A 57,671-nucleotide genomic window follows, 5' to 3' on the forward strand; every position below is an offset into this window, starting at 1 on the left:
ACTACAGAAGACGAGAAAGTATCAGTAGATACAGATAATTTAGATTTACCAGAAGATTTAGATACTACAGAAGACGAGAAAGTATCAGTGGATACAGATGATCTAGATTTACCAGAAGATTTAGATACTACAGAAGACGAAAAAGTATCAGTGGATACAGATGATCTAGATTTACCAGAAGATTTAGATACTACAGAAGACGAGAAAGTATCAGTAGATACAGATGATCTAGATTTACCAGAAGATTTAGATAATATAGAAGATGAGAAAGTATCAGTAGATACTGATGATCTAGATTTACCAGAAGATTTAGATAATACAGAAGACGAGAAAGTATCAGTAGATACAGATGATCTAGATTTACCAGAAGATTTAGATAATATAGAAGATGAAAAAGTATCAGTAGATACAGATGATCTAGATTTACCAGAAGATTTAGATAATATAGAAGATGAAAAAGTATCAGTAGATACTGATGATCTAGATTTACCAGAAGATTTAGATATAGATGATGATTTGGGATTACCTGAAGATTTAGATATAGATGATGATAAAATTTCAGGTGATTTGGATTCATTGGATTTGCCTGAAGATCAAGAATTAGAAGATAAAATTGCTATGGATATCAATGATTCAGATTCAAAATCTAAAAATTCTGATATCAAAAGTGATAAACTTCCTGTTTTAGATGATCTGCCTTTGCTTGATACTTTACCTAATATAGATGATGATTATGTTGCTGATAGTATAGATAGTGATTCTGATGAGATGCCTGAAATTAAGGATATTGAAGATGTTTCTGATGATAATGATGTGGATGATATTTTAAATAGTTTAGATATGGATGATATATCTGATAGTTTGGATGATATTTTAGATGAAGAGGAAAAAGGTGAAAAAGCACCAGAAGAAGAGCCAATACCAGAAAGTAAATCAGAAGAGCCAGAATCTAAAGCAGATGACAAGGAAGAAGAAGATGATGATTTAAGTTTAGATAATTTGATTCCAGAAGAAGATGAAGAAAAAGAAGAAGAGGCAATATCAGAAAGTAAATCAGAAGAGCCAGAATCTAAAGCAGATGACAAAGAAGAAGATGATGATGATTTAAGTTTAGATAATTTGATTCCAGAAGAAGATGAAGAAAAAGAAGAAGAGGCAATATCAGAAAGTAAATCAGAAGAGCCAGCATCTAAGTCAGATGACAAGGAAGAAGATGATGATTTAAGTTTAGATAATTTGATTCCAGAAGAAGAAGAAAAAGAAGAAGCAGAAAGTAAATCAGAAGAGCCAGAATCTAAGTCAGATGACAAGGAAGAAGAAGGTGATGATTTAAGTTTGGATAATTTGATTCCAGAAGAAGATGAAGAAAAAGAAGAAGAATCAGAAAGTAAAGAAGAAGAAACAGAGTCAAAAGAAAAAGAAACTTCTGGAGGTGATGTAGATTTAGATAATTTAACATTAGATGATATTGATGATACTGACAATAAATCTAATGAAGAAGAAACTCATGATGAAGATAATCATCATGATGATTTAGATTTGCCTGATGAAATAGAAGATACTTTGAGCGATGTTCCTTCTACAAATATAATAGAAGGAGGCACCACTCTTCCAGCACCTGAAACATCTAATAGTTTAGTTCCTTCTAAATATGATGATGTTGATAAGGATGTGGATCATGATAAGGTTATAAATGCTATTAAATATCTTCCTCCAATAACACAGTACCATGTTTTGGATGCTATACTTAATGAGAAAATCAGCAGAAATTCTATGGAAGATTTGCTTAATGCTTTGGAACGCGGAGAATCCAGCGAAAATATAGCAAATATCTTGAATAAAGAATTAGGCTTAAGCATAAGAGAAGATGATAGAAAGAATGTATTAGACCTTATACCTATACCTAACTCATTAAAAGATTATGCCAGAATTATAAGAGTAGCTGCTGTATTCTTGATATTATTCCTTGCTATAGTGGTATTCTCTTTCCAATTTATTTATAAACCTATAATGGCTAATAAATATTATAAACAAGGTTTGGTTAGTATATCAAATGGAGCTTATGATGAGGCAGAACGTAATTTTGCACAGGGTGAAAGATTAAAACCTAAACAAACAAAATGGTATAATAGATATGCAAGAGCTTATATAGCTAGAGAAACATTCCCTAATGCTTTGAATAAAATACAGGGTGCTTTAAATATTAAACCTAGAGATTTTGAAACTAGAATAACTTATGGTTTTTATTATAGAAAGAAAGGTGAAAAAGAATTATCAGAAGAGGACTATATAGCAGGCGAAGAATTATATAATGATATGTTGGTTTATACTAAAAAGAAAAAAGAACAAAAAGTTATATACGATGAACGCGGTGTTCTTATGATAAGCAGAGCTAAAAATTTGCTTCATCCTGAGTATTATGATTTAGCTTATAATAATTACAGCGATATGATTAATTTCTTCGGAGATGATGTTATACCTAGAAAAAGAACAATGCTTATAAGAATATATCAGGATAATTATCAGCATGTTAAAGCTCTTCAAAATCATATAGAGAATTTGAAAAAAGGCTATATAGATGATGATGTTTATCCTAAATTGGCTAAATATCTTCTTGATAAAGATGATTTTTATGGTTCAAGAACATTGTTTGAGAAATTATTAGCAGCTTATCCTTCTAATTTAGAGTCTATAGTAGGATATGCCGACTATGAAACTAGATTAAAACATTATGACAGAGCTATGGAAATACTTACTACAGCTGCATTGCCTTTGTATAGTAAAGATCCTTTCTATAGAGGCAAAGAGTATGTATATAATATGTTAGGTCAGATATATTATAATTTAGGAGAATATGGAAATGCTGTTAAAAACTTCAATGAAGCATTGTCTATAAATAGTGTGTATCCTGATGCCAATTATAATTTGGGTAATGTTTATTTCTATCAGGATAAAGATTATGTAAAAGCAAAAGAATATTATCAAATGGCTTATGATAATCTTGCTCCGAATCTTAGAAGTGATCAGCTGCTTTATAATTTATCTTGGATATATTATTTAGACAGCGAATTTGACAGAGCTTTTGAAGGATTTAATGCTTTATTTCAAAAAAATCCTAGCAATAGTGTAGTTTCCTATGCTTTAGGGAATTCGCTTTTACATTTGGATAAGGCTAATTTAGCTAATGGTTTCTATAGAAATGCTTTGAGTCAGGTTTTATCTAAACGTGATAAATTGGGAAGATTAGAAATGCGTACAGAAAGCGATTTTATATTGATTAGTTATTTAGCTAGCCTTTATAATAATATAGGTGTTTCTTATGCTTATAATTCTACAGTAACAAATACTATTCAAAATGAGCAGGAAGCATTTAAGCATTTTGTTTTGGCAAGCGAATACTTTGATCAAGTGAGAACTTCTAATATAGATTTGGAAAGAATGGAAAAGAGAACTGTAATGGTTGATAATCAAAATGTTGGAGCAGCAGCTTATAATATAATGGCTGTACAGGGAAAGAGAAACTTGAAAGCCGCTACGATTATAGATGATTATATACCTAAAGACATGTATTATTTAAGATAAATTAGTAAATATAAGGCAGAGTTTTTTTAATTAAACTTTGCCTTTTTTATATATTTCTCAAATGAAGTTTTCCATTATTATCAATGGTTTTATTTCCCTTTTTGTACATTATAAATAGATAGTTAAACCCTCTTAAATAAAAATTATTTTCTATGGCAGCAATATGATAATTACCTTTATTTAAATTTTTATTATGACGTACAACAGATACTATATCTATAGGCATGAAATATTTATTCATAATTTCAAACAGCTTAAATCCTATAGGCATAAATGGAAATCCTTTTTCATACGAATCAGAAACATATAAAGCCATATATCTGTCTTTTTTCATGATTCTAAATATTTCATTTATAACTTTTTCCATAGCATTATAATATTCATCTTCTTTAGCTGTTAATTTACCAATACAATTTTTTTCATCAGAATAATTTATATGCGTACTATAAGGAGGATCTATAAATACGAAATCGACCTTTTCATCTTCTATTGGTATTTTTCTAGCATCTGCTTTAAAAATATCTTTTCTTTGCAATGCTTTTGGGTTTATATCATACCCTAAAGCACGCCTTTTTAATTCACGTGCTACATCAATAGTTGTACCGCTTCCAGCCATAGGGTCTACTACTAAATCTTTTTCTTTTGTGTATCTGTTTAACAAATTCCATATAATATATGACGGCGTAGCTCCTATGTAGTTTTTATGTTTTTCTTCTTCGCTTTTTAAATATTGCTGAGAAGGATAATCCCATAATGTTGTTGTTTGCAATTCTAGTTTCTTTTTCATATATATCGCTTTTTATTATTAAATTTTATTTATAATATATATTATAAATATATATTGGCAAGTATATAAATAAATTTAATTCTTATAAGATTATATATTATGTATTTTTGAAATCTTTTTTATATTATTTATAAAAAATGAATTATTATTTATTGATTTAAAAAATTATTTTTATTATACTCTAATTATACAACATTTTTTTTTGGGGAAATTATTTTGTTGGATAGAGATATTTTATTAATCGTTACAAATAACGATAAAGTTATAAAGAAATATCAAGAATTTTATGATATTGATTATATAGATACTGAAAGCATGTATGATGTTCTCATCAAGGTTAGAGATTTTATACATAAAGGATATAATCTATTAACCCATCCTATGAGCGGAAGTCTAAAATCAAATCAAACTCCATATAAATCTATTTTAATAAAAAAAAATAATTCTACTAAATTTGAGGATTTGGAACTAATAGAAAGTGCTATAGATAATTACAATAAGTTTATTAAAAATAGAAAACTTACCAGTTGGCCTAAAAATATTAAGGAAGATTTTAAAACAGTAGACTTATCTCTGATAGAATCGTGTTTTGATAAAAATCTGCCATTAAATTAAATAATTTTTGATTATTTAATTTGAAAATAATAATTTTAAGGAGTTTGTATGGATAATCACAAGGTTAATATAAGTAATGTGATAATGTTTGCAGGTACGTATATCGCATTCCTTATTGGTTCTGGCTTTGCTACGGGTCAGGAGGTACTTCAGTATTTTACAGCTTATGGTTTTTGGGGTGTTGCTGGGGCATTATTAATGTTTGCTGTATTTTTGTATGTTTGTTTAAGTTTCATATTTGTAGGATATGATAACACATTTGCAAAACCTAATGACGTTTATAAGTATTATTGCGGAAAATATGTAGGTACTTTTTTTGACTATTTTTCAACATTATTTATTTATATGTCATATTTTGTAATGATCGCAGGCTCTGGTGCTACAATGAAACAGCAGTATGGTATTTCAGAAGTTATCGGTGCCATTATAATGGCTGTTTTATCAGGTATTACAGTTGCTTTTGGATTAAAAAATATAGTTAAAGTATTGGGCAAAATAGGTCCTGTAGTTGTTATTATATCTATATTTTTGGGTCTTTATGCTATTTTTACAAATTTTGAAGGTCTTTCTGAAGGAAATAAAATAGTTGGAGAATTGCAGAAAACTAAGGCATCTACTAATTGGTTTTTCTCTTCTCTTTCTTATATTGGCTTCTGTATGCTTTGGCTTACAGCTTTTGTAGCTGCTTTAGGTAAACAGGCTAATAGTAAAAGGGAAGGAGGATTAGGAATATTTTTTGGAGTATTAGGTTTTACTTTAGCAGTTATAATAGTTTCTTTGGGATTATTGGCAAATATAAAAGAATTAGCAAATAGCCAAATTCCTTCACTAATATTAGCAGCTAAAATTAATCCTATATTTGCTACAATATTTTCGATAATAGTTATAGCTGGTATATACACTACTGCTGTTCCTTTGTTATGGACTGCATCATCTAGAGTTATTAGCGATGATACAAGCAGTAAATTTAAAATTGCTACAGCTGTATTAGCGGCAGTAGGATGTTTTATAGGATTAAAAGTTCCTTTTGATAAACTAGTTAATATTGTTTATGTATTGAATGGGTATGTTGGATTTTTATTGTTCTTTATAATGATTATAAAAAGCATTATTAGAATTAAAAATAAAAATAATAATTAAAGGAGGATAGTTCATGAAGTTAGAACTAGGTAAAATTTTTATTAAAGACGTTCAATTTGCTGACAAAATGAAAGTCGAGAACGGAGTTCTATATGTTTGTGCTAAAGATATAGAAGAGCTTGTACTTCAAGATGACAGACTAATATCAGCTAAAGTTGAACTTGCAAGACCTGGCGAATCTGTAAGAATAGCTCCTGTAAAGGATGTTATTGAACCTCGAGTAAAAGTAAGCGGCGGCGGCGGAATATTTCCAGGTGTTATTAACAAAGTTAAAGAGGTTGGAAGCGGAAGGACACACGCTTTAGTAGGAGCATGTGTTGTAACATGCGGACGTATAGTAGGTTTCCAAGAAGGTATTATTGATATGTCTGGAGAGGCTGCTAAATATACTCCATTCTCTCAAACAAATAATGTATGTGTAGTTATAGAACCTAAAGAGGGATTAGAAACTCATAGTTATGAGGAGGCTGGAAGATTGGCGGGTTTGAAAGTTGCTGCTTTCATTGGGGAAATTGCTAAAGATTTAACTCCTGATGAAATTGTTACTTATGAAACTAAACCTTTAGCTCAGCAAATAGCTCAATACCCTGATTTGCCTAAAGTTGGATATGTACACATGCTTCAGTCCCAAGGTTTATTGCATGATACATATTATTATGGTGTTGATGCTAAACAGATAGTTCCTACTTTTATGTATCCTACAGAAATTCTTGACGGTGCTATTGTAAGCGGAAACTGTGTTGCTCCTTGTGATAAAGTTACAACTTATCACCATTTCCATAACCCTGTAATTGAGGATTTATACAAAAGACATGGTAAAGATTTAAACTTTATTGGTGTTATATTAACTAATGAAAATGTATTTTTAGCAGATAAAGAAAGATCATCTGATATGGTTGCAAAATTAGCAGAATTTTTATGTTTAGACGGATTAATTATTACAGAGGAAGGTTATGGTAATCCAGATACTGACTTAATGATGAATTGTAAAAAAGTTGCTCAGAAAGGTATTAAAGTTGTACTTATTACAGATGAATTCCCTGGCAGAGATGGTAAATCTCAGTCTTTGGCTGATACTACACCAGAAGCTGATACATTAGTTTCTTGCGGTAATGGTAATGTTATTATTAATTTCCCTAAAATGGATAAAGTTATAGGTACTTTAGATTTCGTTGAAACTATGATAGGCGGATATGAAGGAAGTTTGAAACCAGACGGAACTATAGAAGCTGAATTGCAAATTATTATAGCTTCTACTATTGCTAACGGATTTAATAAACTTTCTGCTAAAGGTTATTAATTTTTATTAAAACTTTAAGGAGAGAATTATATATGAGTAAAAAAATAGTTATACATTATATGAACCAATTCTTTGCTGGAATTGGCGGTGAAGAGAAAGCAGGTATTCCTCCAGAAGTGAGGGATGGGGTTATAGGACCTGGAGCTGCTTTAGCTAAAGAACTTGGAGATAATTATGATGTGGTTGCTACTGTTATTTGTGGGGACAACTATTTCGGAGAGCATCTTGAAGAGGCTAAAGAAACAATTATAAAAATGATAGAAAAATATAAACCAGACTTATTTATAGCTGGTCCTGCATTCAATGCTGGTCGTTACGGAGTAGCTTGCGGAGGTATATGTCTTGCTGTTGAAGAGCACTTCAAAATTCCTGTTGTTACTGCTATGTATAAAGAGAACCCTGGTGTTGATATGTACCGTAAGGATTTATACATTATAGAAACTAAAGATTCTGCAGCTGATATGAGAAATGCAATACCTAAAGTTGCCGCATTAGCTAAAAAATTAGTTTCAGGAGAGGAAGTTCAAGGTCCTGATGCAGAAGGTTATTTTGAAAGAGGAATAAGAGTAAATTACTTTAATGAAGTAAGAGGTTCTACTCGTGCTGTTGATTTATTAGTTAAAAAAATTAAAGGCGAGAAAGTAGGAACAGAATATCCTATGCCTTTCTTTGATAAAGTTCCTCCTGCTAAAGCTATTAAAGATATAACTAAAGCTAAAATTGCTTTTGTTACTTCTGGAGGTATAGTTCCTGTTGGTAATCCTGATAGAATTGAAAGCTCTAGTGCTACTAAATACGGTATTTACAGCATCAAAGGTAAAAATTCTATGGATAAAAAAGACTTTATGACTATTCATGGAGGATATGACAGACAATTTGTTTTGGAAAATCCTAACTTAGTTATACCTTTGGATGTTATGAGAGAGATAGAGGCTGAAGGCGGTATAGGAGAATTAGCTGATTACTTTATTACTACTACTGGTACTGGTACTTCTACAGGAAATGCTAAACGTTTTGGTGAAAGTTTTGTGCCTAAATTGTTGGAAGATGGCGTACAAGCTGTAATATTAACTTCAACCTGAGGAACTTGTACTCGTTGCGGAGCAACGATGGTAAAAGAAATAGAACGTGCTGGTATTCCAGTAGTTCACATGGCTACAGTAGTACCTATATCTTTAACTATAGGAGCTAATAGAATTATTCCTGGTGTTGGTATTCCATATCCATTGGGTAATCCTCCTTTGGGTGAAGAAGCTAGTAAAAAAATAAGACGTAAAATGGTTGAAAGAGCTTTGAAAGCTTTACAAACAGAAGTTACTGAACAGACTGTATTTGAAGATTAATTTTATTTGGTTTACTAGATGTTGTTATTTGCCGCTTTTTATATAGTAAATATATAAAAAGCGGTTTTATAATATTATTGATATTTTTTATATTTGTAGTATTATTAAATTAAGTCCATTTAATAATTTTAATGGTGAGAATGTTTATGAAAAAATGTAAAGAATTGTTAATTAATAATTTTAATTTATCCCTTTCAATTTCTCTTTTATCTGTTTCGGCAATTATATTCTTTTTTTCTTCATTGCAGTTGGTTTCATTTATAATACTGATATTTTTATTATTGATCATTTTTTATTTTGTAAAAAAGTCTTATTCAAAAAAAGATGGTATTAATAATGATAAAGTTAATAGTACAAATGATAATATCATTAATGATTTTTTTTATGATGATATAATTAAGAAATCTTTATATAATATAAAAGATTATGATTTTGTATTAATAATTCAGGATACAGCCAGCAATATAAATGAAGTTTTGAATTCTATAAAAGAAAATAAAAGTTATAAAAAAATGCATGATTCTATTACAGATTATTATATACCTACAATTAATAAATTCATATCTACATATATAGATTTGGATAATTGTTCTATGGAAGAAAGAAATAAGGAGAAGGTTAGATTAGAGATAAAAAAATCTATAGGTGCTATTAATTATGGTTTTGACAGGATGAGAAGAAATATTGATACTAATATTTTGATTGATATACGAAGTGATATAAGTGTATTAAAGGCTATGCTTTTAAAAGATGGTCTTGTAAAAGAAAAAGATTTTAAAAATTAGGATTTATATAATATGAAAAAAAGAATTTATGCTATACTGCTTTCTGCTTTATCTCTTTTATTTGCTGGGGTAGGGATACAGAAATTTTATTTGGGACAGGTAAAAAGAGGGGTATTATATGTATTGTTTTTTTGGACATTTATTCCTTATTTATTATGTGTTATAGATTTATTAAGATTTGTATTTATGAGTGATGAAGAGTTTAATTTGAAGTATAATAAAGATTATTATGCTAAAGAAAATTATTATGATAATATAGAAGTTGTGGATGCTGAATATAGTTATGTTGATGATACAAATATTAAAGAAAAAAAAGAAGAGGATATTATTATTTCAAATGCTTTAGAATATTATAATTCTATTGATAATGTTATAAAAAATATAAAAGATTATGAGTTTGCTTCTTATGTAAGGCAGTTAAATGCTTTGTTTAAAGATATTATAGATAAAGCAAGAGAATATGACTTAGATAAGAATGATAATGTCAAAAAAGATTTAGCAAAAATGCTTGATTATAATATACCCACCACTTTAAAACTTATTAATTCATATATAGATTTGGAAGATTCTAATATGGATAATGTTAATAATGTTAGAAAAGGAATAAAAGAATCAATTATAGCCGTTGTAGAGTTTTTGAAAAATGTTTTGAATAAGATATATGAAAATGATATTATGGATATAAACAGCGATATAGATGTACTAAAGGCTACTTTAAAGAATAATATATAGGAGAAAATAGAAGTGGACAGCGACGGAGTTTACAAGAGAGTTAATATAAATAAAGTTATAAAGAATATTCAGAAAAATAATTCAGATTTAACGGAAAGCAAGGCACAGGAAATAGCTTATGCCATGATAAAGGAGCTTAATAAAAAAGTTTCTTCTATGGTAATTGATTTTGAAAACGGAGAGGGTGATTTCATGGCTTGTTATTTTGATGCTATAGATAAAATTTAATTTATTTTTGTGAAATTAACTTTATAATCAAAACTATATAGGTCTGTTTTACATTTTAATTGTTTTATTGATAGTTTTATATTATTATCTATATTTCTTCCAACAATAATAGTGCGTACATCTTTATTTCCTTCGCTTTCTAAAAATGATACATACCTGCTGACTTGTCCTATAAATTTATTTGGAACTCTATTTTTCTTTAATTCTATAACCACAAGTTTACCTGATTTATCTTTAGCGAGTAAATCTATAGGCCCTGATATTGTAGGGTATTGTCTTCCTATCAATTTTAATCCTTTTTCTAATTCTTCTATATGCCTTTCTAAAAAATCCTCTAATATTTTTTCATCAACAAGTACAGATTTAAAATCCTCTTCAGATATATTTTTCATATTATCTGACAGTTCTATTTTTTTATTTTTATAATCACTAAATATATTTACAGCTTTATCTATATCTGATATATCAGTGTAATAATCTAAAGCAAATTCAGCCGATGATTTATCAGAATCATAATTACCATAATAATAAAACCAATCTTTTTTTTCTTTGAAATCTATCCATATACTTATTTTTTCATTTTCTTTAATGAAAGATTTTAATTCTTTTTCATTTGAAATTAATATTTTAGAGTCCTCAAAATTAAATAAATTAGATGAGCAAAAAAAATTTATGGCATAGCTGCTTTCTAATTCTATAGTATTAAGTATAGATTTTCTTCTGTTATTTTTACTGTTTTTTATTTTTTCATTTTTTAAATATTTTTTTATCTTATTTTTATCTTCATCTTTTAATAGTCTGTATTTTTCTATTTCTTCTGCTGATTTATCAATATCTGAAATATTTAATTTTTTGGATATAAATAAACAATATTCATCTTTAGTTATATATTTATCTTTTAATTTTAGTAAAACTTTACCCAAATATAGCACAGGTATTATTTTTATATCATTCTTTGCGGTATATTTATTAAATTGAAATCTTTTTATTTGTTTTTCTATTATACTGTTATAATTTTTATATTTTAATAATTTTTCACCTGCTTCTGTTATATATAAATTTTCATTATCTTTAACCCATGCTAAACCTAATACAGAGGCTAACTCTTACTATTGCATTTTTATCATCTTCATTTTGACCTTCAGCTTTTGGTAAAAATAAATTCTTGTTTTCTAAATCTTTTCTAATAGAAGTTTGTAATTCTTTATTCCATTTTCTATTTTTGTATTTATACAATATGGATAGTCTGTCTTTTATGGATTTAAAATTTTATTTTTTTATAGTATGTACCAATATGCATTATTATTTAAATAATTTTTTAAAAAATCTTTCCAATATAAATCTTTTATAATATTACTCATAATTCAAATAATATTTTTTCTTTAATATTATCTTGTATATTTTCTTTATTATTTTTTACAGGCATTTTTATTTTATCTATTATCAAATTTCTTGCCATATTCTTATCTATATTAGCTATTCTTTCCCTTGCAATATTACAATAATCTATATTTAGTTCTATACCGATAAATCTTCTTTTACTTATGAAAGCAGATAACGTTGTAGAACCAGAACCATTAAACATATCCAAAACTATGTCGCCTTTAAATCCGAATTCTTCAGCTTTAGCAAAACTATACATAGCTATTAATCTATTTGGTATTTCTAAAGGAAAAGGTGCAGGATGTCCTCCTTTATTTTTTCTATTTATATTTGTAGGCATTATAGGCCAAACCTGCATAGATACATTTAGCCATTCTTCCTGACTTAATCGGCTATATTCTTTTACTTCTTGCGGTAATTTTTTTGGAGTTCCTTCTTTTACTAAGACATTTATAAATTCTATAGTATTATCTTCATATATATTAGGCGGATAAGGATAGCTTCCAAACATTTTTTTTGAAGTTTGCTTTTGCCATATATATAAGCTAAATCTATTTAATCCTATATTGGCATCTAATACCCTTCTTTCTATATCTGATGAAATATTTAAAAGCTTTCTTGTATGATTAGAAGAATCCGCAGTTTTTGATAAAGGAACTATAGGAGTAATATATGCTATTTTTCCATTAGGTTCTAGTATTCTAACAGACTCTTTAAAAACTAATAACATTTGTTCTAAATAATCATCATAAGAACATTGACCATACTGACCATCAACTCCATAATCTATTAAATTCCAATATGGAGGACTTGTTACAATTAATGAGATGCTGTTATCATGTATTTGCCTCATTGTTTTTAAAGCATCGTCGCATGTTATTTTATTTATTAATTCTTCCATAGTTTTTAAATTATACAATAATCTTTGTTAAAATCAACTATTGTCATTTATATGTTGTAGTAATTTATTTTTATTGTATACTAAAAATGGTTGACTTTTTTATTATAAAGATAAATAATATATACATCAAATTTAAAAAATAAAGGAGATAATTATGGGAATATCAGATGATATCAAATCAGGTTTTTATGCTGGAATAGGCATGATGCTTAAAGGAAAAGAAAAGTTGGAAGATGCAGCACGTGAGTTTATTAAAGATAAAAATGTTAGTGCTGAAGAGGGAGAGAAATTTGTAAAAGATATGGTAAATAAAGCATCAGAAACAAAGGAAGAGGTTACTCAATTTATTGATGATAGAGTAAAACAAGTTATAGATAAAATGGGTTATGTAAAAAAAGAAGAATATGAAAGCATGAGAAAAGAATTAGATGAATTAAAAGCATCTATAAATAAAGATCAGCAGTAAATCATAAATATTAAAAAATGAAAATGCATTATTAAAGTATATTAATATATATATTTTATTAATGCATTTTTTTCAGGGAATGAAAATGAATAATATGAAATCTATAAAGAGGGCTAGAGAAATCATTTCTATAATAGTGGCTTACGGATTTAGAGATATTATAGATATGACCCCAATATTAACAATAATAAAGAATCCTATAAAAAAGCTTAATATAAAATATAAAGGTGTTGATTTAAGCAAATACACAAGAGGCGAAAGAATAAGAATGGCTTGTGAGGATTTGGGAACAACATTTATAAAATTGGGTCAAATATTATCTAATAGAAATGATATACTTCCTAAAGATATTACAGATGAGTTAAGCAAACTTCAAAATCATGTAAAACCTTTCGATGAGCAAGAAGCCATTAAAATCATAGAAACAGAATTAGGCAAAACTATAGATGAAGTATTTGAAACATTTGATACTAAGCCCAAAGCTAGTGCATCAATATCTCAGGTACATATTGGTGTTTTAAAAAATGGAGAAAAAGTAGCTATAAAGGTAAAAAGACCTAATATAGAGGATAATATACTTACAGATGTTGAGATTATAGTTTGGCTTTCTAATATCATTGAAAAGCATAATGAGGAGTTTGCTCTTATGAAGCCCCAGAAACTTATTAATGCTTTTAAAAGTCAGCTTTTGCAGGAGTTAGATTTTAACTTTGAAAAAAATAATACAATGAAATTTGCTAAATACTTTGAGAATAACAAGAATATAAAGATAGCAAAAATATATGAAGAATACAGTACAAAAAATATATTAACTATGGAGTATATAGATGGTATAAAGATATCAGATATATCTCCTGATGATACCAAATATGATAGAAAGAAATTAGTATCTATAGGTATTGATGCTGTACTTGAACAGATATTCATGCTTGGCTTTTTTCATGCTGATCCTCATCCAGGTAATTTAATGGCATTGGAAAATAATGTTTTATGTTTTTTGGATTTTGGTATGGTAGGTTTTATTCCTCCTAATTCAAAGGATGCTTTTTCATCTCTTATTATAAGTATCAATAATGCTGATTATTTAGCTTTATCTAAGGCTATACTTGACTTATGTAATAAAAGCGATATGAGAAATATGGAAGATTTTAATATGGCTATATTTGTTTTAGTTAATAAATATATCGATATGTCATTGGATAATATCAATATAGAGGATGTATTTAATGAGCTTATAACTATAATAAGAGAGTTTAGATTGAGTTTGCCTAGCAATATTATGCTTTTAATAAAATCTTTAATCGTTCTTGAGGGTGTTGGAAGAAATTTAGATAAAGATGTAAAATTGATAGAACATATAAAACCGTTTGCATTTAAATATATAAAAGAACAAATAAAACCAAATAATCTATTAAAACAGGCCAAGAGTTTAATAATTGATTATTCAAACATATTAAAGAATCTGCCTTCAAATTTAGGTGATTTAGCATCTGTAATAAAGAAAGGAAGCATGAAAATTCAGCTTGAACACAAGAAGCTGGAATCATTATCAAATACTCTTGATAATTTAGCGGACAGATTAAGTTATTCTATAGTATTAGCTTCTCTCATTATGGCTAGTGCTTTGATTATTACAAGCAAAACACCTCCATTATTTCATGATACATCAGTTATAGGGATGATTGGTTTTGCTGTTTCTGGTATAATGGGATTTATAATGATAATAAGCAGAGTAATAAATAAGTATTTTAAGAAGAAAAAGTAGAATACATAAAAATTAAAGCCTCCTTAAAACAGGAGGCTTTTTTAATTAAAGCTCCGAGAACAGGGCTCGAACCTGCGACCCGGTGATTAACAGTCACCTGCTCTACCGACTGAGCTATCTCGGATTGTTTTTAATGTTTGAGTATTATAGCATAATAAAAATAAATGTCAATACCTATTATGACTTTTTTATTTATAAGCACTAAAATATTCAAGTATTTCTGTGTATTTTGAAGATTTATTTCCAGATAATATTATGTATTGATTTAGATATTCATAAACTTTTTTTCCGTACTCTTTTTCTTTATCTAGATCATTCTTTTTAACAGCATCATCATATTTTACTTTATACCTAGTAGCTAGTGCATAATTGGAATTAGGTTCAGCTCTTAGTTCTAATGCTTTTTTGTATAATTCTATTATTTTTTCAGCTTTATATTCTTTTTCAAGGTATATAGCACCATACATGTAAATATCACCCAATCTAGGATATGACGGATGCGATTTTAATGCTTTCATACCCTTAGAGTCCAATAGGCTTATATAAGATTTTAATTTTGAATAAGCATTTAAACTGCTGTCAAAATTTGCCAATGTTCTTGAATATCCCACAGCTCTGTCTAATTCCTGATCATTACTTGGTGTTACAGGAATATTTAAATCATCCTGTGCAAATAATACAATTGTGCTGAATAATATCACTAAAATTATTTTTGCTTTCACTTTCACTCCAAATATTTTATATTTTTATTATCGTAAAATATAAAATCTGCTAAAATTAAAAAAGTAAAAAATTTTATTTAGTTGTTGACAATAAAAGTATTTATTCTATAATATTTTTGTGAAAAATATAAACTTATGGAGATATTCATGGCTACAAAAAAAACAGAAAAAAAATCTGAAGATACCCCTAAAAAGAAAACAGCTGCTACAAAAAAAACATCATCTACTGTGAAAAAAGCTGCAGTTAAATCTGCTGCTTCTAAAAATACTACATCAGCCAAAAAGACTGTTTCAAAGAAAAAGTTAGATAATGAAAAAAAATTAGAGGCTGAAGTAAAAAAAGAAGAATATATTCCAGATGAGGTTGATGTAGTTAGAGAATTACCTGACAGATATAATGAAACTAAATTAGTACTAATGATGCGTGATCCCGAGTGGTGCTTTTTTTATTGGGATATTTCAGATGATGATATAGCTTACCATTCTTTAAAAAATAAAAGAATATCTGTAAGAATATTTCATGTGTTTGGATATGATGTAACCAATGGAGAAATTCATAAAGAAGTAGAAGTTAATTATATTTACGGTGATAGATATGTTAATCTAGCAATGCCTCATGCTTATTTTATTGGTGAATTAGGGTATTATGATGAAAATAATAGATTTATAGTACTAGCTAGAAGCAATATGATATATGCACCTAGAGATTCTATAAGCAATGTTTATGATGAGGAGTGGATGGTTAATGATGAAATTATTAAACTTTTAAAATCTCCTAAGGCTTTAAGAGAAAGTTTATCTTCTGCTACTATATTTGAACTTATAGACTTAAGAAGAAATCATCTTGCTGCCTCTTCATCTTCTTCATTATTTTTGAAAAAGAATTGATTTTTATTTTAAGCGGTATTAATTAATTAAAATAAGGTAATTTAATTTTTCTGTTTTTTACTCATTTGGTTTCTAAAATTAAGCATTGATTAATGCCGCTAAAAATAGTATATATAGTGGAGAATCTATAAGTATTGAAAATAAATGTCTGCTTGTTATAATCTTTTTTTTCATTACAACAAAAGAAATTATACTGCTGTATATAACTGGGATAAAATATTTTAATTTATTTATTTCCAATGGAAATTTATTAATCACAATACCAATAATCATAAATAATATTAATACAAGTGGTATTATACGTGTTATTATTGCTAATTTACTAGAATCTATATATGTTGTTAAAGTTACAGCACCTGCTATTTTATCGCTTTGAGAGAATTTGATTTCTATTAATGCCTGTCTTATGAACATAAATAAAAATACTATAGCGGTTGAAAATAAGTATAAAAATAATTTTTCTTTTATTATATTTCTATGCATTATAAATATAGAGCCGTTGAGAAGAACTGTAACTGCTGCTGATGTAACTACTGCTTTAAATGGTATAAGCTTTTTGAATAATTTAAAAAATATAGAAGTTTCAAATCTTGACTTATTCTCAAAACTGATATTATATCCAATTCCAAGCAGACTAGATAGTATTGACAGCATTAATATACCAACACTCATTTTATATGAAAAATAAAACATTAATAAAGCACTTATTGCTATAATCGACATGAAGAATACTTTATTTTTCTGATAAAATAAATATCTTCTTTTATCGCTTATTTTTATAGTGTAGTTGCTGTATCCATTGCCTAAACTCATATAAAGGTAGTATAAAGCTGTTATTATACCTATTTGGAATTGAAACGGCTGAGATAATATATCATATATAGCATAAGACATTAAGAAAGCACCTGCAGAAAAGAATATATATCCGTAATTTAGAAAATCAAATATTTTAGATAAAGATTTTGTTATAGGGCTTGCATATTTATCTTTTATAGTCTGAGCTACATCTTCTATAAGCCAATCTGGAGTTGAAGCCCCAGCCATAATTCCTATATTTTTATATTTAGACAGATCTATCTTTTCTAAATCTTCTTTGAATTCAACATAAAATGAAGGTTTTATTGCCGATGCTATTTTGTATAGATTTCTAGTATTACTGCTTTCAGAACCTCCAATTACAAGCACAGCATCATTTCTTTTTGCTATTTCTAAAATTTCTGTTTGTCTTTGTTCTGTAGCTTCACAAATAGTATTTTTTATTATTATTTCTTCAGCATTTTTATATCTATCTTGGATTTTTGATACGAATTTATCAAATATATTTTTTTGTAAAGTAGTCTGAGCTACTATTAGAGTCTTTTTAGGTTCCTTTGGTAATTTATCAATATCTTCATCTTGATATACAACATAAACATCATTTGCATATCCGCAAACGCCGATAATTTCAGGATGATTAGGATTTCCTATTACTATAACTCTATAACCAAGCGAACTATGTTTTTTTACAAGACCTTGAATTTTAGCTACATATTTGCATGTAAGATTAACTATTTTTTTAGCATGACTAGAAAGTGCTTCTCTTCTATTTGGAGAAATGCCATGAGCTCTTACGATAACAGTTTTACCATCTAAAACAGACATATCCTCATCATCTTCATAAGTTTTTACACCAATATTTTCCAACATATCAAGAGTTTGAGGATTATGTATTAAATGTCCGTCTATATATATATCGCCGTTATTTTTAGCTGCCTGAGAAAATGTATTTTCGACAGCGTATTTAACGCCATCACAAAAACCTGCAAATTTACCTATATCTACGTTCATTATTTTAGAATTTTATTTTGCTTTTACTATTTTATTGCCCTTTATACACTTAGTGCAAACTAATGCTTTTCTTACAGAACCATTTAATTCTATTTTAATATTTTGTAAATTAGCATTAAAAGAACGTTTAGTTTTTATATTAGAATGGCTTACACTATGACCATTTTGCTTACCTTTTCCACAAATTTCACATACTCTTGCCATAATTTCCTCCAAAAAATGAATGATAATTTATAGTTCAAAACATTATATTATAAAAGTCTATTCTAGTCAATAGATTTAATAAAATTATTTACAGCTGCATAATATTTTTGTCTATATAATGAATAAAAAATAATATTACCATTGATTATATTTAGATATATAGTATAATACTCTCAATTAATTAAATGATTTTAATACCTAAATAGGAGAGATATATGCCCCCAAGATCAAAATTAGGTGAAATACCTAGACAAGAAATGCCTACAAGGAGTCCCGAGGAACGCAGGAAAGATTTTAAAGAGGTTCCTTTAGGATATACAGAAGAACAAGCATATCAAGAATCTTTAAGATGTTTAGATTGTAAGGTTCCTCATTGTATGGAAGGATGTCCTGCAAAAGTTAAAATTCCTGAATTTATAGGACTTATTGCAGAAAAAAAATTTTTAGAAGCTGCAAAAAAAATAAAAGAAACTAATGCATTACCTGCAGCTTGCGGAAGAGTATGTCCTCAGGAAGAACAATGTGAAGAAAGATGCGTTGTAGGTAAAAAATTTGAACCAGTTGCTATTGGTAAATTAGAAATGTTTGTTGCTGATTATGAGAGAAAACATTCACAGCATGAAGATTTAAAAGTAGAAAAAAATGGAAAAAAAGTATGTATTATAGGAGCTGGTCCTGCTGGTTTAGCATGTGCAGGAGATTTAATAAAATTGGGTTATGATGTAACAGTATTAGAGGCTTTGCATACTATAGGCGGAGTTTTAATGTACGGTATTCCTGAATTCCGTCTGCCTAAAGAATTAGTAGCCCATGAGGTGGAAAACCTTAAAAAAGACGGTGTTAAATTTAAAATAAATGAAGTTGCTGGTATATCTTTAGATTTCCAAGAATTAAGAAATGAATATGATGCTGTATTTTTAGGAACTGGTGCGGGTCTTCCTGCTTTCTTAAATATACCTGGCGAACATTTCTGCGGAGTTTATTCTGCTAATGAATATTTAACACGTGTTAATTTAATGGGTGCTTATAAATTCCCTGAAGTTGATACACCTATTATAAGACATAAAACTGTTGCTGTATTAGGCGGCGGAAACGTAGCTATGGATGCTTGCAGAACCGCTGTTAGATTGGGTGCTGAAAAAGTATACATAATTTATAGAAGAACTGAGAAAGAACTTCCAGCAAGACTAGAAGAAATTCACCATGCTATGGAAGAAGGTGTTGATTTTAGATTCTTAAGAGCTCCTTTAGAAATTATAGGTGATGAAAATGATAATGTAACAGCTATAAGAACTCAAGTTATGGAGCTTGGAGAACCTGATGCAGACGGAAGAAGAAAACCAGTTGCTGTTGAAGGAAAAACTGAAGATATAGCAGTTGATGCTATAATTGTTGCTATAGGTACTACACCAAACCCATTAATATCAAGAAAAGTGCCTGAATTGAAAACTACTAAAAAAGGTACTTATGTTATAGATGAAGAAACAGGTGCCACTTCTATGGAAGGAGTATTTGCAGGAGGAGATGCTGCTAGAGGAGCTGCTACAGTTATTCTTGCTATTGGAGATGGAAAAAGAGCTGCTGCTGGAATACATAAATATTTGTCTAATAAATAATTTAAATTATTAATTTTTTAAGAGTCTAATGCTTAAACAGTATTAGGCTCTTTTTTATTTTATGTTTTTTTAATAAAATACCATTTATTGTATAATATTATTGAAAAATTAATAAACTACACTTGACTTTTATCCCATTAATACTATTATGTTAATTATGTGCCAGCTTTTTATTATAAAAAATTGATAATAGTTTTATCTTTTTTAATAATTACGGTTTTATATTTTAAAGCCGTAAAATATATTTTATAAAGATTAGGAGGATTAGTCCAATTATGAATTTGAAAATTCAAATAGCTTTTATAACCCTACTAGCTTTTATTATCATGTCCTGCGGAGGTTTACCAGTAAAAGATTATGAGAGAGTAACTGCTCTTAGAGATACTGTTGTAAACAAATATGTTGAAATAAAAACTTTTGCTCCAGAGGATTTTGAAATAGCTGAAAAAGGTTATGCAGAGGCTGATATTATAATGAAAGAAGAGAATAAGGATGAGGCAGAAAAGGCTAAACAATTATTGTTAGAAGCGGAAACTAATTATAATTTGGTATTAGATAAAGGATTGCCTCCATATTCTGAAATTCTTAAGAAGCAGACAGATGAAAGTGCTACAAATGCCACAGAAATAAAAGCTGGTGTAATGTACGCTGATGAATTTAACAATGCTGAAACTATATATCAGGAAGCTAATGCTTTGTATACTGCTGAAACAAAAGATTATAAAGTTTTAGTAGATAAACTCTATCAGGCTAAAGTTGCTTATACAGATTTATATAATAAAACTAAAGAACAATATGATAGAAGTGATGAGGCTTTACAAAAAGTTAAACAGCGTTTGGCTGAATTAGAAAAGATGATGAAAGAAATAGAAGCCTACGAACAAGAACAGAATTAATTTAAGGAGTAAATAATGAAAATAAAAAAAATAATAGCTACTATAGCTTTATTATCATTTACATGGTCTGTTCTTCCTGCACAAACTTATGAAGATGCTGCTAGAATAACTGAAGAGGCAGATAATCTTCAGAATGAAGGACAGTATCAGCAGTCTTATGATAAATCACAGGAGGCATCAGATACTATAGATAAGGCTACTATAGCTTTATTTTATAGATTAATGAATGCTAGAATTAATAAAACTAAAAATGATGCAAATGCTGCTATAACTGAGATAAATCAAATGGGAGCTTCTTCTGATAATCAGTTTAAAGCTAAGTATGAAGAAGCAGTTAAATATTTTGATGAAGGTAATGCTAATATAGGAAGTGTTCCTGACCCAAATACTGTGCCTCAATCAGAAGAAGAATTTACAGCAGCTTCTAATACATTTAACACAGTTTTAGAATCTTTTAATAATGCTTTATCATCAGCTAACAGTGTTAAAGAAGGATATTTAGGAAGAGAAAGAGATACAGCTTCTAAAGCTATAGCTGATGCTAAAACTAAATATAATGCAGCTTTAGGTAAAAGTATAAAAGCTGGTGATAATAATGATAAGTCAGTTTCAGGTGCTTTGGCTAAAGCAGATGAAGCTTTGAAATCTGATAATTTTGCAAGCGTTCAGCAAAATGTTGCTGCTGCTCTTGCAGGCATAACTAAAGCAGAGGCAGATGCAAAAGCTGCAGCTGAGGCTGCTGCCGCTAAAGCAGCTGCAGAAGCAGAAGCTAAAAGAAAAGCTGAAGAAGCAGCCAGACAAAAAGCTGCAGAAGAAGCTAGATTAAAAGCAGAACAAGAAGCTAAGGCTAAGGCAGAAGCAGAGGCAAAAGCTAAAGCGGAAGCAGAAGCTAAGGCTAAGGCAGAACAGGAAGCTAAATTAAAAGCAGAACAAGAAGCAAAAGCTAAGGCAGAAGCAGAGGCAAAAGCTAAGGCTGAACAAGAAGCTAAATTAAAAGCAGAACAAGAAGCAAAAGCTAAGGCAGAAGCAGAGGCAAAAGCTAAGGCTGCAGAAGAAGCTAAATTAAAAGCAGAACAAGAAGCAAAAGCTAAGGCAGAAGCAGAGGCAAAAGCTAAGGCAGAACAGGAAGCTAAATTAAAAGCAGAGCAAGAAGCAAAAGCTAAGGCTGAACAAGAAGCTAAATTAAAAGCAGAGCAAGAAGCAAAAGCCAAAGCGGAAGCAGAGGCTGCTGCTAAAGCAGCTGCAGAAGCAGAAGCTAAAAGAAAAGCTGAAGAAGCAGCTAGACAAAAAGCTGCTGAAGAAGCTAGATTAAAAGCAGAACAGGAAGCAAAAGCTAAAGCAGAAGCAGAGGCTAAAAGAAAAGCTGAAGAAGCAGCTAGAGCAAAACAGCAGGCTATAGATAAAGCTAGACAGGATATAAATAATGCTCAGCAAAAATATAATGCTCTTATAAGTGATAATACTATCACTAGAGGAGATAATAATGATCAGAATATTTCTACACTTTTAGCTGATGCTAATAGAGTACTTGAAAATGATCCTGCTGGTGCAAGTCAGAAAGCTTTAGAGGCTTCTAAGAATATGGATGATTTGATTCAGGCTCGTAATGAGGCTATAGCTAGAGAAGAAAATCAAAAGAATTTAGAAGAAGTTAAAAATAGATATCAGCAACTTATTGATGACGGATATATAATTCCAGAAACTGATGAAGATGTTAATTTATCTCAAGTTATAAGAGAAGCTGAAGATGCTATTAACAATAATAATAATACTTTAGCTGAGGAAAGAATAAGTCAGGCTACTCAGACAATGAATGCTATATTTGAAGCTGGTCCTAAAAGACCTATAGATGGTGATTTAATGGATGCAGATTTAAATGCTGATAATGGTTATATAATAGATGCTAACAGCGGAAGAAATGTAAATGCTGATGGTAAAGTTACTGTACTTCCTATGTATTATGTAGTTGTACAAAGAACTCCTTTAACAGATGCTTTATGGAGAATTGCTGGGTATTCTTATATATATAATGATCCTATACAATGGTACAGATTATATCAGGCTAATAGAAATGTATTGAGAGATCCTAATAACCCAGACTTGATATTACCAGGTCAGATATTGACTATACCTAGTATGAATGGTGAAGAAAGAGCTGGAACTTATGATCCTACTTTAGAGTATCTTACTTATGATGAGGCTATTATTTTAAGAGAACAGCAAAATGCTCAAACTGTAGAAGCTGAACCTGCTGAATAAAATAATATAGTTAAAAAAATACAGAGCCATGTAATTAATTTTTACATGGCTCTTTTTTTATTTTTTATAATTATTAAATTGTTTTACTATTTTTTAATTTTTTAGCAGCTGATATAAATCCTACAAATAAAGGATGAGGATTCGTTATTCTTGATTTTAATTCTGGATGGAATTGAACCCCTATCATGTGAGGATGATCTTTTACTTCCGCTATTTCTACCAAATTGCCGTCTTTTAATTTACCTGTTATGATGAAGCCTGCTTTTTCCATTTCATTTATATAATCATTATTAAATTCATATCTATGCCTGTGTCTTTCACTTATAGATGTTTTTCCATATAATTTATGTGCTAAACTTCCTTCTTTAATTTCACAGTTAAAAGCACCAAGCCTCATAGTTCCGCCTTTAAGTATGCTTTTTTTCTGCTCTTCCATAAGTGTTATAATAGGATATTTTGTATTTTCGTTAACTTCTATAGTATTGGCATCTTCAAATCCTAGAACATTTCTTGCAAACTCTACACTCATAAGCTGCATTCCAAGACATATTCCAAAATAAGGTATTTTATTTTCTCTAGCATATTGTATAGCTTTTATCTTTCCTTCTATTCCTCTCTCTCCAAATCCACCCGGTATTATTAATCCTTGTACATTTTCAAAATGTTTAGATACATTATCATCTTTTTCTAAATCTTCAGCACTTATCCATTCAATATCAACATTTATATCATTATATATTCCTCCATGATTTAATGCCTCTGTTAAAGAAATATAAGCATCTTTCATGGATATATATTTACCTACTATAGCTATTTTTACCCTTTCATTTTGTATAGCTATATTTTTTTGTCTGCATACTAAATCAGTCCAATTTCTCAAATCTATTTTAGCCGTTTCAAGTTTGAAATGTCTGCATACAACATTAGAAAGTCCCTGTGCCTCAAGCATTAATGGTACCCCATATATATTAGGTTCATCAAAGTTTTCAAATACATTATCTTTAGGAACATTACAGAATAATGCTATCTTTTTTTTATGCGATTCCTGCAAATGCTGACTGGTTCTGCAAACTATAATATCTGGTATAATACCGCTTTGCATAAGTTCTTTTACGCTATGCTGTGTAGGTTTAGTTTTAATTTCTTCTGAAGATTTTATAAATGGTATTAAAGTTACATGTATATAAAGTACATTATCTTGACCTAATTGTGTTTTTACTTGTCTTATAGCTTCTATATAAGGCAAAGATTCTATATCTCCTATAGTTCCTCCAATTTCAGTTATAACTATATCTGTTTTTTTTGTATCATTTTCTCTGTATATTCTTCTTTTTATCTCATTAGTGATATGAGGTATAACCTGTACTGTTTCGCCTAGATATTTTCCTTCTCTTTCCATATTTATAACATGCTGATATATTTTTCCAGTTGTAACATTGCTGTATTTATTCAAATTTTCATCTATGAATCTTTCATAATGTCCTATATCCAAATCTGTTTCCGCTCCATCATCAGTAACAAAAACTTCACCATGCTGAAAAGGACTCATAGTACCTGGATCTACATTTATATACGGGTCAAATTTTTGTATAGTTACACTCAATCCTCTAGCCTTAAGGAGTCTTCCCAAAGAAGCAGCTGTTATTCCCTTACCAAGTCCAGATACAACTCCTCCAGTTACAAATATGTATTTAGTATTCATATAATCCTCTATTTATTTTTATAATATTATTAATCTATTAAACTTATCATAAATTAGTATTAAATCAAGTAAATTTATTATTAAGTTTTTATAAATTTATTGTTATTGTAAATTATTAATATGCCCATTTTTTATATTGTTTTATTAAATACATTTTTAATTTTGTTTTTTACTATATCAAAATTAATATTATTATTAACTGCTTCCTCATTTTCTATTGTAAGCATTGACATTATTGCAGCAAATTTCACTTTTTTATCTAATTCATAATTATGAAATATAGAATAAATAATACCAGACATGAAAGCATATCCTGCACCAGATGTATTAACTATACTTGTTTTTGGTACTTCTAAATGAAAGGTTTTATTTTCACTATAAGTACCATAACATACACCATATTCAGCAAATGTTATGTAAACTTCTTTGATACCATTGTTTAAGAATATTTTTACAGCCTCTTTTCCTTCTTCTATTGTATTAATATCTTTATCTAATAAGAATGAGGCTTCATTTGAATTTGTTTTTAAAGCATATATATATTTTTCTAATCCTTTTATATTTGAAGCCTTTTTTATAGAAACTGCATCAGTTATAATTTTTTTATCAGGGAATTCTTTTATTAAATATTTAAATATATCTCTATTCATCACAGCAGACATGCTTATAAATTTTGATTTTTCTATAACATCTTTAATGCCTTCCAAATAATATATATTTATATTTTTGTCGAGAGAATCCATATCGGATATTCCAATTTCCATATCTTTTTCATTATTCATAACGGCAATATATGATGTTGAAGTTCCTTTTTTCACTATATATGAAGTATCTATTCCTAATGATTTTATATTATCAAAAAGTATATCTCCGAATATATCTTCTCCTATAGAAGTTATAAATTTTATATTTTTAAGTCCTAGATTAGATAGATTATTAACAATATTTCTTTCTACTCCTCCTGCACATACATTTATTTTTCCTGGATTTGATTCTTTTAAAATAATATTATTTTTAGAGAAGCCTTGTATATCTATATTTGCACCGCCAATAGAGAGTATATAATCTTTCATTTAATACCTTTTATTATAATTAATATATTATAACAAATAGATGATTTTTTGACAAATCATATTTATTTACTATACTTTAAAATATAATTTAATTTAGGGGTAAAAAATGTCTTATGCTCAAGAGTATATAAATTCTAATAAAGTTATTAAAGATGTATCTGAAAAAAAAGAAACTTTATGGATAAATGATAGGATTTTAAAATTTGATATTATAGATGCTTTATGTCAATTGGTTGTATCTGATGATGATATACTTGATGCTGAAAACAGATTAAAAAAATTTGCTCCTTTTATAGAAAAATGTTTTGAAGAAACTAAAAAGAATAACGGCATAATAGAATCTCCAATAGTTGAAATTGATTCGATGAAAAGAAAGCTTGAGGATACTTATAAATGCAGTATAAATGGAAAACTGTTTTTAAAAATGGATAGTCATCTTGATATAGCAGGTTCTATAAAGGCTAGGGGAGGAATATATGAGGTTCTTAAGCATGCTGAAGATTTGGCTTTAAAAAATTCTATGATAAAAAAAGATGATGATTATTCTAAATTTGCTGATATGAAAGATTTTTTTAATAATTATACAGTTCAAGTAGGTTCTACTGGTAATTTGGGTATGTCTATTGGAATAATGAGTGCTGCAATAGGATTTAAAGTTAAAGTACACATGTCAGCAGATGCTAAAGAGTGGAAGAAAGAACTTTTAAGAAGCAGGGGGGTTGAAGTTTTAGAGTATAAAGATGATTATTCTAAGGCTGTTGCTGAGGGAAGAAGATTATCAGATTTGGATACTAATAGTTATTTTGTTGATGATGAGAAATCTGTTGATTTATTTTTAGGATATGCAGTAGCTGCTGGCAGATTAAAAAGGCAGCTGGATGACATGAATATTACTGTAGATGAAAAACATCAGATGATAGTATATATACCTGCTGGTGTAGGGGGGCGCCTGGAGGAGTAAGCTATGGTCTTAAGAGAGTTTTTAAGGATAATGTTCATTGTTTTTTTACTGAACCAGTAAATTGTCCTTCTGTTTTGCTTGGGATAGCTACTCAGAAATTTGAGAATGCCAATGTGCATGATTTTGGAATATCTGGCATTACCGAGGCTGATGGTCTTGCATGTGCCAGTCCTTCTGGTTTCGTTACAAGGATAATGACAAATATTATATCAGGCGATTTTACAGTTTATGATTATAGACTTTATGATTATTTAAGACTGCTTAATGAATCTGAAAATATACAAATAGAGCCTTCAAGCTGTGCTGCGTTCGCAGGTCCTGTTGGGTTTGATAAATTTGCAGCTGCTCAGGATTACAGAAAAAAATATAATCTAACAGAAAATACTTTGCATATATGCTGGGCTACAGGAGGAAGATTAATACCAGATGATATAAAAAAGAAATATTTAGAAACGTATTTAAATTAATTCTCTTATTATATCAGGGTATTTTATTGATTCTATTTTTTTATTTTTTGGATCATTCTCAAATTCTGTAACATGAACCTTGATAGGGTTAATCTGCCTTCTAATATATTCTATAACACTATTTGAAACGAATACATCTTTTTTTATATTGATTATGATAAATGGTATTTTAAACCCTCTTGTATGCAGTAATTCTACCTGTTCCAATGATGAGTGTATAACATTAGAATCATACTCTATTACTGGGATTATATGCATTTGATTTTCTTTTTCTATATCAAATATTAAGTCCATAAAATTATAATTTTCTTTTATAGGATCATATAAACATAAAGATTCAAATATCATATATTCATAATCATTTTTATTTTCATCTATCAAATCTGTAATATCTCTTTCATCTATTTTGGTATTAATGCTGTGAAGCGGAGATATATTACCGTTTGTAGCATAAGAAACAAATATATCTGAAGCCTTTAAATTAGTTGTATTTTTTATGTATTCAGCATCAAATAATTTATTGTCATGTACTTCCATAACAAACGGTTTATAATAGCATACTTTTTTATCAAACATTTTTAACGATGCTGCTATATGAGAAGATACATAGGTTTTTCCTGTGTGTTTTTTATTTGATATAATGCAAAATACTTTCATTAAAATTACCTTCAAAATTAAATATCTTTAGCCGTTACTTTTAATTTATATTTAATTTTTTCATTAGGCTTCAAATGCATGTTTTTACAGCAAACTATAGTGGAGTTTTGATAATTCATTTCAAGTTTGTCAACAGCATCTGATATAGTATAATTAGGCATATATAAGAATGTTGTTTCATCACTTGCTTCCATTGATACATCAATCTTTATATATCCATTATCAACCATGCCAAAAACAGTTCCCTGATATTCCCCGCTGCTTGAAAGATTAACAGATATCTTATTATTTCCGCCTGTGTAGTATCTGTCAGGTTCATTTCCAGCGAGCAATGTTATATTGTTTTCCAAAGCATATACAAATTCTATATCTTCATCGGATTTATTTTCTATAATTGATTCTATAGAAAAACCTCCTTCATTTTGAACCAAATATCTTTTTATCAAATGAATATCTTTTCCATTAACTTTTGAAGTTTTTTCAAATGATACTGTAGCATAATCTTTATTTATAAGATTTTCTAAAATATTATAATATGATTCATAAAATGAAGCATTTTCTTCGTATTTTAATAGCTGGAATTCTTCAGCAGTAGGTATTTTATTTAAGAAGTGATCTACTGCGAATACTTTTTCATTTTTATCAAAAACTAAATATTTTGCTATATTTTCATCTACCTTTTTTGCTATTTCATGTATAGATACATGTTCGCTATTTTTATTATTATTATCAGCATTTCTCATAGCTGCTATATGATAGGCTTCTTCTCTTCTTTTTAGGCAGTCTATCAAATTTATAGGATTTTCTGTTTTTAAATCCCATTCTATTATAGAACCGCTTAAAGTATGGAATAGGAATGCTTCTCTTTTTGATGATATTATAATCTCTTCTCTTCCGTCCATATCAAAATCTAAATTATGATTTAGAAAATATTTTTTTCCATATACTTTTTCCAATGAAATTTCTGTAGCCCTTATTAAATTGGCATAAGTTTCATGTCTTAAATTATTTAAATAAAGCCCTCCGAAAGTTCCATGCCAATAAGGACAATTGCATTGCCCTTTTAATAAATATTCTAAAGCTGCTTCTTTTTCTTTATAATTAGATTCTGTAATTTCTCCTATCATGTTTGAAGTAAATATCATTCTCTTATTCATTCTATTGCTTTCAGAATATTTGGCAAAATAATTTCTCCAAAATCCTCCTCTCATAAATCTTGTAATAATATCATTTTCTTTTGATTTTTTTAATTCTTCCTGTTTGGAGTGGAATTCATCCTGTATTTTTGCAGGAAGCACCCAAGTAAGCATTTCTTCATAAGAACCAGTAGGTATATATACTTTTGATATAGGAGGGTGTTTCTGCATATATTCGCTGTATGTTGTTGTTATAATTGTATCTTTTTCTCTGGTAAGTGCATCAAAGAACTTTTCAAGCCATTTATCTTCATAAACCCATTTCTGAGTACCAGGCCAATCTCCATATTTTTCTCCGTCATCATGTAAAACTACAACTCTATCTCCATCTTCTGTTGCTATAGATTTTAAGTACTCTATAGATTTTTCTGCATCTCTAAATGGTATTAAATAACGAAGCTCCTGAGATATTGGAAATATATTTAATTTATAATTTTCATCATCTGTAATAAAGTATCCGAACATATTTTTTGTATCTATTCCAGAAGTTAAAAACTGAGAATCATCAAGCATTATATATTTGATTCCGTTTTTAGCTAAACTTTTAACTAATGTAGGCTCCCAAACTCTTTCTGCTATCCAAGCACCTTGAGGAGTTGTATCAAATTTATTTTCTATATATTTATTTAATTTATTTATTTGTATATCTTTATCTTTATTTGGTATAGAAGGCATAATAGGTTCATAGAAACCGCCGCTTTGTATTTCTATTCTTTTTTCAGAGGCTAATCTTTTTAATGCATATATATGTTCTGGGTGTTTCTTTTCTATCCATTCTAAAAGACATCCTGTATAGTGAAAATTGAATTTTATGTCTTTGTATTTTTCTAAAATATCTAAAAACGGCTTGTATGCATTTTTATATGTATTTTCAAATACAAAATCAAAATTTCCTACAGGCTGATGATTATGATTGCCTAATATTAGATTTATAGTTTTCATTATGATACCCTATATTTATTATTTAAAATTTCGTAATAATATTAATTTTAATTAACATAATTCTATATTAAATATATGTTTTTGTAAAGTTCTTTAATTTGAATTTTATCTACAGTATTACTTAAAACAGTATTGACTTTTTTTATTTTTATTTTAGAATTTTCGATTATCAAAAAAGTGCAATTTTTAAAAAAACTAATTTTTGATGAAATAATTATTTAAGGAAATTTTTTATGTGCGGTATAGTTGGATATGTAGGCAGTAATAATGCTGTTGATATTTTAATGGAAGGATTATCTTCTTTGGAGTATAGAGGATATGATTCGGCTGGCATATCTGTAGTTAATTCAAATAATAATATTATTACTCTAAAATCTGAAGGCAAACTTGAGAATTTAAAGAGTATTATAAAAGCAAGAGATAGCATAAATTCAAATATTGGAATAGGTCATACCAGATGGGCTACACATGGAGCTCCTTCAGATATAAATGCTCATCCTCATTTTACAGAAAGACTTTCTCTTGTTCATAATGGTATTATAGAAAATTATAAAGATATAAAAAATGATTTAATTTCTAAAGGATACAAATTCCTTTCTGAAACCGATACTGAAGCTGCGGCTAATTTGATAGACTCCTTATATGACGGAGATACTTTAACTGCTATAAGAAAGGCTATTGATATAATAGAAGGTTCTTATGCTTTTGCTATAATATTTAAAGATGATATTAATAAGGTATATGCTGTAAGGAAGTCAGCTCCTTTAATAGCGGCTTTGGGAGATAATGAAAACTTTTTGGCATCTGACATACCAGCCATATTAAAGTATACTAATAAATATATTCTAATAGAAGAAGGTAATATTGCTGTATTAGAAAAAAATAATATAACTATTTATGATAAGGATTTGAAAAAAACTAATTATGAAGTATTGGAGGCTAATTGGACAGTGGAGCAGGCTGAGAAATGCGGATATGATCATTTTATGCTTAAAGAAATTAATGAACAGCCTAAGGCATTGCTTGATACAATAGAGCCTAGAATAGTGCATGGACTTCCAAATTTTGAAAGGGATGGAATTGGGGATGAAAACTTTTGGAGATTTTTTGACAGAGTTTATATAGTGGGATGCGGTACTGCCATGCATGCTGCTATGATAGGTAAAAGGCTTATAGAGGATAATTGCAGAATACCTGTGGAATGCGAAATAGCTTCTGAGTTTAGATATAAAAATCCTATACTTACAGAAAAAACTTTATCAATATTCATATCTCAGTCTGGAGAAACGGCTGATACTTTGGCGGCTTTAAATTTAGTTAAAGAAAAAGGATGTAAAAGTTTAGCTATAGTTAATGTTAATGGCTCTTCTATAGCTAGGAGTGCTGATTATGTTATATATACTTATGCAGGACCTGAGATATCTGTTGCTTCTACTAAGGCTTACTCTGTGCAGATGGCAATGATGTATTTGATAACTTTTAAGATTATGATGTCAAGATCAATAAAGGATGATAATTATATAAGAAGTCTTATTAAATATCTGCTTCAAACTATAGATTCTGTTAATGATGTTCTTTTAATGAGCGATAAAATAAAAGAGTTATGCATTGATTATAAAGAAGCTTCAAGCATATTTTTTATAGGCAGGGATTTGGATTATTATCAGGTTATGGAAGGAGCTTTAAAAATGAAGGAGATTAGTTATATTCATTGTGAGGCTTATGCGGGAGGAGAACTCAAGCATGGTGCAATATCGCTTATAACTGATAATACGCCTGTAGTAGCTTTAGCCGTGCAGGAGAAAATATTATCCAAAATGATAAGCAATACAAAAGAGGTAATATCTAGGGGGGCTAATGTTCTTTTATTTGCTAAAGAGGGTATTGATATAGATAAGGATGCCTACAGAAAAATAGTATATCTTCCTAAAGTAGAGGATATGTTTATGCCTATAGTGTCTATAGCTGCATTACAATTATTAGCCTATCATACTGCTGTTATAAGGGGATGTGATGTAGATAAGCCTAGAAATTTGGCTAAAAGTGTAACCGTTGAATAGTGTTTTTGTTTTTTAATTTAGTAAATACCTAAACAACTATAATTTGTCAAAAATTAATTTTTTAAATTTAAAATATTTGTGCTACGCAACACCCCACTTCTTTTGCTGACGCTCTGCGTGCCGTAGGCAAGGCACCTACTCAGTGGTACCCCAAAGAAGCAGGCACAGCCCACAGTTGCGAAGGGCTATATTTTTGCTTAAATTAATAATCTATTTTACATGTAAAACAATTTTAGTATGATTTAGTATTAATTTTATACTTGCACTTTCGCGAAGCGTATCCGAGCTTGTTGAGGATATAAGGTTCTTTGACGCTGTCCGCCTCACTCTGTGTGCCGTAGGCAGGCGTGCGGCGGGAAAAAGAACAATAAACTTGTTTCAAAACTAATTTTATTTATTAATTGTGGGGACTAGCCCCCACACCCCCACTTCTTTTGTTGGCACAAAGAAGCAAAAAGACTGCATATTTATATATTAAAATAATAAATTATACAACATATAAAATATATAAATTATATAATAATTAATATTATATAATTTAGCATAAAATAACAAACTCGTAAAATTGTTTGTCAAGTACTTTTGAAAATAGAATTATGTATTTTGTTTGAATAAGGCTTTTTATTATTTAAACAAAATATATTTTAATTGATATATAGATATTTATAATATATAATGATTTTACAATTTTAGAAAAATATTTATGAGGTTTATGAAAAATATGAAAAAAAATATTTGCAGAATAATTATCTCTTTTATCTTATTAATAATATCATCTTTCTTTTTATACTCAGAGGAATATGATACCAATTTCTATAAAAAACTTTTTGATGCAATGTTTACAAATAAAGATGAATTAAAAGAAATGGCAAAAGACCCTAAAGAATATATGGAAAACTTGCTAAAAGAGGCAGAAGAAAAAGAATTAAAAGAGAAAATGGAACTTTATAAAAAATATAATGTTATAGAAATAGATAGTTTGGAATATGAATATCAAAGTACTGCAGAAGGTTATGGGGATTTAGAAGATGTTAAGAAGTTTATACAAAAATATGATATAAACGGAGTATATGACGGCTATACTTTGCTTTATACTTATTCAGGATATAGGGGCGAAACTAATATAATAGATTTCTTAATTGAAAATAATGCTGATATTTATAAAAAATCTATTAATGGTAAAACGCCTCTTTACAGTGCTGTAGATGATTATTTTTATGATGCTGCTGAAGTTATTTTGAAACATTATAAAGACAATGATGATATAAATGATGAGTTTTTGCTGGCAGTTAATCAAGAAAATGAGCCTATGTTAAGAATTTTATTAAAAAAGAAATTTTTATTCTTTGGAAATAAATTCAAAATGAATTTAGACAAAGGGCTTGAAATAGCACTTGATAAAGGCAATAAAGATATAGCAGCTGAATTAGTTTTAAGCGGGGCTAAAACTGATAATTTTTTATATTATTTTAAATTGGTATTTGGTAAATATTTAATTTTTATAGCTATGATGATTGCTTTATTTGCTTCTTTTATTTATGCATATAAAAGAAGATATATTCCTAATATTTATGAAGAGAGTACAATGTTTATAACTTTTAAAGATAAAGTAAACAATATGTATATTTACTGTTATACTTATTATTCTTTCGGACTATTATCTACAATGCTGGGTTTTTTTGGAAATATATTTATAAATAATAATAAGCTAAAAGGATATTATAATATAAACAGTAATTTTTCGGGGAATGATATTGCTATTTATGATTTGTATGATAATAAAAAAAATGATAAGGAATATTTTAGCTGGTATGATGTTGACATGGAAGCAAATGAAAAAGCTATAATAAAATTCGATTGTTCTCTTTATGATTTTATAAAGAGTGATAAAAATGAAATTGACTATATTGCGGAAATAGCTGACTCTAAAATTATTAATGGAGTTTTTGAAGTAAATAGAAATACTAATATTAATGTAGAATATTCTAGATTAAGATTTAAAAAGGTTTCAAAAGGTAATCGTTTTATAGGGATGCTTTCCTATTTCTTTAATCTCTATCATTTCAATATAAAGAATAAAGATAAAATTAATGCATATATAAACGGAGATAATAAATCGTATTCTGATAAAAAAAATGAATTGGAGATAAATGTTGAACAGATTTTAAAGAAACATGAGAGTATGTCATTTAACGATATTAAAACTAAATATTATGACAAACTTAAAGATTTTTATAATGTTAATAATATAGTGTATTTAGATGATAAAACAATATGCGTATATAAAAGATTTGCTAAAATAGAAGCTAATAATAATCTTACAGTAAATAATATATCGCTTATAATTGATTTAAATAATGAAAAATTAATAAGTCCTTATTTTAAAGATTTTGTTAATAATGCTGATGAGATATTAAAAAAATATAATTCTAACTTTTATAAGAATATAGATAATTTAATTTTTCTTATAACAGAAGCTGGCATTATATTGATGAAAGATAAGGGGCATAAAAAAATATTTATTTCTTTAGACGATATAAAAGAACATGTCAATAAAGCTCATTATTTATCTTATTTATTTGATTAAATTTTTACAAATAAAATTTTAATGATTTACTGCTTATATTTTTTACTATTAGAAAACTAATAATAAGGAGTTATGAGTTATATGATGGAATTAATAATTATAGCAGGAGTGATATTGGCAGCTCTTGTCTTTATTGGTATACTGACAAATGATGCTAAAAATAATCCTGTTAAATTTTATAAAAATGATTTTTTTATGCTTAAAGATAAAATAAACAATATATATATATTTATGTTTATGAATACAGAAATGCAGGAATAATATATATAAATAATGATAATGGATTTATTATAAATAACATTATTGTAGGATCTGAAGGAATAACAGTTCGTAATTATTATGATATATCTATATCTACAAATTTTGCAACTACTTTTGCTTATATAAAATTCAAAACAAAATTATATGATATATCAGAATCAAAAATAGAATATATTATTGAGTTTGATCCTTATACAAATGTTATAGATTCTACTGCAGATAAACTTAAAAACACTTTTAGAGAGACTGTAAAAATAGAAGGCATTTTTGAAATCATAAGAAAGCCTGAAGCAGAAGTAATAAGTTTGCGTAATTCAGAAATATCACCATTAAAGAAAGCTGAGGAAAGATTTGTTTATAATGTATTTAATTTTAATTATTTTTTTATAAATGGAAAAGAAAAAATCAATTCATTTATTAATGGAGCTGAAGAGTTTTCAGATGAGTTTGTTAAAGAAAAAATAGAAGAAAATAGAGATATAATTGGATTGTATGTAAAAGAATATTATAAAAAAGATTGGCAGTCATTATTTGATGATAGCATCTTATCTTATATAGGCAATTATAATGATATTTATGATGAACTTAAAGAGTTTAAAAGTTTTAATATATTATACTATGATGATAAAATAATATGTATATATAAAAGATTTTCAAAATTAGAGGGTATTAATCTTGCCGAAATAAATAATCTCTTTGCTATATTTGAGTTAGACAGTCAAATATTAATAAGCTCTTACCTTAAAGACTTAGTAAAAGATCCTGAAGAATTATTGAAAAAACATAATATCAACAGTGATTTTTATTCTAATATAGATAATTTAGTTTTCGGTATAACTGATTCATTTATTATAATAATGAAAGAAAAAGGCTACGGAAAAATATTTATTGATAATAAGAATATAAAAGAGTATATAAATAGAGAACATTATTTATCTTATTTGTTTAATTAATTTATATGGTGTAAATTAGAATTAAAAATTTGATTTTGTTTTAATTATTATTTATACTATTAGTAAGTAATTGTTAAGGAATAATTATGACAGTTAAAGAAGAATTAATAAATATTATAGACAGTATGCCTGAAGAAAGTTTAACAAAAATCATTGATATAATAAAAGAACAGCAGTATCTTGATGAAGCTATAGATATGGAAACTAATGGAAAAGTTATAGTTAAGACTTTAGAAGAACTTGAAGAGCTTGAAAAATGAAAATAGTTTTTAATGAAAGAGCTTGGCAGGAATATATCTTCTGGGTATCTAATGATAAAACAATTGTAAAGAAAATTAATGAACTTATTAAGGATATTATTAGAGAGCCATATTCTGGTATAGGTAAGCCTGAAAAATTAAAATATGATAAAAAAGATTTATATTCAAGAAGAATTAATTTAGAGCATAGATTAGTTTATCATATAGAAAATAATAACTTAATAATAACATCTTGCAAATATCATTATAGTAAAGAATAATTATTATTTAGTATGATTTAATACTATATTTTATAAAATAAATATATTTTCTAATGAAGCCTAGTAAAGAATATCGAATATTTTTATGCATGAACAAATTTTTTATTGACATAATTAAAAAATGTATTTATAATTCCACATAAGAGGAGGTTATATGATATGAAAGATAGAATTTTAAAATTTTCATTCTTTTTATTAATTTCAACTTTTTTATTTGTTAATATTGCATGTTCTAAAAAAACAGAAAAAAACACAAATATCCCTGAAGACCTATACGGTCAATATTTTATGTCACCTGATGAAACATATATGAAATCGCTTCTTATAATTGTAGATTATGATGGTATAGAAATTAACTATCCTAATGATGAATCTACAATAGAAGTTGTGAAAAAGTGCGTGGATATTGTAATGGAAAGCGACAGAGCTATAAAAGGCGATATAGGAAATAGTAAATTATCACAAGTAGCAGATAATCATTATAAAACTATATCTAAAAATGATGCTCACTTAGAATTTAAATTTACTAATGAAGCACTTGAACTATCTGTTTATAATGGAACGCAGCAAGTTAACTCAATTAGTCTTCGTAAATTAGGAAAATAATATTTTAAGTGAATAAAATTATAATTAGATACGATAAATATGACGTATAAAAAACCGTATTTTAAAATTTTATTCACTTTATTATTTTTTTCATAATGGATTTATATTTAATCCTAAAAAGCTAGTATAACAAAAATAAGTGAGCCAAAGCAACCAAGTAGGTTATTATATGGCTAACCAAAAGTAAGCACACTTCGTGTGGGCTAACATAACAATAATAGGAGTTTATTATGATAGATAATATATTTGATTTTCTCTTGAATCAAAATGAAAATACGAAGTTTATTATAGGTTTAGTTTTTATTGTTATTTTTTATATTATTTTTATGTATATAAAGAAGCGTTCCAAGAAATGGTATTCTCAAAATAAAATAATAGTAGATGGAAAAGATTTCTTTATGCTTAAAGATAAAGTAAATAATATATATATTAATTGCTACAGATATAAAGATAATGCTTATGCCAAATGGTTTAACGATCACCATTCTAAAATGGAGGATATACTATCATTAAACAACAATTGGGCAGAAGATGAAAGTAGAATAAAAAGACAATTTGACGGTTTTGCAAATGAATATTTTGACCGTTTCCCAAGTCAAATATTTATAAATAACGGCGATGAATTAATTATTCGTGAAACTAGTAAACTATACATAGATGAAATGGTGGTTTACCATGATTATGACAAAAAATATTTTAAGGATTTATATTACAGACAATACAAAATAGAAACCCCTTTTCAATATTATGAATTTAATCCAAATGATAAACCTAAATTTGAGGGTTGGTATTCAAAAGAAGATGTAAGAGATAAACTTACAACTATAACATTCAGAAAAGAATTAGATTATGAAAGAACATCTAAGATTGAATATACAATGGATATTGAAAATAAAAGAATAGAAGGAGTTTTTGAAGTTATTAGAAAGCCTGAAATAGAAGTAAAACAATTTTATATTCCAATTGAACAGATGAGTTTTCCTGATAAACTGTCTTACAAATATGATGGTTTGGGAGTTGATGAAACAAAAAAAATGCTTACTAATTATTTATTTAATTTCAATTATCCTTTTATTAAAGGAAAAGAAAAAATAAATATGGCTATCAGCGGAGCTTATAATTTTGATGAAAGATTCAAACAAGAAAAAGTATAAGTTCTTATTTAAGAGATTTAGTTGTTGATAGTAAAGAATTATTATCTAATTATGAACTTACTGATAATTTTTATAATAATATGAATAAATTAATATTTCTTTTAACAGATACAGGAATTATAGTAATGCCTGAATACCCAAATATGGAGCTTAATGATAGAGATATGAATTTAGAAAATACTGCAGAAAGAATATTTATCCCTACATATCATTTAAAAAATTATCTGAATAAAAGTCATTATTTATTTAAATTTTTTAATAGGAGATAATTAATTTTTATATTTTTTATTAGTATGATTTAATACTAATTTTATACTTGCACTTTCGCCGTAGGCGTACTTCGTATTGTTCTTTGACGCTGTCCGCCGTAGGCAGGCATGCGGCGGGAAAAAGAACAATAAAAAAATGACAAACTTAAAAATTGTCAGTATATATTAAGTAAGTTTATCGCTAGCAACAATAAAATGCAAACATAATAAAATATTAGAAAGCTAAATATAAAAATTATTGGCAGAGCCTATAAGCCAATAATTTTTATTAGCAATAATAAAAGGAGAGCATAATAATTAACAAGCGAGCCAAAGCCAGCTAGTGAGTTTACTCGCTAGCTTATATACGGCGGCGGCGAGCATAACAATAATAGGAGTATTTATGATATCATTTGGAATATTGGAACCATTAAGACTTTTTCTTATTAGTGATTATTTCTGGCCTGTTTTGCTTGGATCAATTATCATTTTTCTATCCGTATTTTTTCTAATTGAGAAGAAAGCAAAAAAATGGTATGCTAAAAATAAAATATTGGTATATGAAAAAAGTTTTTTCATGCTGAAAGATAGAGTAAATAATATATATATTAATTGCTATAAATATAAAGATAATAATTATGATGAATGGTACAGAAAATACCGCGGTAAAATTAAGTATGTACTTAAAGTAAAATTTGATAATTTTGCACGTGAATATTTTGCTTCTTTTACAGGTCAAATGTTTATAAATATCGAAAATAAATTAATGATTCGTGAAACTAATGAATTAAATAATAATCAAATTAATGTTTACCGTGATTATGATATGGCTTATTTTGAAAGACTGGAGGAAAAGCAATTTAAATACGATGATCCTTATAAAAAGTCATGGAAAGAAGCACGTAAATTTGGCGGTTGGAGTTCAAAAGAAAACAATAGAGAAATTTTGTTAAAGATAAAATTCAAAAGAGAATTCGATTATGAAAGAACATCAGAAATTGAATATACTATGGATATTGAAGGCAAAAAAGTAGAAGGAGTTTTTGAAGTTATTAGAAAGCCTGAAATAGAAATAAGGGAGTTTTATATTCCAGTAGAACAGACTACTTTTACTAATGATAAATATTCAGCTTATCTTGGTATGGACGAAGTAAGAAAGATGCTTACTAATTATTTATTTAATTTCAATTACCCTTTTATTAAAGGAAAAGAAAGAATAAATTCATTCATCAGCGGAACTTACTATTTTGATGAAAATTTTAAAGAAGAAAAAGGAAGAGAGCTTGAAGAAGAATTAAAAAATAAAGAGATTATTATAGAAAAATTCCATCATTATGATCAAAACAAAGCCTATTATGCGGATAAAATTGGTATTATATATTATAAGAAACTTAAAGACTTTAGATGCTTTGATATATTATACTATGATGATGAATTAATATGCATATATAAAAGAACTGTAAAAGCAGATGAAAGAAGCGATGAAGCTGTAGTAAAAAATCATTCTTTTATATTTGAATTGAACGGAGAAAAAAGTATAGGTTCATATTTAAAAGATTTAGTTACTGATATTAAAGCATTATTATCTAATTATGCAGTTGCCGACTATTTTTATGATAATATAGATAATTTAATATTTCTTTTAACAGATACAGGAATTATAGTAATGCCTGAATATACAAATTTAATTCTTAGCGATGAAGATTATGATTTGGAAAATACAAATAAAAAAATCGCAGATAGAATATTTATTTCATCAAATGATTTAAAAAATTATTTAAATAGAAGTAATTATTTATTTAGTTTTTTTGATAGGCAATAATTGTTTTTATGATTTATTTTTATTTATGTATATAATAATCAACAAAAAATAATTTTGGAGTTAAATAAATATTATGGCAAAGTTATTATACAGTATTTTACATAACGAATATTTTATTTTGATTATTTCTATTATTGTTTTAGTGATTATTTTTAAAATCTTAATGAAAAATAAATACCGTCCTTATTTTTATATAAAAGATATAACTTTTTTTATACTTAAAGACAATATTAATAATATGTATATCTACTGCAATAGATTTGAAAATATTGATGAGGGTATTCATTATTTGTATATGGGTAAAATATTTATAAATAATGCAGATTTATTCGGAATTTATGAGATTGCAGGAAACAGTAAAAAAATTGAAGTTTTTGACTATGATACTGAAGAATTTATAACTTTAAACAGAAAAAATATTGCAGAAATAAATTTAAAAAACACTAATCTTTCAAAAATTGAATATGTTATGGAGATTAATGGTAAAAGAATAGAAGGTATTTTTGAAATAATTAATGAACCCAAAATAAATATAAAAAATTTCCATGTATGCGGATTTAAATATTTAAAAACTTATAGCAGAGGAATAATTGTAACAATTCTTAATCATTTATTTAATTTTTATTATGTCTTTATAGATAATAAAGAAAAAATAAATTTTGATATTAACGGAGAATATATTTTTTCAGAAGATTTTAAATGTAAAAAAGAAAAAGAGCTTTCAGATGAAGTTAGTTCAATTCTCAAACAATTTTCCACTTATGAACTAAAACAATATTTTGCAAAAATTAAAGATTTATATGCCTTTAATATATTATATTTTGATGAAAAAACTATATGTATATATAAAAGAGTTACTAAAATAGAAGAAAATAAAAAACTCTCAATTAATAATGTTTCTCTTATTTATGATTTGAATAATCAAAAATTGATAAGTTCTTATTTTAAAGATTTGGTAAATAATTCTGATGATTTACTAAAAAAGTATAATGCACCTAATAATTTTTATAATGATGATTTAGTATTTATTATAACAGATATTGGTGTTATTGTAATGTCTGACAGTGGGTATGAAAGAATATTTATTGCTTTAGATGATATGAAATACTATATAAATAAAGATCATTATTTAGTTTATTTGTTTAATTGATTTTTATATTATTGTGTTTTTTCATTAATTGATTTATTATTAACATAATTATTGCAATATAGTTTTAAGGAAAATATTTTGAGAACAATAAGACTTGATATAGAAACTAGAGAAAAAGCTTTTTTATCTCCAGCCGCAGCATTTTCATCTGAAAGCAAAGGGACAGTATACCCAAGAGAAAAGGATGATATAAGAACAATTTATATGCAAGACAGAGATAGAATAGTACACAGCGAATATTTTAGGCGTCTTAAAGATAAAGCACAGGTTATAATGCTTTCTGTAGGAGATTTCAGAACTAGACTAACACATACGCTTGAAGTTATGCAGATAGCTAGAAGCATAGCAAGGGCATTAAGACTTAATGAAGATTTAACAGAAGCTATTGCATTCGGACATGATCTAGGACATTCCCCATTCGGACATGCAGGAGAAAAAGCTATAGCTAAATATTTTAAAGGCTTTCACCATTCTTCGCATTCTTTAAGGGTAGTAGAACATTTAGAAAAAGGGAAAGGTCTTAATTTAAGTTTTGAAGTAAGAGATGGTATTATAAAACATACAAAGGGAAAAAGCGGAAAATTGATAGCTGATTCTTCAGGTCCTTCTACAAATGAGGGTATGATTGTGAGATTATCAGATACAATAGCTTATGCCAATCATGATGTTGATGATGCTATAAGATACGGTCTTCTTAAGTATGAGGATTTGCCTAAGGATATTGTTAATGTTTTAGGAAGCACTTACGGAGAGAGAGCTGATACTATGATTATGGCTGTTATTGAGGCTAGTATTGAAAAAATGGAAATAGATATAGATGCAAAGGTGTTAAAGGCTATCAATGATTTAAGAGCTTTTATGTTTAAAAAGGTTTATGAAAGCAAGGCTATACTTGAGGATGCAGAACGTGTTAATAGAATAGTATCTTCGATATTTGAATATTTAATGAAGCATAAAGAAATAATAGAAGAAGATAAATTATTTAAAAAAGCGAATATTCCATACAGCAGTGATGAGGAATTTGTTAAAGATTATGTAGCACATCTTACCGATTCTGAGGCTATTAATCTTCATAAAAAAATCACTTATGGAAAACTTAATTATATATAAATGGTGTATAATATCATGTATAATAGCAAACATTTAAATAATATAAATAATGCTTTAGAAAAGGCTGAACTTCTTTATGATAAATGTATCTGCTGCGGTCATATATGCAATATTAATAGAAATGCTGGTAAGGTAGGAAGATGTAAAATTTTTGAAGATATTAATCATATAAAAACAGCATCTCATACTCTGCATTTTGGAGAAGAGCCTATGCTTGTAGGAAAAGGCGGAAGCGGTACAGTGTTTTTTTCAAGCTGCAATTTGAATTGCGTATTTTGTCAGAATCATCAAATAAGCTCTGATGGAGTAGGGGATATAATTGATATAGAAACATTGGCTGATTATTTTTTAGATTTAGAGAAGCAGGGTGCAGAAAATATTAATTTAGTTAGTGCAACGCATGTTATATATCCCGTTCTTAGAGGGTTAAAGATAGCTTTAGAAAAAGGACTTAATCTTCCCATAGTTTATAATACAAATGGTTATGATACTAAAGAGTTATTAGATTGTTTGGATGGTATTGTTGATATATATCTTCCAGATTTGAAATATGTTTTTGATGATAAAGCTGTAAAGTATTCTAGAGCTGAAAATTATTTTAATGTAGCTATTAATGCTATAGATATAATGAAGAAACAGGTTGGGGATTTAGTATTAGATGATAATGGAATAGCTAAGAGCGGTATTATAATAAGGCATTTGATTCTTCCTAATAACGAATCTGATTCTTATGATGTATTAATCGAATTAAAGGATAGAGGTTTCTTGAATACAGCGATATCTCTAATGTCTCAGTATAATCCGAAATTCAAGGCATGCAGTTTTGAAAATATAAATAGAAAATTATACAAAAAAGAGTATGATGATTTAGTTGATTATGCACTTGATTTGGGTTTTGAAAATTTGCTTATTCAGGAAATGGAAAGTTCTGAAAATTATCTTCCAGATTTCACCAGAGAAAAGCCGTTTATATGATTATGATATATTAGACTTGTTTAAAAAGTATTTGACAAGATTAACTGTAAAATTTATTTAATTTTAAAATTATGAAATATAATATTTTATATGTTGTATAAGTTGTTATTTTAGTATATCAATATGCAGTCCTTCGTCGCGGGCGTACTTCGTATGCTTCTTTGTGGCACGGCAGCAAAGCCTCACTTATAAAATAAAAAACACTAAAAATTAAAACAGTATAATTATCTATTAATTTAGTTTTGAAACAAGTCTATTAAAATATTAATAGTTTTATATTTTGACAAAAATATTTTATAATGTATAATTATAATGTAATATTATATTGTTTCATAAGGACAAAATTATGAAAGAAATACTTTCTGATTTAGAAAGCGAGGATGTAGAAAAAAGATTGAATGCTCTTGATGAATTAGCTTCTTTAGTTTCTACAGCAGATAAAATAGCGGTTATCAAGGCATTAAAGCCACATATATTAGATTGGGATGAAAATGTCAGATTGAAAGTGGCTCAGGTATTAAAATTGTATACGGGACAATAATTATGGGAAGAATAATATCTTTTTCCAGCGGCAAGGGCGGTGCTGGTAAAACACTATGTTCAGTTAATTTTTCTGCCGAATTGGCTTCCAGAGGTTATAAAGTTTTGGTATTTGATATAGATATTAACTGTTCCAATGTTTTTATATTACTTCATGTTAAGCCTCAGTCTAAACTGCAGGAATATTTTGAGGGTACTTTAACATTGAAAGACTGTGTTATTAGAAGCGAATACGGTATAGATGTTATAAGTGCTGGTGTTAATATACAAAGATTTGTTCAATTTGAAAATGATTTTAATTTATCTAATTTGGCTAAAGATTTAAAAGTTTTAGCTAATGATTATGATTATGTTATTATAGACTATGCGGCAGGTATTACTCAGCCTATGATGCGTTTTTATGAGATGTCTGATGATATTATACTTGTTGCCAATCCTGAGATTACAGCTTTGACTGATCTTTACAGATTAATGAAGATGATATACGTTAATAATATGACAGATAAAATGTATTTAATAGTTAATAAAGTAAAAAATATTGACTGGGCTATTAATTTGTATAGAGAAATAAAAAAAGTTTCTGCGAAGTTTTCATTGGATATAAATTTGGTATTATTAGGACCTATTCTTTTTGATGAAGAAAAAGTTATGATATCTGTTCAGAAAAGAACTCCTATTATAATACTTTATCCTAAAACACCTATAAAAGGCGGATTTTCTTTGGCTGTTACTAGATATTTATACGATATAGGTGTAATGAAAGATGAAAATGCCAGAGAAAAAACTTTCTCTGATTTCTTCTAAAAAGCATTTTTGTAGTACAAATACTTTTCTTTAGTATAGAAAAATTAACTTCAAGTAGTAATTTAAATTTGACAAATATTATAATATTGATAAACTATATACTTATAAGATATAAACAGAGGTATATTATTTATGGATAAAAAGATTATTATAACTATCAGCAGAGAATTCGGCAGCGGCGGCAGGTATATAGGAGAAATGGTTGCTAAAAAGCTGGATATACCTTTTTATGATAAGGCTATAATAGAGATGGCTTCTGATAAAACGGGATTCTCTCCTGAGTATATTAAAGAAAACGAACAAAAATTAACAGGCTCATCTTTGTTTAATTTTGCCATAACAGGTTCCTATGCTGGAAATATGGTATTTGGAAACGGAGAGTCTTTGCAGGATACTATGTTTTTTGCACAGAGCAATGTTATAAAAGAGGTAGCATCCAAACATTCATGTGTTATAGTTGGAAGATGTGCTAATCATATATTAGAAAATTTTGAGAATTGTATCAATATATTTATTTATTCTGATATGGAAAGTAAGATAAAACGTGCTGTTAATGAATATAAACTTGATGCTTCTAATATAGAAAAAATATTAAAAGAAAGAGATAAATTGAGATCTAAACATTACAATTATTACACTGGTAAAAATTGGGGAGATGCTAGAAATTATCATGTTTGTTTGAATAGTGATTTTATAGGCATTGATAATGCTGTTGATATAATAGAAAAAATAGCTAAATCAAGATAAGGCATACTATGAAAATAATAGCTGATTTACATACGCATACTTTAGTCAGTGAGCATGCATATAGTACAGTAGATGAAATGCTGAGTGCTGCAAAGGATAAAGATTTTTCGGCATTGGCTATTACTGATCATGGACCTGCTTCCAGCGACGGAGCTAAATCTGTACATTTCAAGGCTATGCATAGTTTGCCTGAATATGTAAATGGTGTAAGGTTATTAAAAGGTGCTGAAGTTAATATTATAGATTACAGCGGTAAACTAGATTTAAGCCCTAATGTTTTAAGCAGTTTAGATTTTGTTATAGCTTCATATCATGAAGATGCTATACAGCCTATCAATATTAAAGAACATACAAACGGATATTTAGAAGTTATAAAGAATAAGGATGTGGATTGTTTAGGGCATATTGGTAATCCTAAATTTCCATTTGATATGGATTATATTATAAAGCTTTGTAAAGAATATAATAAACTTATAGAAATTAATTCTTCTTCTTTTACTGTAAGGCTTGGAAGTGCTCCTATATGCAGAGAGATTGCTCTGCTTTGTAAAAAATATGAGGTAAATATAGTAATCACTTCTGATGCTCATTCAAAATATAAGGTTGGAGATCATAAAGATTCTATAGATATGTTAAATTCTATAAGTTTTCCAGAAAGTCTTATACTAAATACTGATTATGACAGATTAATGGAATATCTTAAACTTCAAAAATAATACAATAATATGTAATTTAAATTATACATTTTTTCTAATTTATGTTATTATTTTATATATGGGTTGGTATTTATAATATATAAAGTTAGTATTTTATGTTATTCGTTGTTAATATAAAAATTAGAGAGGTTTTTATGTTAGACATTCTAATAAAAAATATAGGTTCATTAGCAACAGCTGAAGGTAATACGCCCTTATCTGGTAAATAGCAAGGCAGTATTAAATTTTATGAAAATGCTTCTATTGGTATAAAAGATGGAATTATAGAATATGTAGGCAAAGATAAGAAAGCTAAGGCTAAAAAAACTATAAATGCTCATGGACTTCTAGTTACTTCAGGACTTGTAGATTGTCATACTCATTTTGTATTTGGAGGATCAAGAGAGGATGAGATGTATGATATAGTTACAGGCAATATGAACTATTTAGAAATAATAAAATCAGGCTATGGCATATTATCAACTGTTAGAGATACCAGAGATAAAACAGAAAATTTCTTATATAAAAAAACTATGCCTATATTGGATGATATGCTGAAGTATGGTACAACAACCCTTGAGGGTAAAAGCGGATATGGATTAACTCTTAAGGATGAGATAAAAATATTAAAGGTTATGAGAAAATTAAATGATAATCATAAGATAGACATAATATCAACATTTATGGGAGGACATGTTGTACCAGAAGAATATAAAAATAATAGATACGGATATGTTGATCTTATATGTAATGAAATGATACCAGAGATATCTAAATTAAAACTTGCAGAGTTCTGCGATGTATTTTGTGATAATGGCGGTTTTGATATGGAGGAAACTCATAAAATATTAAATTCTGCTCAGGAATATAATATGGGTATAAAAGTACATTCTGATCAGCTTGAAACCAGCGGAGGTTCATATTTGGCGGCAAGATTTAAAGCAATAAGTGCTGAGCATTTAGTTATGTCTGATGACAGGGCTATAGACCTTATAAGAAAATCAGGTATTGTAGCAGTTCTCTTGCCTAATACATCTTTTTATCTTAGTATGCCTTATGCTAGAGCAAGATATATGGTTGAAAGAAATGTACCTATAGCAATAGCTTCTGACTATAACCCTGGTTCAAGTCCAAGCTATAATATACAATTCATTATGAAATTAGCATATATTTTATATAAATTAAAGCCTGAAGAGATACTTAATGCAGTTACAATTAATGCTGCTTGTGCTATCAATAGAGGAGATGAGATAGGAACTATAGAAAAGGGCAAAAAAGCAGATATTATAATATGGAATGCTCCTAATTTAAACTTTTTGCTTTATACTTTAGATGATAATTTATGCAATACAGTATTGAAATCAGGAGATATAGCATATCAAAAGTAATACATATAATACATATATAGCCTTTTTATATAATGGCGTATCATTTTTACTTGACAATTTCTCTTTATTTGATTATATTATATCATTATGTGTATAACTCTATACATTTTTACCTTTTAAGGGAGTAGTTTATTTAAATATAATGGCAGAGGAATTATTTTCAAGAAAAGAATCTGTAAAGGATATTTTCAGCCTTATAGAAAGTAAATTGAAGAAGGGTTTATTTAAAGAATCTATGGAAGATTTTGACAGAATCATGTACATGGATTTTGAATGTTCAAATCTTTATGAGAATATATCTTGCGTGAAGTTTTGGATTAATAGGCTTGATAAGTTTGAGAGTGTGAAGAATAATTGTATAGAGTATTGTAAGCTGCTTGATTCCAGTTATAAGAAATTTATGGCTTTTGTAGGAAATAAATCTTATGACGAAGATTTGATTTCAGTAAAGGCTATACATTATTTTGTTTATAATAAAACTATTGAACTTATAATGGAAAAGAATACTGATGATATTGAAGGAACTGAAGAGCTGCATTTATTATCAAATGCTTTTATAGAATTAAAGGATTATTCTAGGGCTTTAAAGTCTTATGAGTATTTAAATACTATAGAGCCTTATAACTCAAATACTCTTAGTTTTATAGCCATGATTTATGATATATTGGGTGATAAGAAAAAATCTAAGATGTATATCAGAGATGCTTTATTTTATGATCCTTTAAGTATAGAATTTGAGAATATCAGCATTGATGTATTAAGGGAAATTAGAGATATAATAATTAAGAGGGGGATTCATAATAATAGTCAGGAAGAGATAATAATGTGGATGAGTGCTTATGGTGAGTTGATGAATATATTGGATGTAAAAAGACCTTTGAGCGAGAAAGAAGAATTTGAACTGAGAAAGAATATTTCAAGATTGGAGGCTGATTACAGAAAAATAAAATTAAGAGATATAACAGCACCTAAACTTTTATCTTCTTATGCATTCCTTACAACATATCTTATTATGAGGAATAATGATTCTGATATTGATGAGGTAAAGATATGGGGCAGAAAAATGGCTATGATAGATAAGGACTTATTGCAATACTATATAAAAATATTAGATAAGGGGTGACAAGATGTCAGAAGTTCTACAAAAATTAGAAAATATATTTTCAGAGGAAACATTTACAAGAAAGCCTTTGCTTAATTATACTACTAAGTATTTTTTTGATTTAGCTGCTGTTGTAAATGATATTAATGATATTAATGATATTAATTCTGCTATAGATACTGCTAAATTACAATTAGAAAAAAATCCTAATCATATATCAGCATTATATGCTAATGGATTATTAAATTTAAAAATAGAAAATTATACAGAAGGCAGTTTAGATAAACTTTTGGGTATTTTTAAAAATGCTAAGAAGTGGAATATTGTTGAGTTTATAGCTCAAAAGATTTTAGATGAATACTATGAAAGCGATTATGCTTTGAGATATTTAGCTAGCTATTATCAGAGTGTCAATAGAGAATCTGAAGCATTAGAAATTTGGGAGAGATTAATCAAATTTGATACATCAAATCCAGAACTGCCTGAAAAGATAGCCCATACTAAAGAGATGGCAGGCGATATTAATAGTGCTGTTCATTATTATAAAATAGCTTTTGAAAGAAATCTAATTAGAAAGAGAAATAATGCTGAAAGCGATATAAAGAAAGTACTTGAATATGAGCCTGACAATTATAATTATTTGCTTAAGCATGAAGCTGCTTTGCATGAGCTTGTTGATTCTAATATTATGATAGATGTATGGAAATTAATATTTTTCTATTATTTAGAAAACAGCCGTTATAATGATGCTTTGAAAACTATTAAGAATCTTCTTAATTATGAGCAGGATATAGTAGCACAGAATAATAAAAAGGCTAAATTTTTCAGACACAGACTTGTTGATGTTTATAAAGGATTATATCCTAAACATACACTTTTTGAAAAAATAGAAGAAATATCTTCAATAACAAATGTTAATAAAAAGCCTAAAGAATGTATAGAAATATTTGAGAAATATATACAATATGATGTTGATAAATATGTTATTCATAGAAATTTCGGTGTAGGAAAAATAAAGTCTATAAATATAAATGAATTAAAAATTAAATTTGTACAGCAGGATGAAGAGAGAAAGATGACATTTGATATGGCTATACAATCTCTTACAACATTGCCTGATGATGATATAAATGTTTATAAGGCTTACAAACTTAATGAGCTTAAAAAAATAGCAGAAGAAAATCCTACAGAGCTTTTAACTATAATATTGAAATATAGAAAGACTATTAATACAAAAGATTTAAAACAGGAATTAACTTCAAAACCTAGTATTGTAATTGCCGAGGGAGTTTATACTAAATGGCTTGAAAGTGCAAAAAAATCTGTAAGGGCTTCCACTACAGTTAAATTTGATAAAAATACTTTCCTTTATAATGAAGAAGCAGAAACTTATGATGCTGAAAGTTTATCTAAATTTAATAAGACAAATGATTTCTTTGAAAAATATCAAATTTATATGGAATATTTAACTTATACTCCTAATTTGAATTCTGATGAGGCTAAAGAAATGAATGATTATTTTGTAGGCATTTCTAAAGATAAGAAATCAGAAGATACAGCAAGAATTATAAGTACTATATATTTGAGAAGTCAATCTTCTAATAATGATAAAGATATACCATTATTATCAGATATAGTTAAAAATGTTAAGGATTATACTTATATCTATGAAGTTTTGCCTTCCTCTAATTATAGAGAAAAATACATAAAAGCTATTTGGGACGGCAGGAGAGATGATTATTATGATATAATATTGAAGATGCTTTATTCTTCGCAGGTTAAGAATAATTATTTAATAGTAAATAAATTATTTGCTGACGGAAAGGTTGATATGCTTGCAAAAACTATTGACGACATATTTCTTCATTATAGAGAATATCCTGAATCATTTGTATATTTTGCTCAGAAGATACTTGATGGGGAATATTATGATGATATAGAAGGGGATATTAAAATAAATAAAAATTCGCTTATGATAGGTTTGCTTAGTATTATGCCTCATTTATCAAAAATGCTTGATAAAAAAGAAACTTCGGCACAGGCTAGAAAACTTTTAAAAGTGGTTTATGATTTAGTATTTGAGAAAGAATATTTGCTTAAATTTATAGAAAATGAATCTGAAGAGGATGTTAAAATAATATTCAGCGAATTCCAAAAACTTGTAAATTTAGAGCAGCATTATAAAACAGATATTATATCAGCGGTTATAAAACGCTTCCCTGATTGGAAAATATAATTATTGATAATAAAAAATGGGCTTCTTAATTAAAAAAGAAAGCCCATTTTGTTTTATTTTGTTATATTCTTTTCAAAATATTTAGATAAATCTACAGGTGATTCTTCAAGCCATGAAGACATAATGCATTCATATCTTCCTTTGCTTTTGCTCAATTTATATATTTGATATTCTACTCTGTCGCTTCTTCCAACGATTTTTTCTCTTGATTCCACAAGCATTTCATATATTCCATCTCCGTCAATATCTTCAAATACATTATTCATCTGAGTGATAACTGAACTTTTCATAGAATTTATTTCTTTATAAAAAGATATATCTGCAATAAACTTTACGCTGCTTCCATCTATTCTAAACATATACATATATATATCCCTGTCCTGCCCATTTTCATTTAGTATATAATATTTTATAATACCTACTTCATTTTTTCTGTCATAAAAATTTTCTAAATCTATAGCAGAATTTTTTCCATGTCTGTCAGTTAAATATGAAAACTCTTCTTTATCTCCGTTAAATATTAGCATTTTATCCCCATGCAAAGAGGATACAAGAGCTATAAACTCATTTCCTTCTTTGGGAAGTATATCAGCAATAACTATTGAATAGACATTATATCCTTGTTTTTGTAAATCATATTTTAGATTTTCAGCCTGAGCATATTCTGAATTATCAATATTATCGCTATTATAATAAACAATATCTCCATTGCTTGATAAATTAAATAAACTCTCTACATCAATAGCATGAAGCTGCATGCTTATAATTATTGAAGTAAAAAATGTAATCAGCAATATTTTTCTCATAAAACAAAATCCAGTAATTTTTTATTTTTTAAAATGTCTTTATATCGGTAAATTCTATTTCTGAATTAACTCTTCCGTCAGAACTTTTATATTTTATTCTTTCAGGAAGTGTATAATTGCCTATTTCTGTATAAAATATATTAACATCATAAATTTTAGATTTTTTATTATAATATTCTGCTCTTTCAACTAATAGAGTTTCTTTATTCACAGTATAATTAACACTGTAATTTTTATCTTCACCTTTAGCCCTTAAAGTTATTTCATATTCATTTTTATTTTCTTCCACACTTTCTAAATCAAATTTTTGTGAAAAAGAACTGTAAGTGCTTGAATTACCTACTATTGCATAAAACCCAGTTGTTTCTAAAGCTCCTTCAAATACGGAAAACATATTTCTATAAAAACTATCAACATTTTCTAGTATAAGAGTAGGTTTAGCACCTTGTTCAAATGTGAATTTTAATTTGATATTTTCTTTAGATGAAGTGTAGCTTTTAGCTGGTATAGTTGCTATTTGTTTTTCAACTATCTTTCCGTTTATGTATGCTTCAAATTTTTTTGGGTAAATAGAAGAATATTTTTCTTTCATTTTATTATATATGTCTTGAAAATTTACAGCAGCATCCTGCGAATATATAATATTAGAAAATATTATGTTAATAAATATGAATATTATTATTTTTTTCATGTTTTTCCTTACAAATGATTATCGTAATATTTTAAGAATAAATTAATATTATTAACCATTTTATCGATAATAGTAATTTATAATGTACTTTAATTTGGTAAAATACCAATCTTGACTTTAATTACAATTTTTGTTATACTCTTATCATAAAGAATATAATTTATGGTAAGTATTTATGAGCGAAGAACAAAATGAACAATTGTCCGAAACAGAAATATATTGTGCAAATTGCAGATATTGTGTTCTATTTAGAAAGGCAACTGGTGTAGATGGTAACCAGTATCTATTAAGAGTAAAATGTGCACAAGAGCAATGGCGTAAAAAACTTGGGGAGGAAAAGATGTACAAGTATTTTACAGTTGCAAGAAGAACTGTAGAAAAATGTGATGATTATAAAGAAATGGGAGATTTGAGAAGTTTTTTAAAAGCCTTGCGTAAAAGTTTGCCTGTGCGTGATGAAGTGTATACTATAAAGAAATAGTGGATTTTTTGGTGAAAAAATATTTTTATTTTTTTATTGTACTTGTTTTTTTATTAAGTTCATGTGCCTCAGCTGTTAAGGTATCTGTTGAAGAAGAGAGGTATCCTAAAATAATAGCTGAAAAGGCTTACACTGAATTTGGTAATAAAAGGTATAAGAATGCTATAGCGTATTATCAATATATAATTGATAATTTTGACAGAGATAATTATGCTAAAGATGTTGCTTGGGCATATTATGAGATAGGTTTTTGTTATTATTATCAAAATAAATATGAGGAAGCTTTAGAATATTTCGATATAGTTATAAATAATTTTACAGTATTGCCTCCTAGAGTTTTGGCTCAAAAGGTTATGCAGGACATTTATGATAAAAAGCCTAAATTAAGACCTTTAGAGATTATAGAAGAAACAATAGAAGATGTTGAAGAAAATATAGATTCATGAGAAAAGAACATAGCATTACCAATAAACTCATATTAAGTTTTTTAATACTTAGTGTTATAAGCATAATTCTTATATTTGTAGTTTATGTCTTATATTCAAGAGGTGAAGGTAAAGAATACTCTATGCTTACTTATTTTTTAGTAAGTTTGGTCTTTTATAAATCATATATACCTTATATAACATCTTTATCTGTTTATTTTTCTTTTTTTAAGGGTAAATATACAAATCAGGAAAATATATCAAAAGTTATAGCTAATCCTATTGCGGCAATTATATTACTAGTGGCATTTTATACTATATATGATTATTATGCTGTTAATTCTTTGATTTCAAGTATAAAAACTCATAATGCCAATAGGGATGCTATGATTTATTATGAGTATGAATTGAAATTGAGAGATGAGGCTTATGAGAAAGCTAAAGAAGAGCTTGCTTCAGGTAATTTGGATAATGCTCATAATTTAGCTGAGGAAGCTTTATTTTATGATAAAAATGACGGAAATGTTATTCTGCTTTTAAAAAGCATACAGGAAGAAAAAAGAAAGAGATATGAAAATACTCATCAGGCAGAAATAAATAATATTAATAATCTTATAAAGTTAGGTACAAGAGAGTTTACTTTAAATAATTATAATGAGGCTTTAAAATACTTTAATAGGGTTCTTGCATTAGATAATAATAATCCATTAGCTTTATATTATCTTAATAAAATAAGTATTGCTAGAAATGAAAAGCCTAAATATTACGGAAATACTACAGAAGAAATATCAGTATACGGCAGATTATCAGAAGCTATTAGTTTATATGAAAATGGCAGATTATGGGCAGCTTATGATATAATATATAAACTTTATATGGAAGCTCCTGAAGTTGCTGAGGTAAATAATTATTATTCTATCATAAGAGATGCAATAAGCCGATACGATTTCTTTATTAGGGAAGCTCAGGAAGTAAAAGAAGCATATATAGATAAAACAGATTTATCTCCAACATCTTCTATAGCAAATCATAATGGGCTTAATATAATGCTTGATAAAAATACCTTATTATCATCATCAAGCGGTGCAATGTTTAAGGGCAGTTTATATATGTTTGATGTTTCTATAATTAAGCTGGATGATGAATTAAAAAAGGTTAGTTCCGAAGATTATCTATATGGAAAATTGGCAGATAGTTTGAAATCTACAAATAATGGTAAAAATATCATACTAAAAGCACATTTTGATACGAATAAAAATGATTATGTTTATAGTGATACTCAAATCAGGGTAATACCTATATCTATATCTTATAGTACATTGGATATTATTAGAAATTATACTTCATTAAATTTGGACTATGTAAGTGTACCTGATTTATTTACTTTAAGAAATGAAATGCCTAGATTCGGATATTCAAATAGAGAGATAGATTTAGAATTATTCTCTAAAAATATAAAACCTATTTCATATTTGCTTCTATTTATTATAATAGCGTATTATTCTTTTAGATACCGACTTTCTATGGCTTCTGAAAAAATGACTCTTTATAATAGAGTAGTTGGTGTTGTAGGTACATTAATACTTACTATAGTATACAAAGTATTTATTGAATATATTGCTGCAATTCTTGTCGTACTATCTAATATTACAGTAGGAGTTATAATTACAGTATTAGCTGCGGCTGTTCTTATATTATTAATAATATTCCAAATGGCTAGAATACCTAGAGATGTTAGATAATTTATATTCCAAAAAAGAGGTGGTAAATTATTTAAAAGACAAGTCTATATTTCCAAATAAAAATAGAGGGCAGAATTTTTTATGCGATAGAAATATAGCATATAATATAGCAAATACAGTTCCTAATAACCTTTCAAGAGGTACGTATGCTTTGGAAATAGGAGGCGGACTTGGTGCTTTAAGTAATATGCTTATAGATATATACAAAAATAATATTACTATAGTTGAATATGACAATGCTTTATATAATCATCTTAAAGAAAAATTTGATAATATTGATATTGTACATAATGATATATTAGAATTTGATATACCTAATTCTAATACAAAATATGATATATATGGAAATATACCTTATAATATAGCAAGTCCTATAATGGAATGGCTTTTATATAAATCATATTCTAAATGGAATTATGCTGTTTTTATGGTTCAAAGTGATTTTGCATACAGATTAACAGCAAAAGAAGATACAGAGAATTATTCAGCCTTGACATTATTTGCTAATTTTATGTCATCAATTAAATTGGAATGCAATGTTTCAAAAGATGTATTTTATCCAATTCCAAATGTAACATCATCTATTATAAGTATAGTTCCTAAAGAAGCGGATATGTCTGTGATAGATTTATTTAAATCTGTATCTAAAACATTGTTTCACAATAGAAGAAAGACGATAAAAAATAATTTTATTAATTCTCCGTATTTAAATCTTAGTAAAGAATATATAGATGAAATATTAGAAAAAGCTGATATTGACAGCAATATAAGAGGAGAATCTCTGTCTATTGATAAAGTTAAAGAACTTTCTTATATCGTATTAGAATATATTTAATTATTAGTATTGGCTGTATTATCTTTCATTATTCTTACAGACTGAATTATATCATTTATCTGTTTATCATCTTTTTTACTGTTTGCATTATACATGCACATTATTTGGAGTATACCGTTATCATGCAGCATTAAAAAAGATTTATGATATGTTTTATTAGGTCCGTAATAAAAACTGCTTAAAACTTGATAGGAATTTTTAGAATTTTCAGGCGTACCTTCAGATATTACTTGAAATTCTTTTATAGCATAATGATTCTTTAATCCATTGATTATCTTGTTTTTGGCATTTTCTAAACTTATCATTCCGCTGTATGCTGATTTATATTTTGTATAAACTATCGTATATATTGCTGTTTTTCTTTCAACTCCGTAAGATTCATTAAACTCCACAGTATTATCCACAGCCACAGTTTTATCCAAGAATCCCCTTTGAAAATCTTTAGGCATATCTATTGCTATGTCTGTAAGCATTACTGTTTCACTTTTAGGCTGGCATGCACATAATGATAATGCTGTTAGTATTATAAATAAAATAATATTTCTCTTACTCATGTTTTTATTATATAACAAAATTAATATTTTTAAAGTGTAAAATTTATTATATTTTTAAAAATTTAAAATTATTTTATTATTGTAATATTTTTGTATATTTTATATTATTATACAGATGGAATTTTTTATAATAGTTAAGAGGAAATATAAATGAGAAAGACAAAAATAATAGCAACATTAGGTCCTAGATGGTCTAATGAAGAGATGGTAAAAAAAATTATAGAAAATGGTGCAGATGTATGCAGATTGAACTTTTCATTCGGTTCTTATGATGAGCATTTAGAGAGAATCAATATCATAAGAAAGGTTTCTAATGAGTTAAGAAAGCCTGTTGCAATACTTGCCGATTTGCAGGGACCTAAAATAAGAATAGGAAAATTAAAAGAACCTATTACAGTAAAAGAAGGGGATATTGTAAAATTAAGCGGTTATAAAGAAACTAATGATGACAGTATAATACCTACAACACATTCAAATATAGCACATGATGTAAAAAGCGGTTCTATGCTTTTAATAGCTGACGGTACTATACAGCTTATAGTTGAATCAAGCGATGAGGCTTCAAAACTTGTTGTATGCAAGGTTATAACAGGAGGAACTATATTAAGCAGCAAAGGTATCAATTTACCGGGGGCACATGTTACAACTGAAGTTTTAACTGAGAAAGATGTTAATGATGCCTTGTTCTCTGCTAAAAACGGTGTTAATTATTTGGGTATGAGTTTTGTAAGACGTTCTGAAG

Annotated in this window: 50 protein-coding genes, 1 tRNA gene and 2 pseudogenes (1 of these 53 running past the window's edge); 39 read left to right on the forward strand and 14 right to left on the reverse strand. The window is 27.6% G+C overall.

The window, feature by feature from the left end:
* A partial coding sequence (locus Q0J69_RS10425) for a tetratricopeptide repeat protein (protein ID WP_297207128.1) occupies positions 1 to 3,582 on the forward strand: 3,582 nt, incomplete at its 5' end.
* Positions 3,583 to 3,628: 46 nt separating this feature from the next.
* Here Q0J69_RS10425 and Q0J69_RS10430 read toward each other — a convergent pair.
* Positions 3,629 to 4,369, reverse strand: a complete 741-nt coding sequence (locus Q0J69_RS10430; RefSeq protein ID WP_297207130.1) for a DNA methyltransferase — start codon at positions 4,367 to 4,369, stop codon at positions 3,629 to 3,631.
* A gap of 216 nt (positions 4,370 to 4,585) precedes the next feature.
* On the opposite strand from Q0J69_RS10430, the gene Q0J69_RS10435 reads away from it, so the two are divergent.
* The 7 genes from Q0J69_RS10435 to Q0J69_RS10465 all read left to right on the forward strand — a co-directional run bounded on the left by Q0J69_RS10435 (position 4,586) and on the right by Q0J69_RS10465 (position 10,512).
* Positions 4,586 to 4,984 (forward strand): GrdX family protein, encoded by a 399-nt coding sequence (locus tag Q0J69_RS10435; protein ID WP_297207133.1) that lies wholly within the window; start codon positions 4,586 to 4,588, stop codon positions 4,982 to 4,984.
* Between the two features lie 48 nt (positions 4,985 to 5,032).
* A complete protein-coding gene (locus Q0J69_RS10440) occupies positions 5,033 to 6,124 on the forward strand; it encodes a hypothetical protein (protein WP_297207135.1) in 1,092 nt (363 codons plus the stop codon).
* A 13-nt stretch (positions 6,125 to 6,137) separates the two neighbouring features.
* On the forward strand, positions 6,138 to 7,424 hold the full coding sequence (grdG, locus tag Q0J69_RS10445; protein WP_297207137.1) for a sarcosine reductase complex component B subunit alpha: 1,287 nt from the start codon (positions 6,138 to 6,140) through the stop codon (positions 7,422 to 7,424).
* A gap of 32 nt (positions 7,425 to 7,456) precedes the next feature.
* Positions 7,457 to 8,767 carry a sarcosine reductase complex component B subunit beta gene (grdF, locus tag Q0J69_RS10450; RefSeq protein ID WP_297207139.1) on the forward strand — a complete coding sequence of 437 codons (1,311 nt, stop codon included), beginning with the start codon at positions 7,457 to 7,459 and terminating at the stop codon, positions 8,765 to 8,767.
* A 146-nt stretch (positions 8,768 to 8,913) separates the two neighbouring features.
* A complete protein-coding gene (locus Q0J69_RS10455; protein WP_297207141.1) occupies positions 8,914 to 9,552 on the forward strand; it encodes a hypothetical protein in 639 nt (212 codons plus the stop codon).
* A 12-nt stretch (positions 9,553 to 9,564) separates the two neighbouring features.
* Positions 9,565 to 10,284, forward strand: coding sequence for an NINE protein (locus Q0J69_RS10460; protein ID WP_297207144.1), 720 nt, complete (start codon positions 9,565 to 9,567; stop codon positions 10,282 to 10,284).
* 12 nt (positions 10,285 to 10,296) lie between these two features.
* Positions 10,297 to 10,512 (forward strand): hypothetical protein, encoded by a 216-nt coding sequence (locus tag Q0J69_RS10465; protein WP_297207147.1) that lies wholly within the window; start codon positions 10,297 to 10,299, stop codon positions 10,510 to 10,512.
* Here the strand turns inward: Q0J69_RS10465 and Q0J69_RS10470 are convergent.
* Positions 10,509 to 11,435 (reverse strand): endonuclease NucS domain-containing protein, encoded by a 927-nt coding sequence (locus tag Q0J69_RS10470; protein WP_297207150.1) that lies wholly within the window; start codon positions 11,433 to 11,435, stop codon positions 10,509 to 10,511. The genes Q0J69_RS10465 and Q0J69_RS10470 overlap by 4 nt on opposite strands.
* 434 nt (positions 11,436 to 11,869) lie before the next feature.
* Positions 11,870 to 12,796, reverse strand: coding sequence for a site-specific DNA-methyltransferase (locus Q0J69_RS10475; protein WP_297207152.1), 927 nt, complete (start codon positions 12,794 to 12,796; stop codon positions 11,870 to 11,872).
* A gap of 154 nt (positions 12,797 to 12,950) precedes the next feature.
* Here Q0J69_RS10475 and Q0J69_RS10480 point away from each other — a divergent pair, with 154 nt between their 5' ends.
* Together Q0J69_RS10480 and Q0J69_RS10485 are read left to right on the forward strand one after the other, a co-directional pair.
* The gene (locus tag Q0J69_RS10480; RefSeq protein WP_297207155.1) at positions 12,951 to 13,262 is read left to right on the forward strand and encodes a phasin family protein; all 312 of its coding nucleotides are present in this window, start codon (positions 12,951 to 12,953) and stop codon (positions 13,260 to 13,262) included.
* 85 nt (positions 13,263 to 13,347) lie between these two features.
* On the forward strand, positions 13,348 to 15,027 hold the full coding sequence (locus tag Q0J69_RS10485) for an AarF/ABC1/UbiB kinase family protein (protein WP_297207158.1): 1,680 nt from the start codon (positions 13,348 to 13,350) through the stop codon (positions 15,025 to 15,027).
* Between the two features lie 51 nt (positions 15,028 to 15,078).
* On the opposite strand, the gene Q0J69_RS10490 is transcribed toward Q0J69_RS10485, so the two are convergent.
* Positions 15,079 to 15,151: transfer RNA gene (locus tag Q0J69_RS10490), tRNA-Asn, on the reverse strand.
* 64 nt (positions 15,152 to 15,215) lie between these two features.
* A complete protein-coding gene (locus Q0J69_RS10495; protein ID WP_297207161.1) occupies positions 15,216 to 15,749 on the reverse strand; it encodes a hypothetical protein in 534 nt (177 codons plus the stop codon).
* Between the two features lie 147 nt (positions 15,750 to 15,896).
* Between Q0J69_RS10495 and Q0J69_RS10500 the strand changes: the two genes are divergently transcribed.
* Positions 15,897 to 16,637 carry a DUF4912 domain-containing protein gene (locus Q0J69_RS10500; RefSeq protein WP_297207164.1) on the forward strand — a complete coding sequence of 247 codons (741 nt, stop codon included), beginning with the start codon at positions 15,897 to 15,899 and terminating at the stop codon, positions 16,635 to 16,637.
* Positions 16,638 to 16,715: 78 nt separating this feature from the next.
* Here Q0J69_RS10500 and ispH read toward each other — a convergent pair whose 3' ends face one another.
* Both ispH and rpmB read right to left on the reverse strand, forming a co-directional pair.
* Positions 16,716 to 18,464 (reverse strand): 4-hydroxy-3-methylbut-2-enyl diphosphate reductase, encoded by a 1,749-nt coding sequence (gene ispH / locus Q0J69_RS10505; protein WP_297207168.1) that lies wholly within the window; start codon positions 18,462 to 18,464, stop codon positions 16,716 to 16,718.
* A gap of 12 nt (positions 18,465 to 18,476) precedes the next feature.
* Positions 18,477 to 18,668: a 50S ribosomal protein L28 gene (rpmB, locus tag Q0J69_RS10510; RefSeq protein WP_297207171.1), complete on the reverse strand. Its 192-nt coding sequence runs from the start codon at positions 18,666 to 18,668 to the stop codon at positions 18,477 to 18,479.
* A 215-nt stretch (positions 18,669 to 18,883) separates the two neighbouring features.
* Between rpmB and gltA the strand changes: the two genes are divergently transcribed.
* The 3 genes from gltA (at position 18,884) to Q0J69_RS10525 (ending at position 23,439) form a co-directional block, all read left to right on the forward strand.
* Positions 18,884 to 20,284 (forward strand): NADPH-dependent glutamate synthase, encoded by a 1,401-nt coding sequence (gene gltA, locus Q0J69_RS10515; RefSeq protein ID WP_297207173.1) that lies wholly within the window; start codon positions 18,884 to 18,886, stop codon positions 20,282 to 20,284.
* A gap of 275 nt (positions 20,285 to 20,559) precedes the next feature.
* The gene (locus tag Q0J69_RS10520) at positions 20,560 to 21,180 is read left to right on the forward strand and encodes a hypothetical protein (protein ID WP_297207176.1); all 621 of its coding nucleotides are present in this window, start codon (positions 20,560 to 20,562) and stop codon (positions 21,178 to 21,180) included.
* 15 nt (positions 21,181 to 21,195) lie between these two features.
* On the forward strand, positions 21,196 to 23,439 hold the full coding sequence (locus Q0J69_RS10525) for a hypothetical protein (protein ID WP_297207179.1): 2,244 nt from the start codon (positions 21,196 to 21,198) through the stop codon (positions 23,437 to 23,439).
* Positions 23,440 to 23,512: 73 nt separating this feature from the next.
* On the opposite strand, the gene Q0J69_RS10530 is transcribed toward Q0J69_RS10525, so the two are convergent.
* Together Q0J69_RS10530 and Q0J69_RS10535 are read right to left on the reverse strand one after the other, a co-directional pair.
* The gene (locus tag Q0J69_RS10530; RefSeq protein WP_297207181.1) at positions 23,513 to 25,141 is read right to left on the reverse strand and encodes a CTP synthase; all 1,629 of its coding nucleotides are present in this window, start codon (positions 25,139 to 25,141) and stop codon (positions 23,513 to 23,515) included.
* Positions 25,142 to 25,272: 131 nt separating this feature from the next.
* A complete protein-coding gene (locus tag Q0J69_RS10535) occupies positions 25,273 to 26,214 on the reverse strand; it encodes a PfkB family carbohydrate kinase (protein WP_297207184.1) in 942 nt (313 codons plus the stop codon).
* A 106-nt stretch (positions 26,215 to 26,320) separates the two neighbouring features.
* Here Q0J69_RS10535 and Q0J69_RS14235 point away from each other — a divergent pair, with 106 nt between their 5' ends.
* Complete coding sequence (locus Q0J69_RS14235; RefSeq protein WP_366030609.1) at positions 26,321 to 27,175, forward strand: D-serine ammonia-lyase; 855 nt, start codon at positions 26,321 to 26,323, stop codon at positions 27,173 to 27,175.
* A 74-nt stretch (positions 27,176 to 27,249) separates the two neighbouring features.
* Positions 27,250 to 27,642: a hypothetical protein gene (locus Q0J69_RS14240; protein ID WP_366030611.1), complete on the forward strand. Its 393-nt coding sequence runs from the start codon at positions 27,250 to 27,252 to the stop codon at positions 27,640 to 27,642.
* Here Q0J69_RS14240 and Q0J69_RS10545 read toward each other — a convergent pair.
* Together Q0J69_RS10545 and Q0J69_RS10550 are read right to left on the reverse strand one after the other, a co-directional pair.
* On the reverse strand, positions 27,634 to 28,299 hold the full coding sequence (locus Q0J69_RS10545; RefSeq protein WP_297207187.1) for a dethiobiotin synthase: 666 nt from the start codon (positions 28,297 to 28,299) through the stop codon (positions 27,634 to 27,636). The two genes, Q0J69_RS14240 and Q0J69_RS10545, sit on opposite strands and share 9 nt — an antisense overlap.
* A gap of 17 nt (positions 28,300 to 28,316) precedes the next feature.
* Entirely contained in the window at positions 28,317 to 30,437 is a 2,121-nt protein-coding gene (locus Q0J69_RS10550; protein ID WP_297207189.1) for an alpha-amylase/4-alpha-glucanotransferase domain-containing protein, read from the reverse strand.
* 233 nt (positions 30,438 to 30,670) lie between these two features.
* Between Q0J69_RS10550 and glmS the strand changes: the two genes are divergently transcribed.
* The 18 genes and pseudogenes from glmS to Q0J69_RS10645 all read left to right on the forward strand — a co-directional run bounded on the left by glmS (position 30,671) and on the right by Q0J69_RS10645 (position 51,395).
* Positions 30,671 to 32,497, forward strand: coding sequence for a glutamine--fructose-6-phosphate transaminase (isomerizing) (gene glmS, locus Q0J69_RS10555; RefSeq protein WP_297207190.1), 1,827 nt, complete (start codon positions 30,671 to 30,673; stop codon positions 32,495 to 32,497).
* 721 nt (positions 32,498 to 33,218) lie between these two features.
* On the forward strand, positions 33,219 to 35,084 hold the full coding sequence (locus tag Q0J69_RS10560) for an ankyrin repeat domain-containing protein (RefSeq protein ID WP_297207193.1): 1,866 nt from the start codon (positions 33,219 to 33,221) through the stop codon (positions 35,082 to 35,084).
* Between the two features lie 81 nt (positions 35,085 to 35,165).
* Positions 35,166 to 36,298, forward strand: a pseudogene (locus Q0J69_RS10565) (hypothetical protein).
* Between the two features lie 86 nt (positions 36,299 to 36,384).
* The gene (locus tag Q0J69_RS10570; protein WP_008729269.1) at positions 36,385 to 36,558 is read left to right on the forward strand and encodes a hypothetical protein; all 174 of its coding nucleotides are present in this window, start codon (positions 36,385 to 36,387) and stop codon (positions 36,556 to 36,558) included.
* Positions 36,555 to 36,818: a Txe/YoeB family addiction module toxin gene (locus Q0J69_RS10575; RefSeq protein ID WP_297207202.1), complete on the forward strand. Its 264-nt coding sequence runs from the start codon at positions 36,555 to 36,557 to the stop codon at positions 36,816 to 36,818. Before Q0J69_RS10570 ends, Q0J69_RS10575 begins: the two co-directional genes overlap by 4 nt.
* 159 nt (positions 36,819 to 36,977) lie before the next feature.
* Positions 36,978 to 37,424: a hypothetical protein gene (locus Q0J69_RS10580; RefSeq protein WP_297207204.1), complete on the forward strand. Its 447-nt coding sequence runs from the start codon at positions 36,978 to 36,980 to the stop codon at positions 37,422 to 37,424.
* A gap of 233 nt (positions 37,425 to 37,657) precedes the next feature.
* Positions 37,658 to 38,847: pseudogene (locus Q0J69_RS10585) on the forward strand (hypothetical protein).
* 382 nt (positions 38,848 to 39,229) lie between these two features.
* Entirely contained in the window at positions 39,230 to 40,648 is a 1,419-nt protein-coding gene (locus tag Q0J69_RS10595) for a hypothetical protein (RefSeq protein WP_297207213.1), read from the forward strand.
* A 73-nt stretch (positions 40,649 to 40,721) separates the two neighbouring features.
* Entirely contained in the window at positions 40,722 to 41,798 is a 1,077-nt protein-coding gene (locus tag Q0J69_RS10600; RefSeq protein ID WP_297207215.1) for a hypothetical protein, read from the forward strand.
* Between the two features lie 78 nt (positions 41,799 to 41,876).
* Positions 41,877 to 42,908, forward strand: a complete 1,032-nt coding sequence (locus tag Q0J69_RS10605) for a deoxyguanosinetriphosphate triphosphohydrolase (RefSeq protein ID WP_297207217.1) — start codon at positions 41,877 to 41,879, stop codon at positions 42,906 to 42,908.
* Between the two features lie 15 nt (positions 42,909 to 42,923).
* Positions 42,924 to 43,883, forward strand: coding sequence for a radical SAM protein (locus Q0J69_RS10610; RefSeq protein WP_297207219.1), 960 nt, complete (start codon positions 42,924 to 42,926; stop codon positions 43,881 to 43,883).
* A 346-nt stretch (positions 43,884 to 44,229) separates the two neighbouring features.
* Positions 44,230 to 44,424 carry a hypothetical protein gene (locus tag Q0J69_RS10615; RefSeq protein WP_297207223.1) on the forward strand — a complete coding sequence of 65 codons (195 nt, stop codon included), beginning with the start codon at positions 44,230 to 44,232 and terminating at the stop codon, positions 44,422 to 44,424.
* 2 nt (positions 44,425 to 44,426) lie between these two features.
* On the forward strand, positions 44,427 to 45,227 hold the full coding sequence (locus Q0J69_RS10620; RefSeq protein WP_297207226.1) for an AAA family ATPase: 801 nt from the start codon (positions 44,427 to 44,429) through the stop codon (positions 45,225 to 45,227).
* 132 nt (positions 45,228 to 45,359) lie between these two features.
* Positions 45,360 to 45,974, forward strand: coding sequence for a cytidylate kinase-like family protein (locus tag Q0J69_RS10625; protein WP_297207229.1), 615 nt, complete (start codon positions 45,360 to 45,362; stop codon positions 45,972 to 45,974).
* An 8-nt stretch (positions 45,975 to 45,982) separates the two neighbouring features.
* Complete coding sequence (locus Q0J69_RS10630; protein WP_297207232.1) at positions 45,983 to 46,690, forward strand: phosphatase; 708 nt, start codon at positions 45,983 to 45,985, stop codon at positions 46,688 to 46,690.
* Between the two features lie 242 nt (positions 46,691 to 46,932).
* Positions 46,933 to 48,057, forward strand: a complete 1,125-nt coding sequence (gene hutI / locus Q0J69_RS10635) for an imidazolonepropionase (protein WP_297207268.1) — start codon at positions 46,933 to 46,935, stop codon at positions 48,055 to 48,057.
* A gap of 142 nt (positions 48,058 to 48,199) precedes the next feature.
* Positions 48,200 to 49,180: a hypothetical protein gene (locus Q0J69_RS10640; protein WP_297207235.1), complete on the forward strand. Its 981-nt coding sequence runs from the start codon at positions 48,200 to 48,202 to the stop codon at positions 49,178 to 49,180.
* Between the two features lie 4 nt (positions 49,181 to 49,184).
* Complete coding sequence (locus tag Q0J69_RS10645) at positions 49,185 to 51,395, forward strand: transcript cleavage factor (protein ID WP_297207238.1); 2,211 nt, start codon at positions 49,185 to 49,187, stop codon at positions 51,393 to 51,395.
* 53 nt (positions 51,396 to 51,448) lie between these two features.
* Here Q0J69_RS10645 and Q0J69_RS10650 read toward each other — a convergent pair whose 3' ends face one another.
* Complete coding sequence (locus tag Q0J69_RS10650) at positions 51,449 to 52,201, reverse strand: hypothetical protein (protein WP_297207240.1); 753 nt, start codon at positions 52,199 to 52,201, stop codon at positions 51,449 to 51,451.
* Between the two features lie 28 nt (positions 52,202 to 52,229).
* Positions 52,230 to 52,892: a hypothetical protein gene (locus Q0J69_RS10655; RefSeq protein ID WP_297207242.1), complete on the reverse strand. Its 663-nt coding sequence runs from the start codon at positions 52,890 to 52,892 to the stop codon at positions 52,230 to 52,232.
* 340 nt (positions 52,893 to 53,232) lie between these two features.
* Here Q0J69_RS10655 and Q0J69_RS10660 point away from each other — a divergent pair, with 340 nt between their 5' ends.
* From Q0J69_RS10660 to rsmA, 4 genes are read left to right on the forward strand one after another with little or no spacing between them, the layout of a single operon-like run.
* Complete coding sequence (locus tag Q0J69_RS10660; RefSeq protein WP_297207245.1) at positions 53,233 to 53,373, forward strand: hypothetical protein; 141 nt, start codon at positions 53,233 to 53,235, stop codon at positions 53,371 to 53,373.
* 11 nt (positions 53,374 to 53,384) lie between these two features.
* Positions 53,385 to 53,819, forward strand: a complete 435-nt coding sequence (locus Q0J69_RS10665) for a tetratricopeptide repeat protein (RefSeq protein ID WP_297207248.1) — start codon at positions 53,385 to 53,387, stop codon at positions 53,817 to 53,819.
* On the forward strand, positions 53,816 to 55,540 hold the full coding sequence (locus Q0J69_RS10670; protein ID WP_297207251.1) for a hypothetical protein: 1,725 nt from the start codon (positions 53,816 to 53,818) through the stop codon (positions 55,538 to 55,540). Before Q0J69_RS10665 ends, Q0J69_RS10670 begins: the two co-directional genes overlap by 4 nt.
* Positions 55,530 to 56,375 carry a 16S rRNA (adenine(1518)-N(6)/adenine(1519)-N(6))-dimethyltransferase RsmA gene (rsmA, locus tag Q0J69_RS10675; protein ID WP_297207254.1) on the forward strand — a complete coding sequence of 282 codons (846 nt, stop codon included), beginning with the start codon at positions 55,530 to 55,532 and terminating at the stop codon, positions 56,373 to 56,375. The genes Q0J69_RS10670 and rsmA overlap by 11 nt, the downstream gene beginning before the upstream one ends.
* On the opposite strand, the gene Q0J69_RS10680 is transcribed toward rsmA, so the two are convergent.
* Positions 56,372 to 56,929: a hypothetical protein gene (locus Q0J69_RS10680; RefSeq protein ID WP_297207258.1), complete on the reverse strand. Its 558-nt coding sequence runs from the start codon at positions 56,927 to 56,929 to the stop codon at positions 56,372 to 56,374. The genes rsmA and Q0J69_RS10680 overlap by 4 nt on opposite strands.
* A 150-nt stretch (positions 56,930 to 57,079) precedes the next feature.
* Here Q0J69_RS10680 and pyk point away from each other — a divergent pair, with 150 nt between their 5' ends.
* Positions 57,080 to 57,671, forward strand: partial view of a pyruvate kinase gene (gene pyk / locus Q0J69_RS10685; protein WP_297207261.1) — the 5' end (the start) only. 842 nt of this gene lie beyond the right edge of the window; only the first 592 of its 1,434 coding nucleotides appear in the window; it begins with the start codon at positions 57,080 to 57,082; its stop codon lies off the right edge, out of view.

This window comes from uncultured Brachyspira sp. (assembly GCF_944388875.1).
GTDB lineage: Bacteria > Spirochaetota > Brachyspiria > Brachyspirales > Brachyspiraceae > Brachyspira.

Bases quoted from the DNA above. Each gene is read 5' to 3' on its own strand.
- Q0J69_RS10430 (WP_297207130.1), bottom strand. From the start codon at position 4,369: ATGAAAAAGAAACTAGAATTGCAAACAACAACATTATGGGATTATCCT.
- Q0J69_RS10440 (WP_297207135.1), top strand. From the start codon at position 5,033: ATGGATAATCACAAGGTTAATATAAGTAATGTGATAATGTTTGCAGGT.
- grdG (WP_297207137.1), top strand. From the start codon at position 6,138: ATGAAGTTAGAACTAGGTAAAATTTTTATTAAAGACGTTCAATTTGCT.
- Q0J69_RS10455 (WP_297207141.1), top strand. From the start codon at position 8,914: ATGAAAAAATGTAAAGAATTGTTAATTAATAATTTTAATTTATCCCTT.
- Q0J69_RS10460 (WP_297207144.1), top strand. From the start codon at position 9,565: ATGAAAAAAAGAATTTATGCTATACTGCTTTCTGCTTTATCTCTTTTA.
- Q0J69_RS10475 (WP_297207152.1), bottom strand. From the start codon at position 12,796: ATGGAAGAATTAATAAATAAAATAACATGCGACGATGCTTTAAAAACA.
- Q0J69_RS10480 (WP_297207155.1), top strand. From the start codon at position 12,951: ATGGGAATATCAGATGATATCAAATCAGGTTTTTATGCTGGAATAGGC.
- Q0J69_RS10485 (WP_297207158.1), top strand. From the start codon at position 13,348: ATGAATAATATGAAATCTATAAAGAGGGCTAGAGAAATCATTTCTATA.
- Q0J69_RS10500 (WP_297207164.1), top strand. From the start codon at position 15,897: ATGGCTACAAAAAAAACAGAAAAAAAATCTGAAGATACCCCTAAAAAG.
- ispH (WP_297207168.1), bottom strand. From the start codon at position 18,464: ATGAACGTAGATATAGGTAAATTTGCAGGTTTTTGTGATGGCGTTAAA.
- rpmB (WP_297207171.1), bottom strand. From the start codon at position 18,668: ATGGCAAGAGTATGTGAAATTTGTGGAAAAGGTAAGCAAAATGGTCAT.
- gltA (WP_297207173.1), top strand. From the start codon at position 18,884: ATGCCCCCAAGATCAAAATTAGGTGAAATACCTAGACAAGAAATGCCT.
- Q0J69_RS10520 (WP_297207176.1), top strand. From the start codon at position 20,560: ATGAATTTGAAAATTCAAATAGCTTTTATAACCCTACTAGCTTTTATT.
- Q0J69_RS10525 (WP_297207179.1), top strand. From the start codon at position 21,196: ATGAAAATAAAAAAAATAATAGCTACTATAGCTTTATTATCATTTACA.
- Q0J69_RS10530 (WP_297207181.1), bottom strand. From the start codon at position 25,141: ATGAATACTAAATACATATTTGTAACTGGAGGAGTTGTATCTGGACTT.
- Q0J69_RS10535 (WP_297207184.1), bottom strand. From the start codon at position 26,214: ATGAAAGATTATATACTCTCTATTGGCGGTGCAAATATAGATATACAA.
- Q0J69_RS14235 (WP_366030609.1), top strand. From the start codon at position 26,321: ATGTCTTATGCTCAAGAGTATATAAATTCTAATAAAGTTATTAAAGAT.
- Q0J69_RS10545 (WP_297207187.1), bottom strand. From the start codon at position 28,299: ATGAAAGTATTTTGCATTATATCAAATAAAAAACACACAGGAAAAACC.
- Q0J69_RS10550 (WP_297207189.1), bottom strand. From the start codon at position 30,437: ATGAAAACTATAAATCTAATATTAGGCAATCATAATCATCAGCCTGTA.
- glmS (WP_297207190.1), top strand. From the start codon at position 30,671: ATGTGCGGTATAGTTGGATATGTAGGCAGTAATAATGCTGTTGATATT.
- Q0J69_RS10560 (WP_297207193.1), top strand. From the start codon at position 33,219: ATGAAAAAAAATATTTGCAGAATAATTATCTCTTTTATCTTATTAATA.
- Q0J69_RS10570 (WP_008729269.1), top strand. From the start codon at position 36,385: ATGACAGTTAAAGAAGAATTAATAAATATTATAGACAGTATGCCTGAA.
- Q0J69_RS10575 (WP_297207202.1), top strand. From the start codon at position 36,555: ATGAAAATAGTTTTTAATGAAAGAGCTTGGCAGGAATATATCTTCTGG.
- Q0J69_RS10580 (WP_297207204.1), top strand. From the start codon at position 36,978: ATGAAAGATAGAATTTTAAAATTTTCATTCTTTTTATTAATTTCAACT.
- Q0J69_RS10595 (WP_297207213.1), top strand. From the start codon at position 39,230: ATGATATCATTTGGAATATTGGAACCATTAAGACTTTTTCTTATTAGT.
- Q0J69_RS10600 (WP_297207215.1), top strand. From the start codon at position 40,722: ATGGCAAAGTTATTATACAGTATTTTACATAACGAATATTTTATTTTG.
- Q0J69_RS10610 (WP_297207219.1), top strand. From the start codon at position 42,924: ATGTATAATAGCAAACATTTAAATAATATAAATAATGCTTTAGAAAAG.
- Q0J69_RS10615 (WP_297207223.1), top strand. From the start codon at position 44,230: ATGAAAGAAATACTTTCTGATTTAGAAAGCGAGGATGTAGAAAAAAGA.
- Q0J69_RS10620 (WP_297207226.1), top strand. From the start codon at position 44,427: ATGGGAAGAATAATATCTTTTTCCAGCGGCAAGGGCGGTGCTGGTAAA.
- Q0J69_RS10625 (WP_297207229.1), top strand. From the start codon at position 45,360: ATGGATAAAAAGATTATTATAACTATCAGCAGAGAATTCGGCAGCGGC.
- Q0J69_RS10630 (WP_297207232.1), top strand. From the start codon at position 45,983: ATGAAAATAATAGCTGATTTACATACGCATACTTTAGTCAGTGAGCAT.
- Q0J69_RS10640 (WP_297207235.1), top strand. From the start codon at position 48,200: ATGGCAGAGGAATTATTTTCAAGAAAAGAATCTGTAAAGGATATTTTC.
- Q0J69_RS10645 (WP_297207238.1), top strand. From the start codon at position 49,185: ATGTCAGAAGTTCTACAAAAATTAGAAAATATATTTTCAGAGGAAACA.
- Q0J69_RS10650 (WP_297207240.1), bottom strand. From the start codon at position 52,201: ATGAGAAAAATATTGCTGATTACATTTTTTACTTCAATAATTATAAGC.
- Q0J69_RS10655 (WP_297207242.1), bottom strand. From the start codon at position 52,892: ATGAAAAAAATAATAATATTCATATTTATTAACATAATATTTTCTAAT.
- Q0J69_RS10660 (WP_297207245.1), top strand. From the start codon at position 53,233: ATGTACAAGTATTTTACAGTTGCAAGAAGAACTGTAGAAAAATGTGAT.
- Q0J69_RS10670 (WP_297207251.1), top strand. From the start codon at position 53,816: ATGAGAAAAGAACATAGCATTACCAATAAACTCATATTAAGTTTTTTA.
- rsmA (WP_297207254.1), top strand. From the start codon at position 55,530: ATGTTAGATAATTTATATTCCAAAAAAGAGGTGGTAAATTATTTAAAA.
- Q0J69_RS10680 (WP_297207258.1), bottom strand. From the start codon at position 56,929: ATGAGTAAGAGAAATATTATTTTATTTATAATACTAACAGCATTATCA.